Genomic DNA, 42,649 nt, shown 5'->3' with positions numbered 1-42,649 from the left:
ACCCCCCCCCCCCCCCCCCCCCCCCCCCCCCCCCCCCCCCCCCCCCCCCCCCCCCAGCCCCCCCCCCCCCCCCCCCCCCCCCCCCCCCCCCCCGCCCCGTTTGGGCGGCAGGGACACACCCGTTTGCAGTCCTCCAGCGCGCTGAGACAGGTGATTCTTCATATTTTTGGGTCATGAGTCACAGACCTCGAACCCGGACGGTGCTGAGCTGCGGCCTCCTGCTCGTGCCCCTCGCGGTGAGCTCTGCCGCGTGCGGGGGCTCGGCGTCGGAAGCACTCTCCGCCGATCCCTACGACGCGGGCGACCAGATCACCGCCAACACCCCGGACGGAAAGCGGCAAGCGGACCCCGACAAGCCGCTTGAGGTCTCCGTCACGGACGGCGCGGCGCGGATCACGGACGTGACCGCCACCGATTCCACCGGCCGCTTCGTGCACGGCGAACTGAGCGCCGACGGCAGGCACTGGCGCACCACCGCGCCACTGGCCGCCGGAACCCGCTACACGGTGCGGGTCAGCACCGAGGAGGACGGCTCGCCGGGCCGCAAGACGCTCGTGGTCAACACCAGGGAGGCCAAGGGCCAGTTGACCGCGGTCTTCGGCCCGGAGAGCGGCGAGTACGGCGTGGGCCAGCCGATCACCGCCGAGCTGAGCAAGCCCATCAAGGACCCCAAGGCGCGCGCCGTCGTCGAGAGCGCCCTGAAGGTCGACTCCATGCCGCGTGTCGAGGGCGCCTGGCACTGGGTGGACGACAAGAAGCTGCACTTCCGCCCGAAGGTGTACTGGCCCGCCCACGCCACCATCTCGGTGCACAGCAACCTGGCCGGCCTGAAGATCGCCAAGGGGTTCTACGGAGGCGACTCCAAGCCCGTCAGACTCACCACCGGCGACCGCCTGGAGGCCGTCACCGACGCGGCGGCGCACCAGATGACGGTGAAGCGCAACGGCGCGACGATCAACACCATCCCCGTCACCACCGGCAAGCCCGGATTCTCCACCCGCAACGGCGTCAAGGTCGTGCTGGGAAAGGAGAGCTTCGTACGGATGCGCAGCTCGACCGTCGGCATCGCCGCCGGGAGCTCGGAGGCCTACGACCTGCCGGTCTACTGGGCCACCCGGGTGACCTGGAGCGGTGAGTACGTCCACGCCGCACCCTGGTCCGTCGGATCGCAGGGCGCGGCGAACGTCAGCCACGGTTGCACGGGCATGTCCACCAGCAACGCCCAGTGGTTCTTCAACACCGTGCGGGTCGGCGACATCGTCAAGGTCGTCAACAGCGGTGGCGAGACCATGACGCCGTTCGACAACGGCTACGGCGACTGGAACCTGCCGTGGAACGAATGGCGCGCCGGCAGCGCCCTGAAGGGCAAGGGCACCACCACAGGAGCCGCCGAGCGCCAGCAGAACCCCAGCGACGACGCCCGGCTGCGCCCGAAGATCTAGCGGCCGCCCTGCGGGCCCTAAGAGACCGTCAGCGGGCCGCTCAGGCCTGTACGAGGTGCTTGCGCCGCAGCAGCCCGGCCAGGGCGTCGGCGAAGGCCACCGGATCGATCGGATGGGTCACCGCGGCGTCCGCCCGGCTCCAGGTGGCCAGCCAGGCGTCCTGCGGGCGGCCGATCAGCAGCAGCACCGGCGGGCACTGGAAGATCTCGTCCTTGATCTGCCGGCAGACCCCCATCCCGCCCGCGGGGGCGGTCTCGCCGTCCAGCACGCAGACGTCGATGCCGCCCTGCTCCAGGGCCTCCAGGACGGCCGGGGCGGTGGCGCACTCCAGGATCTCGATCTGCGGGGCATCGGCGGCGGGGCGCCGTCCGGCCGCCAGCCGGACCTGCTCGCGGGTGGTGGCGTTGTCGCTGTAGACCAGCACCGTGGCAGTCGCCTGCATCGTTCCTCCACGCTCTTCGTAGCGGCACAGCATCGGGTGGCACTGTTGCGCCGGATGCTACTCCCGCAACGGGCGCCCGCAGGAGGGGTTGAACACATCCAAGATCTGCCCGACGGGCCGTCAGGACCGTCTTCCGGCGGCCCCGCCGACGGCCCGGCCCGCCGGTGCTTCCCCCCTTCGGGCGACCGTGGAATTGGGCCGTACGAGCAGGGCATACGTCCTTGACACACCGAACGGCACCCCCCGGAGTGAGGGCGGGATAAGCGACCGACATAATGTCGGTCGTGGCGACAGCAACGACAGTAGAAACCGGGCACGCGCACCCGTCGGTCAATCGGCCGAACCTCACCAGCGTCGGAACCATCATCTGGCTGAGTTCCGAGCTGATGTTCTTCGCGGCCCTCTTCGCGATGTACTTCACCCTCCGATCGGTGACCGGCGCCGAGTATTGGAAGGAATCCGCCGATGCGTTGAATCTTCCGTTCTCCGCGACCAACACCACGATCCTGGTGCTCAGCTCCCTGACCTGCCAGCTCGGCGTTTTCGCGGCCGAGCGCGGCGACGTCAAGAAGCTCCGGGCCTGGTTCGTGGTCACCTTCGTGATGGGTGCGATCTTCATCGGCGGTCAGGTCTTCGAGTACACCGAGCTGGTCAAGCACGAGGGCCTGTCGCTCTCGTCCGGCCCGTACGGCTCGGTGTTCTACCTGACCACCGGCTTCCACGGACTGCACGTGACGGGCGGACTCATCGCCTTCCTGCTGGTCCTGGGCAGGACGTACGCGGCCAAGAGGTTCACCCACACGCAGGCCACCGCGGCCATCGTTGTGTCCTACTACTGGCACTTCGTCGATGTCGTCTGGATCGGCCTCTTCGCCACGATCTACCTGATCAAGTAGCCCCTGCCGGCTCCGCATCAGACAGACATATCCACAGCATCGACGCAGAAGATCCTGACACCGGGGTAATCCGTGAAAAAGCTCTCCGCACGACGGCGCCATCCGCTGGCGGCGCTCGTCGTCCTACTCCTCGCGCTGGCGGTCACCGGGGGGCTGTACGCCGCGTTCGCGCCGGCGGACAAGGCTCAGGCCGATGACACCGCCCAGTCCCTTGCCATCAAGGAGGGCAAGAAGCTCTACGCCGTGGGCTGTGCAAGCTGCCACGGCACCGGCGGTCAGGGCACCTCCGACGGCCCGAGCCTGGTCGGCGTCGGCGCCGCAGCCGTCGACTTCCAGGTCGGCACCGGCCGGATGCCGGCCCAGCAGCCCGGCGCCCAGGTGCCGCGGAAGAAGGCCATCTACAACGACGCCCAGCGTGAGGCCCTGGCGGCCTACGTCGCGTCGCTGGGCGCCGGTCCCACCGTCCCGGAGAAGTCGCAGTACAGCCCCGATGGTGCCGACATCGGCAAGGGCGGCGAGCTGTTCCGCACCAACTGCGCGCAGTGCCACAACTTCACCGGCAAGGGCGGCGCCCTCACCAACGGCAAGTACGCACCGACGCTCGAGGGCGTGGACCCGAAGCACATCTACGAGGCCATGGAAACCGGCCCGCAGAACATGCCCTCCTTCGGTGACGGCTCGCTGAGCAAGCAGAACAAGAAGGACATCATCGCGTACCTCGGCGCCGTCAACGGCGATGAATCCGAGAGCCCCGGCGGCCTGGACCTCGGCGGTCTCGGCCCGGTCAGCGAGGGTCTCTTCGGCTACATCTTCGGCCTGGGCGCGCTGGTAGTGGTCGCCATCTGGGTCGCAGCCCGGACTACGAAGGCCAAGAAGTCATGAGCGAGACTGGACGACACGCAGACGTGCCAGAAGAAATTCTTCCCAGTGAGCGGGAGACGGCTCACGAAGGCGCGGTGACGAAGGCGGACAACCCGTTCGCCGACCCGGGGCTGCCGCCCCACGAGCACCGCGCCCAGGACATCGACGAGCGGGCCGCCAGGCGCTCCGAGCGCACCGTCGCCCTCCTCTTCCTGGTGTCCATGATCGCCACGGTCGGCTTCATCGCCTCGTACGTGGCCGTCCCGATCGACAAGATCGTCTACATCTGGCCGATCGGCCACATCAGCGCGCTGAACTTCGCGCTCGGCCTGACGCTCGGTGCGGCGCTGTTCTGCATCGGCGCCGGCGCGGTCCACTGGGCCCGCACGCTGATGTCGGACGTGGAGGTCGCCGACGACCGCCACCCGATCGAGGCCACGCCCGAGGTCAAGGCCAAGGTCATGGCCGACTTCCAGGCCGGTGCCGAGGAGTCGGGCTTCGGCCGTCGCAAGCTGATCCGCAACACGATGTTCGGCGCGCTGGCCCTGGTGCCGCTCTCCGGCGTCGTCCTGCTGCGCGACCTCGGTCCGCTGCCGGGGACCAAGCTGCGCACCACGGGCTGGAAGAAGGGCGTCCGCCTGGTCAACCAGTCCACCAACCTCCCGCTGCGTCCCGAGGACATCGCGGTCGGGTCGCTGACCTTCGCCAAGCCCGAGGGCCTGGAGGAGGACGACCACGACTTCAACAACAAGATCGCCAAGGACGCCCTGATGCTCGTGCGGATCCAGCCGCAGAACATCAAGGACAAGCAGGAGCTCGCCTGGTCCCACGAGGGCATCGTGGCGTACTCGAAGATCTGCACCCACGTGGGTTGCCCGATCAGCCTGTACGAGCAGCAGACGCATCACGTGCTCTGCCCCTGCCACCAGTCGACCTTCGACCTCGCTGACGGTGGTCGGGTGATCTTCGGTCCCGCCGGACACGCCCTGCCGCAGCTGCACATCACGGAGAAGGACGGCTTCCTGGAGGCCGCGAGCGGCTTCGCGGAGCCCGTCGGCCCGAGCTTCTGGGAGCGCGGATGAGTAACGAACAAAGCGCGACCAACCCGCGCCGCGGCCAGGCGCCGCGGGGCGAGCGGATCGCCGACTGGGCGGACGGCCGGCTGGGCATCTACAGCCTCGCCAAGGCCAACATGCGCAAGATCTTCCCGGACCACTGGTCCTTCATGCTGGGTGAGGTCGCGCTCTACAGCTTCATCATCATCATCCTGACCGGTGTCTATCTGACGCTGTTCTTCCACCCGAGCATGGCCGAGGTCACCTACCACGGTTCCTATGTGCCCATGCAGGGAATCCGGATGACCCAGGCCTTCGAGTCGACGCTGGACATCAGCTTCGACGTCCGCGGTGGTCTGCTCATCCGCCAGATCCACCACTGGGCCGCGCTGGTCTTCCTGGCCGCGATGATGGTCCACATGATGCGGGTGTTCTTCACCGGCGCCTTCCGCAAGCCGCGCGAGGTCAACTGGCTGTTCGGCTTCCTGCTGTTCGTGCTGGGCATGTTCACCGGCTTCACCGGCTACTCGCTCCCCGACGACCTGCTCTCCGGTACCGGCGTGCGGTTCATCGAGGGCGTCATCCTGGCGATGCCGCTGGTCGGTTCGTACCTGCAGATGTTCATCTTCGGCGGCGAGTTCCCCGGGCACGACATCATCCCGAGGTTCTTCACGGTGCACGTGCTGCTGCTGCCGGGCATCATGCTCGGCCTGCTGGTGGCGCACCTGATCCTGGTCTTCTACCACAAGCACACCCAGTTCCCGGGTGCCGGCAAGACCAACAACAACGTCGTCGGCATGCCGCTGCTGCCGGTCTACATGGCCAAGGCCGGAGGCTTCTTCTTCCTGGTCTTCGGTGTGATCTCGGTGATCGCCGCGGTCGCCAGCATCAACCCGGTGTGGGCCATCGGACCGTACCGGCCCGACCAGGTCTCCACGGGCGCCCAGCCCGACTGGTACATGGGCTTCGCCGAGGGCCTGGTCCGCGTCATGCCGGGCTGGGAGTGGGACTTCTGGGGCCACACCATCAACTTCGGTGTGCTGATCCCGATCCTGATCTTCCCGCTGGTCCTGGTCGCCATCGCGGTCTACCCGTTCGTCGAGTCCTGGGTCCGCGGCGACAAGCGCGAGCACCACATCCTGGACCGCCCGCGCAACGTCCCGACCCGCACCGGCTTCGGTGTGGCGTGGCTGGTCGCGTACTTCGTGATGCTGATCGGTGGTGGCAACGACCTGTGGGCGACCCACTTCCACCTGTCGATCAACACCATCACCTGGTTCGTCCGGATCGCGTTCTTCGTCGGACCGGTGCTGGCCTTCATCGCCACCAAGCGGATCTGCCTGGGTCTGCAGCGGCGCGACAGGGACAAGGTGCTGCACGGCCGCGAGTCCGGCATCATCAAGCGCCTGCCGCACGGTGAGTTCATCGAGGTCCACGAGCCGCTCGACCAGGAGCAGCTGCACCTCCTGACGCAGCACGAGCAGCCCAAGCCGCTCGAGCTGGGCCCGGAGGTCGACGAGAACGGCGTCAAGCGCAAGATCAAGCGCTCGCAGAAGCTGCGCGCCAAGCTCTCGAAGTCCTACTACGGCGAGGACAGCGTCATCGCCAAGCCCACGGTCGAGGAGTACCAGGAGATCACCAGTGGCCACGGCCACCACTGATCCCCTCGGCGCCTCGTAGCGCACCGTAGGCAGCACGCCACCCAGAGGGCCCCGTCCGGCGATCGGACGGGGCCCTCCGGCGTGCCCGCGGGGTCGATAGGGTGACGGCATAAGCAGGAAACACACCAGGAGCGTGGACCATGAACGTTGTGACCCCGGCAGGCGGCGACAGCGTGGCGGCCCACACCTGGCCGGGCATCCTCAACGCCCTCCTCGACGGCCGTGACCTCAGCGCCGACGACACCGCCTGGGCGATGGACAAGATCATGCGGGGCGAGGCCAGCGACGCCCAGATCGCCGGCTTCGCGGTGGCGCTGCGAGCCAAGGGCGAGACCGTCGCCGAGATCTCCGGACTCGTCCGCACCATGTACGCGCACGCCCGGCTGATCGAGGTCCCCGGCCCCAGCGTCGACATCGTCGGCACCGGCGGCGACGGCGCCAAGACCGTCAACATCTCCACGATGTCCTCGATCGTGGTGGCCGGCACCGGCGCGAAGGTCGTCAAGCACGGCAATCGCGCGGCGTCCTCGGCCAGCGGCGCCTCCGACGTGCTGGAGAAGCTCGGCGTCAACCTCGACCTCACCCCGCAGCGGGTCACCGAGGTCGCGCAGGAAGCAGGCATCACCTTCTGCTTCGCGGTGAAGTTCCACCCCGCGCTGCGGCACGTCGCCAACGCCCGGGGCCAGCTCGGCATCCGCACGACCTTCAACGTGCTGGGCCCGCTGACCAACCCGGCGAAGGTCCGCGCCCAGGCGACCGGCGTCGCCGACGCCCGGATGGCGCCGATCCTGGCCGGGGTGCTCGCCGAGCGCGGCTCCTCGGCGCTGGTCTTCCGCGGCGACGACGGCCTGGACGAGCTGACCACGACCGCGACCTCCCGGGTGTGGGTCGTGCGGGACGGCACGGTGCGCGAGGAGCACTTCGACCCGCGGGACGTCGGCATCGACCTGGTCCCCGTCGAGGCCCTGCGCGGCGCGGACGCCTCCTACAACGCGGAGGTGGCCCGCCGGCTGCTGGACGGTGAGACCGGACCGGTACGCGACGCGGTCCTGCTGAACGCGGCGGCCGCACTGGTCGCGCTGGAGCCGGACGACGCCCCCCTGGCGGCGCAGATCCGCGCGGGCATCGAGAAGGCCGCCGCCTCGATCGACTCCGGCGCCGCCAGGCGGGCGCTGGAGCGGTGGGTGACCGCCAGCAACGCATGAGCGGCAGGTGACGCAGAGTGTGACGCAGGCCCCAGTCCGTCATACGGACCGGGGCTTGCGCGTTGTTGATCGTGTGGCATGATGCTGCGCAGGTCACGAGTGACAGCGACACAGGCCCCGGCCCGCTGTCCGGCAACCCTCCGTCCGTGGCGGGGTGCCCCGGGTGATGACCAGGCCGCAGGCAGCGAGGTCTGCGGCAAGCGCGGATCCCTCGCCAGGGATCCTGGTCCCCGAGGGAGAACTTCCGTGAACCAGCGAATGCGATAGGGCCCGACGGCCCCTTTTCCGCACCCCTTTTCCTTTCACGCTGCGGCGCCCCGCAGTGCGCTGTGACGCACCCTGACGCGTCCGCCCGCAGCGAATTCGCTTGTCTCTCACGGGAGTTCGCCATGTCTGTTTCCGCCGTTGCCGCCGACAGCTCCGTTTGTGCCCCGCTGCCGGTTCTGGGACGCGATGTCCTGGTCCCGCTCGTGACCGGCGGCGAGGTCGACTACGCCGCGCTCGACTACGCCGCCAGCGCACCGGCGCTCCAGCGGGTCTGGGACGACGTGGCCGCCTACGCCCCGTACTACGGCAGCGTGCACCGCGGCGCCGGATACCTCTCCCAGCTCTCCACCGACCTCTTCGAGAACAGCCGCCGGACCATCGCCGAGTTCCTCGGCTGCCGAGCCGGCGACCAGGTGGTCTTCACCCGCGCCACCACCGACTCGCTGAACCTCCTCGCCTCCGTACTCCCGCCCGGCACCCGGGTGTTCGTCTTCGAGACCGAGCACCACGCCTCGCTGCTGCCGTGGGAGCAGCGGGCGGACGTCGCGGTGACGTACCTCAACGCGCCGCGCACCCCGCAGCAGGCGGTGGAGATCCTGGAGAGGGCGCTCGCCGAGCGCGAGCCCTACGGGCCGGCGCTGGTGTGCGTGACCGGTGCCTCCAATGTGACCGGTGAGCTGTGGCCGGTGCGGGAGCTGGCGGCCGCGGCCCACGCCCACGGCGCGCGGATCGTGCTGGACGCGGCCCAGCTCGCCCCGCACCACCCCCTCGACATCGCCGAACTGGACGTCGACTGGGTCGCCTTCTCCGGCCACAAGCTGTACGCGCCGTTCGGCGCCGGGGTGCTGGCCGGCCGCGCGGACTGGCTGCAGGACGGCGAGCCGTACCTGGCCGGCGGCGGCGCCAGCCGCAGGGTCTCCCGGCGCACCGACGGCGGTGTGGACGTCGAGTGGCACACCACCGCCGCCCGGCACGAGGCCGGTTCGCCGAACGTCATCGGCGCCTACGCGATCGCCTCCGCCTGCCAGGCGCTGACCGAGGCCGGCTTCGACAACCTGGGCGCCCGCGAGCAGGCGCTGATCGCCCGGGTACGGCAGGGCCTGGCCGAGGTGCCCGAGGTCAGGGTGCTCTCCCTCTTCGGCGACGACGCACCCAGGGTGGGCGTGCTCTCGTTCGTCGTCGACGGCTGGAACAGCTCGCACTTCGCCGCCGCGCTGTCGGCCGAGTACGGCATCGGCGTACGCGACGGCCTGTTCTGCGCGCACCCGCTCGTGCGGACCCTGCTGGGCAGCGAGCCGCAGGACCCCGGGGAGTGCGGCGCCCCCGAGGCGGCCCCCGGCGAGCGCGCCCTGAACGCCATCCGCGTCAGTTTCGGCGCCGGCACCCCCGACGAGCACATCGACCGCTTCGTCGGCGCGGTGAAGGAACTCATCGCGGACGGCGCACGGTGGAACTACCGCACGGAGGACGGCCGTTGCGTACCCGCGTCTCTTTGACGCGGGGAGCCGTCCCACGTTGTCGGCTGCGGCGCCGTGCTGGTTTCTCGCCGTTGCGCCTGCGGCGGGCGGTTGTGTGTCGGGTGCGGTGACAGCCCTACGGACTTCGTCCTACGGTCTGTCCCCTCCCGTGGGTGAGTGGGAAGACGGGCCGGTGGGGACTGACCTGCTCCGTCGACTACCGGCGCACGAACGCTGACGTCCGGCCCCACCGGTCTCTCTCCCCCTCCCACGGGAGGGGGCGGACCGCAGGACGGAGTCCGGAGGGGCGCACCCGCTGCCGAAAACGCCCCGCGCAGCGGCACCCAGCCCGCCGCAGGCGAACCAAGCGAAACCCCCACGGCGGGACAGCCGAAAACGTGGGAAGCAAGCCCAGCGCAGCGCTACGCGTCGAGCCCGATCGCGAACGCCGCCTCCAGGTCGTGCTGGGAGTACGTGCGGAAGGCGATGTGCGTCTCGGTGGAGGCGACGCCGGGGACCTTGCTGATCCGGCCGGGGATGACGTCCGCCAGGTCGTCGTGGGCGGCGACCCGGACCATGGCGATGAGGTCGTGGGCGCCGGTGACGGAGTAGACCTCGCTGACGCCGTCCAGTGCGGCGATCTTCTGGGCGATCTCGGGGATCTGGTCCACGCTGGTCTTGATGAGCACGATCGACGTGATCACGGCTGGCTCTCTCCCTCGGTCGCCGGGTCATTCGCCCTGGTGGCCCCCACACTATCCCTCCGGTACCGGACCCAGGCGTACAGAAAGCCGAGCGTGAAGCCGACGACGTGCGCGAGGTAGGCGACGCCGGGCCCGTGGGGGTCGTCCCGGGCGGCCTGCCACTGGAGGAAGAACCAGAACAGCAGCACGATCCAGGCGGGAAAGCGCAGCGGAAGGAAGAACAGGAAGGGGAAGACGCTGGTGACCCGGGCCCGGGGGAAGAGGTAGAGGAAGGCGCCCAGGACGCCGGCGATCGAGCCGGAGGCGCCCACCAGTGTCTGGCCCGAGGAGGCGTGCGCGGCCGCGTAGCCGAGCAGCGCCAGGTAGCCGATGATGAGGTAGAAGGCGGCGAACGGCAGCCGGCCCATCCGCGCCTCGGCCATCCCGCCGAAGACGTACAGAAACAGTATGTTGCCGAGCAGATGCAGCCAGCTGCCGTGCACGAACAGCGCGGTGAGCGGAGTGATCAGCGCCCGCAGCGAACCGCTCCAGAGCTCCAGCGGGATCACGCCCCACCGCTCGAAGTACGCGGTCTGCGCCTTCAGCAGGGCGTCGCCGGTGCCGTACATCCGGTTCAGGGTGCAGACGGGACCGGCCACGAAGACCACGCAGCACAGGCCGATCAGCACATTCGTCAGCCGCGAGAACACCGCGGTCAGGGACCGGGTGGGGTGCGGCGGGCGGGGGAGGAGGCCGGATGGGCGGGGCGAATCGGCGCGCGCGGAGCGCGGAGTACGGGGTGAACGGGGAGGGGGAGCCGACGCCGTCATGAAGTGATCATGGCGTAATGCGGGCAATCGGGACAGAGTGCCTCGCCGCGTCCCGGCTCCTGGGCGGGGCCCGCACCGGCCCCCCATCAGGCCGTAGGGTTGCAGGCAGTACCTTGCGTACTTCCGCAGTCCGACGGCGCACCGCGTGAACGGCGCAGCAGCATGAGATCGACGAGCATGAAAGAGGACGACACGATGTCTGTTCCCCTGCCGACGGCCGAAACCCGGTGGCGCTGCACGCTGTGCGGCAACCTCACCCGTTTCGATGTGACCCGCCAGGCCAAGGTCGTGGAGTACGTCCACCTGGACCTGGCAGGGGAGCCGAAGGTGGAGGAGCGCGAGGTCCTCAGTGAGAGCATCGAGTCCGTGCGCTGCCGCTGGTGCAACGCGGTCGACCAGATCGAACTGGTGGACCGTCCGGGCGCGAACGCCTGAGATCGGAGCGATGCAGCCGTGGTGGACCGTCCAGAAGGGGAGCCGGGAGCCGAGCGTGCCGACGCACCAGCGGGTGCGGCGGACGAGGTGCTCGACCGTCCGCTGCCCGAGGGCGTACGGCGCCGGGTCGTGGCGCTCACCGCGGAGTCCTTCGGCGCGCTGACCGTCGCCGAACTCCCGGCTCCACTGCGGCAGTACGCCCGGTTCACCCCGACCCGCCGGGCCAAGTTCGCCGGCAACGCGATGGCCGCGGCGCTGGAGGGCGACGCGGTCTTCCGGCAGCGGATCGCCGGCAAGCTGCGCGAGGCCCAGCCGGAGCTCGCCGAGGCGCTGGAGCACGGCACCCCGCCCGCCGCCGCCGATCCGCTCGATGTCGCCGCGGCCGCCTATGTGCTGCGGCCCGACGGCTGGGTCAAGCTCGTCGCGGCGGCCGGCGAGGAGGCGCAGCGGGCGCGCGCCGAGCGGGCCGGCGAGGAGGCCGAGCGGGAGCTGGCCAGGCTGCGCGCGGAGCTGGCGCAGGCGCGCGACGAGGCGCGCACGGACACCGAGCGGATCCGGGTGGACCTGGAGGCCGTGCGCAAGGAGAACGAGACGCTGCGCCGCAAGCTGCGCAGCGCGCTGAGCGACGTCAAGCGCGGTGAGGCCGCGGTGCGCAAGGCCGAGGCCGAGCTGGCCGACGTACGGGACCGGTCGGCGACGGAGAAGAACGCCGCGGACAGCGAGGTGCGCCGGCTCAAGGCCCGGATCGCCGAGGCCGAGGCGTCGCTGGAGACCAGCCGGCGAGCCGTCCGCGAGGGGCGCAGCGTCGAGGACATGCGGCTGCGGCTGCTGCTGGACACCGTTTTGGACGCCGCCCAGGGGCTGCGCCGCGAGCTGGCGCTGCCGCCCGCCAACGTCCATCCGGCCGACACCGTCGAGGCGGTCGCGCCGGGCCGGATGACGCCCAAGGACATCGCGACGCGTGCGCTGTCCGAGACGGACCCCGCGCTGCTCGACCAGCTACTGGCGCTGCCCCAGGCACATTTGGTGGTGGATGGCTACAACGTCACCAAAACCGGCTATCCGACCATGCCGCTCGACAAGCAGCGGCTGCGCCTCCTGGGCGGGCTCGCGGTGCTGGCGGCGCAGACCGGCGCCGAGATGACCTGCGTCTTCGACGGCGCGGAGCTGGCGGCGCCGGTGCTGCTCGCGCCGCCGCGCGGGGTGCGGGTCCTGTTCAGCAAACCGGGCGTAACGGCCGACGAGTTGATTCGTCAACTCGTACGTGCCGAACCGCCCGGCCGCCCGGTCGTCGTGGTCTCCACGGACCGGGAAGTGGCCGACGGTGTGGCGAAGGCCGGGGCGCGGCCGGTCGCATCGGCCCTGTTGCTCAAGCGACTTGCCCGTACCTGACGGGCGGGATTCGGACTTCCGGACCGCGGAAGAAAATGCTCGTCATCCGTCTCTCAGTGTCAATTGGCGCTCACTGCCTGTGTGATGTTGGTAAAGGATGGGGTTTGTGGCGCAGATTTTTCCTATGAGGATTTGAAGCGATCACAGCTCGGTTACTAAGGTCAGGCGCGAACCTTCATACAGGTGATCATCCAACCGGGATGAACAGTGAAGGTACCGCCGAGTCCGCGGCGTTCACGCGGAGCCGGGGTCTTGCCCCCCCACTTCCCGGTAGGCGGCTGGAGGAAGAAGGAGCTCGCCCCCGTGGCGTCCCACCGTCGACCCAAGCAGCCGAGCCGTACCCGCGTGACCGTGCTCACCGCCACCGCAGCGGCGGCCGTGGCCCTTTCGTCCCAGGCCGCCCAGGCCGCCCCCTCGCCGTCGAAGAAGGACGTCAAGTCCGAGGTCGACAAGCTCTACGAGCAGGCCGAGCAGGCCACCGAGAAGTACAACGGGGTCAAGGAGCAGCAGGACAAGCTCCAGAAGGAGGTCGACGACCTCCAGGACAAGGTCGCGCGCGGGCAGGGTGAGCTCAACCAGCTCCGCAAGGGTCTCGGCGCGGTCGCCTCCGGCCAGTACCGCAGCGGGTCCATCGACCCCTCGGTGCAGCTGTTCCTCTCCGGCGACCCGGACACCTACCTCGAAAAGGCCGCCACCCTCGACCAGTTGAGCGGCAAGCAGGCCGAGCAGCTCAAGACCATCGCGGACAAGCAGCGCCGGCTCGCCCAGGAGCGCGCGGAGGCCGCGAGCAAGATCCAGGACCTCACCGAGACCCGTAAGGCGCTCGGCGAGAAGAAGGACGAGATCAAGGGCAAGCTCGCCAAGGCGCAGCAGCTGCTCAACACCCTGACGGCCAAGGAGCGGGCGGCCATGGAGGCCGAGCAGGCCCGCGCCGACCGCAGCAACGAGCGCGCCGACCTCGGCAACGACGTGCCCGCCTCGCAGCGCGGCGCGGCCGCCCTGGCCGCCGCGCAGTCCAAGATAGGGTCGCCCTACGTCTGGGGTGCCACGGGCCCGTCGTCCTTCGACTGCTCGGGCCTGACCTCCTGGGCGTACCAGCAGGCCGGCCAGTCGCTGCCGCGCACCTCGCAGGCGCAGGCCAACGCCGGTACCCGGATCAGCTCGCAGGACGCCCTCAAGCCCGGCGACCTGGTGCTCTTCTACGGCGACCTGCACCACATCGGCCTCTACGCGGGCAACGGCACGGTACTGCACGCCCCGAAGCCGGGTGCCTCCGTGCGCTACGAGTCGATCAACAACATGCCGTTCATGTTCGGCGTGCGGGTCTGACCGGACTCGCCGCCGCCTCAACCTGCCGCCCGAACGGGCGAATTGCGGCCTTCGCCGCTGACCTCCCGCCCCGCCGGTGACCTGCACAGTCACCGGCGGGGCGGCTTTTTGTGCACCGAATGGGGTTTTTGGCCGGTGTGCACCGGCGCGGTTACTGTCTGCCCTCGCAACATCCGGTCACCGCGCGCCCTCCCGGGCGACAGGGGATTCCCCCACGCTCTCGGCCGGCCCCCAGGCTCTCGGCTCCGCTCAAGCAGGGGAGGGCCCTACGAGCAGGCGGGACCCCCATCGGAAGGAGTGTGGCTCTCGTGGCGTCCCACCGCCGTCCCGCACAGCACGGCCAGGGCACCCTCGCCGGGGTCACCCTGCTGTCCGCCGCGCTGGCGACCGCGGGACTGTCGGCACCGCCGGCCTCCGCCTCCCCCACGGACCCCGCCGGCCGCGACGCGGCGCTGGCGCGGGTCCGGACGCTCTACGAGCAGGCGGAGCGGGTCACCGAGAAGTTCAACGGCGCCGACGCCCGCACCAGGAAGCTGCGCGACGAGGCGACCACCCTCCAGGACCGCACCGCCCGCGCCCAGGAGCGGGTCAACCGCATGCGCGGCCGGATCGGGGCGCTGGCCGCCGCCCAGTACCGGGCCGGCGGTCTGGACCCCGCTCTGAAGCTGATGCTCTCCGAACGGCCCGACAGCTACCTGGAGAAGGCCTGGGCACTCCACCGGCTCGGCGCCGTCCAGGCCACCCACCTGCGCGAACTGCGGGCGGCGCAGCACACCCTGGAGATCCAGCGCCGGGACACCGCGGGGAAGCTGGCCGAGCTGGAGTCCAGCCGCCGGCAGGTCGCCCGCCACAAGAGGAACGTCCAGCGCAAGCTGGCCATCGCCCAGCGGCTGCTGAACGCGCTCCCCATGGAGGCCAGAGCGGCCTACGACCGGATCTCCAGGAGCGACGGGCGCGGCGAGATGGTCCCCGACCTCGGCGGCGCCGTACCGGCCTCCGGGCGGGCCGCCGCCGCCGTCGACGCGGTGCGCGCCGCCGTGGGTTCCCCGTACGCCTGGGGAAGCAACGGCCCCGGCGCCTTCGACTGCTCCGGACTCACCCAATGGGCCTACAGCTGGGCCGGCGTCTGGCTGCCCCGTACCTCACAGGGCCAGCGCGGCGCCGGCCGGCAGGTTCCGCTCGGCCAGGTGCAGCCCGGCGACCTGGTCATCTACCGCTCGGATGCCAGTCATGTCGGCATGTACGTCGGAAACGGCCAGGTCGTGCACGCGCCCCATCCCGGCGCGCGGGTGCGCTACGACCCGGTCGGGATGATGCCGATCTCGTCCGTCACCAGGCCCTGAGAGGGCGCCCCAGCGTTTTTGCCCCGGCCGGGCCGGAATTACGATCGGCCGCATGTCACACCAGTGGGCGAGACGGCCGTCGCGGGCCGGGGCGGCGGGCTGTGCCGTCGCGACCGGCCTCGCGCTGCTCGCACCCCTGGCCGGCTGCGCGCCCAGGACCTCCTCCTCGGCCCGCTTCCCGGACGTCCAGCGGATGCTCGACGACCGGGCGCGGGCCGTCCAGAAGCGGGACGAGGCGGGCTTCCTGGCCGCCGTCGACCCCCGTGCCACCGGCTACCGCGCCCGCCAGCGCGCCGTGTTCGCCCACCTGTCGGGCATACCGCTGACCGGCTGGCGCTACGACCTCGACGCCACCGACGCCTTCCCCCTCACCGGCCCCGGCGGCGGCGAACGGCTGGCCGCGAAGGTCCGGCTGCGCTACCGCCTCTCGGGCTACGACACCGCGCCGGTCAACGCCGTGCAGTACCTCACCCTGACCGAGCGCGACGGGCGCTGGCTGATCTCCTCGGACACCGACGGCGCGGCGGCCGGCAAGAGCGGCACCCGCCAGCTGTGGGACCAGGGCCCGGTACGGGTGGTCCACGGCCGGCACAGCCTGGTCCTCGGCGCTGCCGCCCACCTCGACCGCCTCAAGGACCTGGCGCGCCGCGCGGACCAGGCGGTGCCCGCGGTCTCCGCGGCCTGGAAGGGCAAGTGGGCGCGGAAGGTCGTGGTGGAGGCGCCGGACTCGGTCGAGGAGATGGCGCAGCTGATGGGCAGCGACGACCCCTCCGGCTACCGGGGGATCGCGGCGGTCACCACCGGTGAGGCGGGCGTCACCACGGCCGCCCCGGCGGACCGCGTGATCATCAACCCCGACGCCTACGAGGAGCTCAACGACCTGGGCCGCAAGGTGGTCCTCACCCACGAGACCACCCATGTCGCCACCCGTACGGTCACCACCGCGGCCACCCCCCTGTGGCTGTCCGAGGGCTTCGCCGACTGGGTCGCCTACCGCGGCACGCACCGCAAGGCCGCCGCCACCGCCCCCGAGCTCACCCGCGCGGTCCACAGCGGCAAGCTCCCCGCCAAGCTGCCCACCGACGCGGACTTCGGCTTCAGCGCCGGCGCCGACCGGCTGGCGAAGGCGTACGAGGGCAGCTGGCTGGCCTGCCGCATGATCGCCGAGAGGTGGGGCGAGGCGAAGCTGCTGGCCTTCTACCGGGCGGCGGGCCGGAGCGGGCTGCGTACGGCGGCGACCGGAGGCGCGCCGATGGAAGCGGCCACGGTGGCACCGAGCGGCGCCGGCCCGGCGTCGCCGGCCGCCGGTTCCGGCTACCGCCCGCTGACCCGCGCCGACCGCACCGACCGCGCCATGCGGGCCCAGCTGGGCGTCGGCCTCGCGGAGTTCACCGCACAGTGGCGGGCGTATGTGCGTAAGCAGCTGCGCTGAGGGGCTCCGTACCGTCCACAGGGCCGCGGGTGGCGGCCCACAGCCGCCGGCAGGCGAGCAGCGACGCGGCGACCAGCAGCCCGTTGCGCAGGGCCAGCAGGGCGACGCCCCACGGATCGCTCGCCACGACGTGCGCGAACCCGAGGGGGAACTCCAGCAGGGTGACCCCGGTGGCGAGCACGACCAGCACCGCCGGCAGCGCCTGACGGCTCGCCCGTACGGTCGTGCACACCGCTCCCAGCCCCACCAGCCAGAGCATGTACTGCGGGCTGATCACCCGGCTCGTGGTCGTCAACAGCAGGGTGGCGGTGAAGGCCGCGTCGCACAGCGTCGCACGGGTCGACGGCCCGGCCCGCAGCCGCCACAGCACCAGCCAGCCCAGGGCGGCCCCGCTCAGCGCCAGCGCCAGGGAGCTGACCAGCTCCACACCTGGCCCCAGGAACTCCACCGAGCCGTAGTTGAGCAGCACCTGGCCGTCCCACCCGTAGTGGCGCGCGACATGGAAGACCAGCCCGCCGAGCGACTCGATCTCCGTGCCGCGGTCGCGCTGGAACGTGAAGAAGGCCAGCGCGCCCGGCGCGGCGGCCACACAGCACACGGTCAGCCCGGCCGCGGTGGCGCCCGCGCTCCGCCACAGGGCACCCGCCCGGCTGCCGCGCAGCGCCACCCCCGCCAGCAGCAGCGCCGGCCAGGCCTTCAGCAGGGTGCCGAACGCGACCAGCGCGCCCGCCACCCGCGGCCGGCGCACCGCCGCGAAGAGCGCCGCGACGGCCACCACGGTGACCATCAGGTCGTAGCGGGCGTACGCGGTCGGGCCCAGCAGCGCCACACCCGCGATCCACACCCAGGCCCCGGCCGGCCGGTTGCCGGCCCGCCGGCCCGCACGCAGGAACAGCGCGAGTCCCGCCGCGTCGGCGACGAGCACCAGGGCGAAGAACGCCGGGGCGTAGTCGAGGAACGGCAGCAGACCGGGCGCGAGGACGGCGAGGGCGGCCGCCGGCGGGTACTGCCAGGTCACATCGTCCAGTGGGTACGTACCGGTCTTCAGGACCTCGTACCAGCCCTGGTAGATCACCGAGACATCGGTGGTGACATCCGGCCCCGGCAGGACCACCACCCTCAGCACACACAGCAGCACCACGGCCCGTGTCACGGCCCAGCAAACGACCGGAAGCCACACTCCACGCACTCCGCCACCGCCGGTCATCGCCACCTCTTCGCCGCCCCTTCCCGCTGCTCCCCGCATCATGCCCGGCGCGAGCGGCCGCGGCGGCGCGGCGGGCACCGGCGTGGCGGGGCGGCCCGCCCCCGGCGGCGCGGTGCCCGGTACTGTCGGGCCCGAACCGCCGAGAGCGACCGCTCGGACCGACCGTCGAGAGACCATCGTGCACAAGACCCTGATCGTCACGAACGACTTCCCGCCCCGGCCCGGCGGCATCCAGGCCTTCCTGCACAGCATGGCGCTGCGTCTGGACCCCTCCCAGGTCGTCGTCTACGCCTCCACCTGGAAGCGCAGCAAGGAGGGTCTCGCGGCCACCGCCGCCTTCGACGCCGAGCAGCCGTTCCCGGTGGTCAGGGACCGTACGACGATGTTGCTGCCGACGCCCCGGGTGACCCGGCGGGCCACCGCGCTGCTGCGTGAACACGGCTGCTCCTCCGTATGGTTCGGCGCCGCGGCCCCGCTCGGGCTGATGGCGCCCGCGCTCCGCGCGGCCGGCGCCCGCCGCATCGTGGCGACCACCCACGGCCACGAGGCGGGCTGGGCGCAGCTGCCCGCCGCCCGTCAGCTGCTGCGCCGGATCGGCGAGGGCACCGACACCCTCACCTACCTCGGCGAGTACACCCGCTCGCGGATCGCCGCCGCGCTCACCCCGCAGGCCGCCGCGCGCATGGTCCAACTCCCGCCCGGCGTCGACGAGAAGACCTTCCACCCCGGCTCCGGCGGCGACGCCGTACGGGCCCGGCTCGGCCTCACCGGCCGCCCGGTCGTGGTGTGCGTCTCGCGCCTGGTCCCGCGCAAGGGCCAGGACACCCTGATCGAGGCGATGCCCGCCATCGTCGCCGCGGTGCCCGACGCGGTGCTGCTGATCGTCGGCGGCGGCCCGTACGAGAAGGAACTGCGCGCCCTGGCCCAGGAGAAGGGCGTGGCGGACGCGGTGCGCTTCACCGGCGCGGTCCCCTGGGAGGAGCTGCCGGCCCACTTCGGCGCCGGCGACGTCTTCGCGATGCCGTGCCGCACCCGTCGCGGCGGTCTCGACGTCGAGGGCCTGGGCATCGTCTACCTGGAGGCGTCCGCCACGGGGCTCCCGGTGGTCGCGGGGGACTCCGGCGGCGCCCCCGACGCCGTCCTCGACGGCGAGACCGGCTGGGTCGTCCCCGGCGGCGCCCCCACCCCCGCCGCCGACCGCATCATCACCCTCCTGAAGGACCCCGAACTGCGCCGCACGATGGGCGAACGGGGCCGCGCCTGGGTGGAGGAGAGGTGGCGCTGGGACCTACTGGCGGAGCAGCTCAGGGAGCTGCTGTAGCCGTTCCGCTGCGCTTGGCCGGCTTCCCACGTTGTCGGCTTTCCCGCCGTGGTGGTTTCTCGCTGTTGCGCCTGGCGGCGGGCGGGGTCCGCTGCGCGGGGCTTTCGGGGTGCGGTGACGGTCCTCCGGGGTAGGGGTGTGGGACTGCTGCGCTTTACGTCCCACACCCCTACCCCTCCGGCCCGTCTCCTCCCGTGGGTGGGTGGGAGAAGCAGGCCGGTGGGGGCACCTCTGATCGGTCGCCTACCGGTAGACGAGGGCTTACGGGCACCCCCACGGGTTTCTCCCACCCACAACGGGAGGGGGCGGGCCGGAGGGGCTGGGTGTCCGGACGTAAAGCGCAGCAGTCCGGACACCCAGCCCCGCAGGCTCGTCACCGGCAGCCGAACAGCCCCGCGCAGCGGCACCGCCCGCCGCAGGCGCAACGGCGAACAACCACCACGGCGGGACAGCCAAAAACGTGGGAGGCGGGCAAAGCGCAGCGGAAGGGCCTAGCCCCGGTAAATCGCCTCGATCTCCTCCGCGAAGTCCTTGGCCACCACGTTCCGCTTCAGCTTCAGCGACGGGGTGACATGGCCGGACTCCTCGGTGAACTGGGTCGGCAGGATGCGGAACTTGCGCACCGACTCGGCCTTGGAGACGGCCGCGTTGCCGTCGTCGACGGCGCGCTGGACGGCGGCCAGCAGCTCCGGGTCCTCGGCGATCTGCGACGGCGTGATGTCGGCGGGGTGGCCGTGCTCCTCGGCCCAGCGGGGGAGGAACTCCTCGTCGAGGGTGACCAGCGCGCCGATGAAGGGCCGGCCGTCGCCGACGACCATGCACTCCGCGATCAGGGCGTGGGCCCGGATACGGTCCTCGATCACGGCCGGGGCGACGTTCTTGCCGCCGGCGGTGACCAGTATTTCCTTCTTGCGGCCGGTGATGGCGAGGTAGCCGTCCTCGTCGAGGGTGCCGATGTCGCCGGTGTGGAACCAGCCGTCGGAGAGCGCCTCTTCGGTGGCCGAGGGGTTGTTCCAGTACTCGGTGAAGAGGTGTTCGCCGTGCAGCAGGACCTCGCCGTCGTCGGCGATGCGCACGACCGAGCCCGGCAGGGGCTGCCCGACGGTGCCGATCTTCTGGCGGTCCCAGGGGTTGAAGGCGGTGGCCGCACAGGACTCCGTCAGGCCGTAGCCCTCCAGGGCGGTGAAGCCGATGCCGCGGTAGAAGTGGCCGAGGCGCTCACCGAGCGGGGCGCCGCCGGAGATGGCGTGCGTGGCGCGGCCGCCGAGGACGGCCCGCAGCTTGCCGAAGACCAGCCGGTCGAAGACCTTGTACTTCAGCTTCAGGCCCAGCGCCGGGCCGTCGGGCGTGTCCAGGGCGCGGCTGTAGGCGATCGCCGTCTCCGCGGCCTTGTCGAAGATCTTGCCCTTGCCGTCGGCCTGTGCCTTGGCCCGCGCCGAGTTGTAGACCTTCTCGAAGACCCGCGGGACGCCCAGGATCAGCGTCGGCCGGAAGGAGGCCAGGTCGTCGGTGAGGTTCTTGATGTCGGGGGCGTGGCCCAGCTTGATGGGGGCCATCACGGAGGCGACCTGCACCAGGCGCCCGAAGACATGGGCGATGGGCAGGAAGAGCAGGACGGAGGAGTGGCCGGTGTTGAACAGCGGCCGCAGCCGCTCGACGACGTTGCCGCACTCGGCGAAGAAGCTGCGGTGGCTGAGCACACAGCCCTTGGGGCGGCCGGTGGTGCCGGAGGTGTAGACGATGGTGGCGGGGGAGTCCGCGTCGGCGAGGGCGCTGCGCGCGTCCACCTCGTCGTCGGACAGGCCCGAGCCGGCGGCCTGCAGCCGGGCGATGGCGTCCCGCTCGATCTGCCAGATGTTCGCCAGCTCGGGCAGCCGGTCGCGGACCGACTCGACGGTCGCCTCGTGGGCGGGCGTCTCCACCAGGCAGGCCACCGCGCCGGAGTCGCCGAGGATCCACTGGATCTGCTCGGCGGAGCTCGTCTCGTACACGGGGACGGTGATCGCGCCGGCGCTCCAGATGGCGAAGTCCAGCAGCGTCCACTCGTAGCGGGTGCGCGACATCAGACCGACCCGGTCGCCGGGCTGGACTCCGGAGGCGATCAGGCCCTTGGCGGCGGCGCGGACCTCGGCGAGGAAGGTGACGGCGGTGACGTCCTGCCACTGCCCGTTCACCTTGCGTCCCATGACGGCAACGTCCGGGTGCTGCGCGGCATTTCGGCGGATGAGATCCGTCAGGTTGCCGTCCGCGGGGACCTCGTACAGGGCCGGAAGGCTGAACTCGCGCAAGACTGTTGCTCCTCAAAAGCGCCGGCGCCACGACGCTGTGTGCACACCGGCGGCGGTCCATGATCAAGCAAGGGGGATTGGACTGCCCGGACGTTACCCATGGGTATTGCTTTTGGGATAGGGGGGAACGGCCAGATGTTTCATGCGTCACACGCTTGCGGAAACGCCATGGGGACTATCCCGCGCAGACTAGACCAGCCGGTCGGTGACCCGAAAGTAACCACTAATCGGGCGCACAGTACGGGGGGCCCTCCCGGAGGCCCGCACCCGCGATCTAGGGTGACGCCATGCGCGTGCATGTGGTCAGTGACGTACATGGCAACAGCCGGGACCTGGCGGCGGCCGGGACCGGGGCCGACGCCCTGGTCTGCCTCGGCGACCTGGTCCTCTTCCTCGACTACGCCGACCACTCGCGCGGCATCTTCCCCGACCTCTTCGGCGTGGCCAACGCCAGCGCGCTCGTGGAACTGCGCACCGCCCGCCGCTTCGACGAGGCCCGCGCACTCGGCCGCCGGCTGTGGGGCGAGCTGGACGGGACGGGCGGCGGCCGCGAGGCCGTCATCGAGACCGCGGTCCGCCGGCAGTACGCCGAACTCTTCGCGGCCTTCCCGACCCCCACGTACGCCACCTACGGCAACGTCGACATGCCGCGCCTGTGGCCCGAATACGCCGGACCCGGCACCACCGTCCTGGACGGGCAGCGGGTGGAGATCGGCGGCCGGGTCTTCGGCTTCGTCGGCGGCGGGCTGACCACCCCCATGCGGACGCCCTACGAGATCAGCGACGAGGAGTACGCCGCCAAGATCGAGGCGGTCGGCGAGGTGGACGTGCTGTGCACCCACATCCCACCGGACGTCCCCGAACTCTGCTACGACACCGTCGCCCGCCGTTTCGAGCGCGGCAGCGCGGCCCTGCTGCACGCCATCCGCGCCACCCGGCCGCGGTACTCCCTCTTCGGCCACGTACACCAGCCGCTCGCCCGCCGGGTCCGTATCGGGGGCACCGAATGCGTCAATGTCGGCCACTTCAACGCGACCGGAACGCCCTACGTCCTGGAGTGGTGAGCCCGGCCGCGTCCACCGCCCATCCCCCGCGCGGTAGCCTTCAGCAGCAGAGACGCCATATTGCGGACACCGCGCAATGGGGTCTCCCCCGCTCGAACGAAGCTGAGAGCTCGGGGAAAACGTCGGCGGACCGGCACGAATCGGCATGGAGGAGTCACGGCGATGGCCGAACACACCAGCTCTAGCATCACGATCGAGGCGGCACCCGCCGAGGTGATGGGAGTGATCGCCGACTTTGACCGCTATCCGGAGTGGACCGGCGAGGTCCAGAAGGCGGAGGTCCTCGCCACGGACGACCAGGGCCGCGCGGCGCAGGTGCGCCTCCTGCTGGACGCCGGAGCGATCAAGGACGACCACACCCTCGCCTACACCTGGACCGGCGCCGACGAGGTCAGCTGGTCCCTGGTCAAGTCCCAGATGCTGCGCGCCCTCGACGGCTCCTACCGTCTCGCGTCCCTGAACGACGGCAAGAGCACCGAGGTGACCTACCAGCTCACCGTCGACGTCAAGATCCCGATGCTCGGCATGATCAAGCGCAAGGCCGAGAAGGTCATCATCGACCGCGCGCTGGCCGGGCTGAAGAAGCGCGTCGAGAGCGGCCCCGACGCCGGGCCCGCCGACCAGGCCGAGCCCGCCGACGAGGCCAAGAAGCTCTGAGCGTGCGCATCGTCCTCGTCACCGGCCCCGGCGGCGCCGGCCGCACCACGCTCGCCGCCGCCACCGCCCTGGCCGGCGCCCGGCGGGGCGCGCGGGCACTGCTGCTCACCACGGAGAGCAGCGCGCCGGAAACGGTGCTGGGCACCCCCCTCGGAGCCGACACCCCCACCCCCATAGCGCCCGGCCTGCACGCCCGCCGGATCGACCCCGCGGACCGCTTCCGCCAGGAGTTCCTCGCCTTCCAGGAGCGCGCCGGCGCCGCCCTCGACCTCCTGGGCGCCGCCCCCCTCGACGAGGACGAACTCACCGAACTCCCCGGCTCCGAGGACTTCGCGCTGCTGCACGCACTGCGCGCCGAACACGCCTCGGACGACTGGGACATGGTCGTCGTCGACATGCCCTCGGCCGCCGAAACGATCCGGCTGCTGGCCCTGCCGAACCAGGTACGCCGCTATCTGCGCCGGCTGCTGCCCCCCGAGCGCCAGGCGGCCCGCGCGCTGCGCCCGGTGCTCGCCCAGCTCGCCGGCGTCCCGATGCCGGCCCAGAAGCTGTACGAGGCCGCCGAGCGCTGGGAGAGCGAACTCGCCGCCGTCCAGCGGGCGATCGACGACCCCGGCACGTCCGTACGCCTGGTCACCGAGGCCGGCCCGGTCGCCGCGGCCAACCTGCGCACCATCCGCGCCGGACTCGCGCTGCACGGCCGGCGCACCGACGGCGTGGTCGTCAACCGGCTGCTGCCCACCGGCTCCGCCGACCCCTTCCTCGCCGCGCTCTCCGGCAGCCAGCAGACCGCCCTCAAGGCGCTGCGCGAGGAGTTCCCCGACGTGCCCGTCCATGAGGTGCCGCATCTGGGCCGCGACCCCCAGGGCGTCGAGGAGCTCGACGAGCTGATCGGCGGTCCGGCCGGTGAACTCGGCGCCGCGCACCCCGGGCCGGAGCGGCGCACCGACCCGTGGACCGTCGACGACCGCCTGGCCACCGACGGCATCCTGGTCTGGCGGGTCCCGCTGCCCGGCGCCGAGCGCAGGGGGCTGGGCCTGGTCCGCCGCGGCGACGAGATCGTGGTGACGGTCGGCCGCTTCCGCCGGATCCGTACGCTCCCCTCCGCGCTGCGCCGCTGCACCGTCTCGGGCGCCGGACTGCGCGACGGCGTCCTGGAGATCCGCTTCAGTCCGGACCCGGACCTGTGGCCCAAGAACGACTGAAGCACGGGGTGCGGGCCGGCGCCTCATCCGGCCCGACCCGTGCCACATGCCTCACCCGGATACCACCGTTCGGGTACCGTCGAGGGTGAGCCGCCGCTTCGGCGTGCCCGCCTCGACGTGCCGTGTCCCGACGGGCCCGCCCGCACCCTTCGCCGTACCGCCTCGCCGCAGCAGTCCACGGAGTTCAACATGAGCGATGCCACCGAGCGCCCCGCCGACCGCAAGGCCGAGCCCGACGCCGACGCCTGGGAGACCGCCTGCGCCGAGGACCTCGCGGCCGAGCAGGCCCGCCGCCGGGCCACCTACGGCCCGCCGCCGGCCAGCGCCGCCGAGGAACTGCGCAAGCTCGCCGACGCGGTGACCGAGAAGCTCGCCGGCATCCAGCTGCCCGGCGCGCTCGGCGGGATCGCCGCGCAGAGCGCCGTCAGCCAGCTCTTCAAGCAGGCCAAGGCCGCCGTCGAGCCGGTCATCGAGCGCAACCCCGACATCTTCGACCACCTCGCCGCGGCCGGCTCCGAACTGCTCGCCGCCTACCGCTCCGCCGTCGAGGGCAGCGAGCGCCGCTGGACCCGCGACGACGCCGACGACCGGCCCGAGGGCCGCCGCGGCGACGACCCGCGCGACGACGACGGCCCCACCGGCACCGAGCGAATCGATCTCGACTGATCCCGGCTCCGGTACGGTGGGTCCTGGCGGGGTTCGAGCGAAAAACTGAGGGACACATGGGACTCACCATCGGCGTCGACATCGGCGGCACGAAGATCGCGGCCGGCGTGGTCGACGAAGAGGGCTCGATCCTTGAGACGTGCACGGTGCCGACCCCGCAGGCCACCGACGCGCTGACCGAGGCGATCGCGGACGCGGTCCGCACGGTGGGCGCCGGCCACCGCATCGAGGCCGTCGGCATCGGCGCAGCCGGCTACGTCGACGAGAAGCGGGCCACGGTCCTGTTCGCACCGAACATCGACTGGCGCCACGAGCCGCTCAAGGACAAGGTCGAACAGCGCGTCGGCCTGCCCGTCGTCGTCGAGAACGACGCCAACGCCGCGGCCTGGGGCGAGTACAAGTTCGGCGCGGGCCAGGGCCACAGCGACGTCATCTGCATCACGCTCGGCACGGGCCTGGGCGGCGGCATCATCATCGGCAACAAGCTGCGCCGCGGCCGCTTCGGCGTCGCCGCCGAGTTCGGCCACATCAGGGTCGTGCCCGACGGCCTGCTGTGCGGCTGCGGCAGCCAGGGCTGCTGGGAGCAGTACGCCTCCGGCCGCGCCCTGCTGCGCTACGCCCGCCAGCGCGCCTTCGCCACCCCCGAGAACGCCCAGATCCTGCTGTCGCTCGGCGACGGCACCTCCGAGGGCATCGAGGGCCGGCACGTCAGCGAGGCGGCCCGCCAGGGCGACCCGGTGGCCATCGACTCCTTCCGCGAGCTGGCCCGCTGGGCCGGCGCCGGCCTGGCCGACCTCGCCTCGCTCTTCGACCCCTCCGCTTTCATCGTCGGCGGCGGTGTCTCCGACGAGGGCGAGCTGGTCCTCGAACCGATCCGCAAGTCCTTCCGCCGCTGGCTGGTCGGCAACCAGTACCGGCCGCACGCCCATGTGCTCGCCGCGCAGCTCGGCGGCAAGGCCGGACTGGTCGGCGCGGCCGACCTGGCGCGCCAGGGCTGACGCGGATGGTGGCTGAGCACCCCGGACTCCCCGCGTCCGGCACCGAGGAGGGTGCGGCGGTGGTCCGTGTGCTCAGCTACAACATCCGCTCGATGCGCGACGACCGGGCGGCGCTGGCCAGGGTCATCCGGGCCTGCGCCCCCGATCTCGTGCTGATCCAGGAGGCGCCGCGGTTCTTCCGCTGGCGCAAGGCCGCCGAGCGGCTGGCCCGCTCGGCGGGGCTGGTCTACGTCACCGGCGGCGGCACGACCGCGGGCCCGATGATCCTCGCCACCCTCCGCGCCCATGTGGAGCGTACGGAGGACGTCCTGCTGCCCCGCACCCCCGGGCTGCACCAGCGCGGCTTCGCCACCGCCGTGGTCCGCATCGGCCGCGCCCGGCTCGGCGTCCTCAGCTGCCATCTCAGCCTCGCCGACCGGGAGCGGTACGAGCAGGCCGGGCTGCTGCTGGAGCGGGTGGCGGGCCTCGGAGCGGCGCACACGGTCGCCGGGGGCGATCTCAACGACCGGCCGGAGGGCCGGAGCTTCCGGCGGGTGGCGGGCACGCTCACCGACGGCTGGGCGGCCAAGCCCTGGGGAGGGGAGTACACCTCCACGCCCCGGGAGCCGCGGCAGCGCATCGACGCCGTGTTCACCAGCGACGGCGTCGAGGTGCTCGGCTGTGGAGTGCCCCGCGGTCTGCCCGGTCTACGGGACGCGGACCTGCTGGCCGCCTCCGACCACCTGCCCGTACTCGCGGCCCTGCGGGTACCGGCCGACGCCTAGGGACGCCTCTCCGCTCGCCCCGCGCGTGGGGGCCCTGGTGCGCACCCACTCGGTGCGCACCGCCCGATGTACACCACCGGGTTCACACCACCGCGCCGCCGCCCGGCAGATGGTCGTCGTCCTCGTCGTCGTTCTTCATCCGCGCCACGAGCGTGGCGAAGCCGCCGAGGAACCCGCCGATGCCCAGGACCGTGATCCACCAGGTCACGGGCTGCTGGAAGAGCACCATGGCGACCAGGAGCAGCGGGCCGCCGAGCACGGCGAGCCAGGCGAACTTGGTGGTGGTGTCGGCCTTCGGCAGCGGAGGCGGCTCGGGCGGGGTGAAGTGGCCCTCGTCGGTCTCGTCGAAGTCGTCGTCGGACGCCTCGGCGCCGGACCAGTCGCGCGGGCCGACGCCCGGGGCGAAGACGACGAAGCTGCCCGGGCGCGGGGCTCCGCCCTCACCGGTGCCCTTGCCCGTGGCCCCGTCCGTGCGCGGCGGCTCCTCCGGAGAGTCCTTGGCGTCCTTGGGGCCCAGGCCCTCCTCGGCATCCTTGGGACCCCGGCCGTCCTTGGCGTCCGCGGTGTCTTCGGCGCCGGGGGCACCCGCGGTGCCCGGGGAGTCCTTGGTGTCGCCGTCCGCCTCGGGGAACGACGGCTGCTCGCCGTAGCCCGCCACGATCTCGGCCCAGGCGGCCTCTTCGTCCAGCGGATCGCGGGGATCGCGGGGGCTACGCTCCGCCACGGGCCGCCGTCCCCTCCTGTGCCGCGTCCGCCGCGTCCGCCCGCGCTTCGGGGGCGAGCCGGGAGATGAAGGCGAAGGTCTCCTCGCAGATCTGCTCGGCGTCGTGGTCGAGCGTGGCGACGTGGTAGCTGCGCTCCAGCAGGGTCTGGCGGACGTCCGTGGACGAGACCCGGGCGAGGATCCGCTCGGAGTCCACCGGAGGTACGACATGGTCCTGCGGGCTGGTCATCACCAGCAACGGCTGGGTGACGCCCGGGAGTTCGGAGTCCACCTGCTGGAAGAACAGGCGCAGCGAGTGCGCCGCGTGCAGCGGCACCCGGTCGTAGCCGACCTCCTCCACGCCGGGCTTGGCGATGTCGCTGGCGATGCCCTTGGTCGTCTGTACGAGGTGGCGCAGCACCGGCAGCAGCGGCCCGGCCGCGTCGTGCACCTTGTTGCCGGGGTTGACCACGGCCACCCCGCTGATCGCGGCACCGTGCTTGGCGGCCAGCCGCAGCGCCAGCGCGCCGCCCATCGACAGGCCGCAGACGAAGACCTTGGCGCAGCGCTCGGTCAGCGCGCGCAGCTCGCGGTCGACCTCGGCGTACCAGTCCTGCCAGGTCGTGATCTGCAGGTCCTGCCACCGGGTGCCGTGACCGGGCAGCAGCGGCAGGGAGACGGTCAGCCCCTGGTCGGCCAGATATTCGGCCCAGGGGCGGACGGACTGGGGGGAGCCGGTGAAACCGTGGCACACAAGGACGCCGACCTCTCCGCCGTCACGGCGGAACGGCTCGGCTCCGGGAAGGAACGGCACCGGGGGACTCCGATCGATGAGAGGGCCTGGCGAGTTACCTCAGGGTACGCAAAGTGACCGCGAGCGGGTAGGTCCGACGGCGCTCGCGGGCGGGTGAGGGGCCCGTACGCGGGCGTGCACCTGCCGTCGCGCACCTTCGCCGCCCCGTCGGGGCCAGCGTGTCACCGAGGCAGGTTAAGGTCTTTGCGTCACACACAGGAGGCAGTCGGTTGATCTACGGCGCAATGAAGTTTTCCATCGGCGGGTCGCTGAAGCTTGCCTTCAGGCCCTGGGTGGAAGGCATCGAGAACATTCCCGCCGAGGGTCCGGCGATCCTCGCGAGCAACCACCTGTCCTTCTCGGACTCCTTTTTCCTGCCCGCGGTGCTCGACCGCAAGGTCACCTTCATCGCGAAGTCCGAGTACTTCACCTCGCCTGGCGTGAAGGGCAAGCTGACCGCGGCGTTCTTCAAGGGCGTGGGCCAGCTGCCGGTCGACCGGTCGGGAGGCCGGGGCGCGGGCGAGGCGGCCATCAAGAGCGGCATCGAGGTGCTGGAGCGCGGTGAGCTGTTCGGCATCTACCCGGAGGGCACCCGCTCCCCGGACGGCCGGCTCTACCGCGGCAAGCCGGGCGGTCTGGCCCGTGTGGCGCTGGCCACCGGCGCGCCGGTCATCCCCGTGGCGATGATCGACACCGAGAAGGTGCAGCCTCCGGGCAAGGTCGTGCCGAAGATGATCCGGCCGGGCATCCGCATCGGCAAGCCGCTGGACTTCACCCGCTATCAGGGCATGGAGGGCGACCGCTTCATCCTGCGGTCGGTCACCGACGAGGTCATGTACGAGATCATGAAGCTGTCGGGCCAGGAGTACGTCGACATCTACGCGACCGCCGCCAAGCGGCAGATCGCGGAGGCGGCCAAGGCCGCGGAGGCGAAGAAGAAGGCCGAGGCGGAGCAGGCCAAGAAGGCCGCCGCCGAATAGGCCGAAGTGACGGGCAGGGCCGAGGCCGGGCGCGGGCGCGTCCGGCGAGGGGTTGGGGGCCGGCAGTGACGGACGCGGGCATACGTACGGTGGACGGCGGGATGACCGCCAGGCGCCACGGCAAGCACCCCAAGGTGGTGCGGATGTCCGTCGAGCTCCCGCTGTGGCGCGCGCTCACCGGCTACCGCGTCCTCACCCTCGTCTACACCCTGTGCCTGGTCGCGCTCTCGTACCGCAAGTACGAGCATCCGCTGGTCGCCGTCGCCTACATGGGCGCGCTCACCGTCTGGATGGCGCTGACCTGGCGGCGTACCACCTCCCCCGAGCGCTGCACCCGGCACTTCCTGATCGCCGACCTTGGCTTCGCGGTCGGCGGGATCCTGCTCACCCTGCTGGTCGACAGCCGCGCCCGGATCATGGACGGCGCGCCGACGCTGCCGTCCATCTGGGCGGCGGGCGCGGTCCTGGGCTTCGCGATCAAGGGCGGCTGGCGCTGGGCCGCGGTGGCCTCCAGCGCGGTGGCGGTCGCCAATCTGGTCGTGCGGCAGGAACTTGCCCGCGACACCATCCACAACGTGGTGCTGGTGTGGGTCGCCAGCGTCGCGATCGGCTATGTCGTCGAGGTGGCGCGCGCCAGTGAGCGCACGCTGGCCCGCGCGCTGCAGATCGAGGCCGCGACCCGCGAACGGGAGCGGCTGGCCCGCGACATCCACGACAGCGTGCTGCAGGTGCTGGCGATGGTGCAGCGGCGCGGCGCCGCGATCGGCGGGGAGGCGGCGGAGCTGGGCCGGATGGCGGGCGAACAGGAGGTCGCGCTGCGGACCCTGGTCGCCGGCGGGCTGGTGCCGTCGGCGCGGCCGGGCACCGCGCGGCCGGTGCCCCACGAGGCCGGCGGGGACGGCGAGGCGCGGTCCGTGCCGTACGAGGAGGGCGCGGCGGGCCGGGCGGCTTCGTCCGGGAGCGTGCCGGCACCGGCCGGCGGTGAGCCCTGCGACGTCCGGGCGCTGCTGGCGCCGCACGCCGGCGCCGGCGTCACGTTCTCCGAACCGGGCGCCCCGGTCAGCCTGCCGGCCGCCGCGGCGGCGGAGCTCGCGGCCGCTGTCAGTGCCGCGTTGGACAATGTGCGGGTGCATGCGGGGGCCGACGCCCAGGCATGGATCCTGGTGGAGGACGAACCGCACGCGGTGATCGTGACGGTCCGCGACGACGGCCCCGGCATCCCCGAGGGCCGGCTCGCGGACGCCGAGCGCGAGGGCCGGCTGGGGGTGGCCCTGTCGATCCGCGGCCGGCTGCGGGATCTGGGCGGCCGCGCGGAGTGGGTCTCGGTCCCCGGCCAGGGCACGGAAGTGGAGTTGACGGTCCCCAAGGGCGCGGCGCCCGAGGGTGGAAGGCGGGGGAAGGCGACGGCGTGAGTGAACAGACGGGCCTGAGGGTCATGGTGGTCGACGACCACCCGATGTGGCGCGATGCGGTCGCGCGGGATCTGTCGGAGGCCGGCTTCGACGTGGTGGCGACGGCCGGCGACGGCCTCCAGGCGGTGCGCAGGGCGCAGGCCGCCTCGCCCGAGGTGCTGGTCCTGGACCTCAATCTGCCGGGGCTGCCCGGCGTGCGGGTGTGCAAGGAGCTGGTCGGCGCCAATCCGGCGCTGCGGGTCCTGGTGCTGTCCGCCAGCGGTGAGCACGCCGATGTGCTGGAGGCGGTCAAGTCCGGCGCGACCGGCTATCTGCTGAAGTCGGCGAGCACGGAGGAGCTGCTGGACGCGGTGCGGCGCACGGCCGCCGGCGACGCGGTGTTCACACCGGGCCTGGCGGGCCTGGTGCTCGGCGAGTACCGCAGGCTGGCGACGGAGCCCGCCCCGGCGACGCCGGACGAACCCGGCGCCCCGCAGTTGACCGAGCGTGAGACCGAGGTGCTGCGTCTGGTGGCCAAGGGGCTGTCCTACAAGCAGATCGCCGAGCGGCTGGTCATCTCGCACCGCACGGTGCAGAACCACGTCCAGAACACCCTGGGCAAGCTCCAGTTGCACAACCGCGTGGAGCTGGTGCGCTACGCGATAGAACGCGGACTCGACGAGGCCTGAGCGGGCGGAGCGCGGGTCCCCGGTCGCAGGCCGGGCGCCGTGCGGGGTTCCGGGGGAGTTTTCGGCGCATGCGCCGCCTTCCCGGGCCGGGGCCGGGCCGTGTCCCGGAGCGGTCCGCTCGTACGGGTGAACACCTCGCATCAACTCCCCGGTAAATCACCGGAATCACCGTTTGTCCCATCCCAGAGTGACCCAGATCACCATTAGCGTGACCGGCGTCGGATCGACCATGGCCGTGCGCGGCCACTGAAACGGGATGTAGGTGATTGCAGCGATGCGGGTCGGAGTACTGACCGGTGGCGGCGACTGCCCGGGTCTGAACGCGGTGATCAGGGGCATCGTCCGCAAGGGCACCCAGGAGTACGGATATGACTTCGTCGGCTTCCGGGACGGCTGGCGCGGGCCTCTCGAAGGCGACACACTGCCGCTGGACATCCCGGCGGTACGCGGCATTCTGCCCCGGGGAGGCACGATCCTCGGCTCCTCGCGGACCAACCCCTTCCAGCAGGACGAGGGTGTCCGCCGGATCAAGGACAACCTCGCCAAGCACGAGATCGAGGCGCTGATCGCGATCGGCGGCGAGGACACCCTCGGCGTCGCGGCGCGGCTCTCCGACGAACACGCGATCCCCTGTGTCGGCGTCCCCAAGACCATCGACAACGACCTGTCGGCGACGGACTACACCTTCGGCTTCGACACCGCCGTCGGCGTCGCCACCGAAGCCATCGACCGGTTGCACACCACCGCCGAATCCCATATGCGCGTCCTGGTCGTCGAGGTGATGGGCCGGCACGCCGGCTGGATCGCGCTGCACTCCGGTCTGGCCGGCGGGGCGAACGTCATCCTCATCCCCGAGCAGCGCTTCGACATCGAGCAGGTCTGCCGGTGGATCGACTCCCGTTTCAAGGTGCGCTACGCCCCGATCGTGGTGGTCGCCGAGGGCGCCATGCCCAAGGACGGCCAGATGGTGCTCAAGGACGACTCCACCGACTCCTTCGGGCACGTCCGGTTGTCGGGCGTGGGGGAGTGGCTGGCCAAGGAGATCGAGGCGCGTACGGGCAAGGAGGCCCGTACGACGGTGCTCGGGCACACCCAGCGCGGCGGCACGCCCAGCGCCTTCGACCGCTGGCTGGCCACCCGCTTCGGGCTGCACGCCATCGACGCGGTGCGCGACGGCGACTTCGGCAAGATGGTCGCGCTGCGCGGCACGGACATCGTCCGGGTGCCGATCGCGGAGGCGACCGCGAAGCTCAAGACGGTCGATCCGGCGCTCTATGCCGAGGTCGGCGTGTTCTTCGGCTGAGGCCGGACGCCCCCGCCGGCTGCCCTCGGTGCCCCCGTCCGTGTTCCGGGGGCACCGCCGGGCGATGGGTCGTATATTCGCTTACGCGGCATATGCACCGATGTGCGGCCCATCGCCCCGCGGCGGGGCCGCTCACCGGCGGTGGCACTGAACCGGCGGGAGAACCGGGAGAGCTCGTGGAGATCGTCGCCTTCGGCGTACAGGTGGATGAGCGTCCGTTCCTGGAGCGGGCCTTCGCCGGCCACCACCAGATCCGCAGCCTGGACGTCTCCCTCAACCGCGACACCGCCCCCATCGCGCACGGCTACGAGATCGTCAGTACCCACGTCAACGCCGATCTGAGCGCCGACGTCCTGCAGACCCTGGCGGCCGGCGGGACGAAGATGGTCGCCCAGCGCTCCACGGGCTTCAACAACATCGATCTCCAGGCCGCGGCCGACCTCGGCATGAGCGTCGGCCGGGTCTCGGCCTACTCGCCGTACTCGGTCGCGGAATTCGCCTGGGCCCTCGCGCTGGCCGTCGACCGGCGGCTGATCCGGGCCGGCCACCGCACCCGCAACTTCGACTTCCGGCTGGACGGCCTCATGGGCCGCGATCTGCGCGGCCGCACGGCGGGCGTGCTCGGCACCGGCAGGATCGGCGAGGCGTTCACCCGGATCGCCCACGGCTTCGGGATGAACCTGCTGGGCTGGGACATCGCCGAGAATCCGCGCTGTGTCGAGCTGGGCATGAAGTACGTCGCATCGGAGCGGCTGTTCGCCGAGGCCGACCTGATCACGTTGCACCTCCCGCTGGTGCCGGCCACCCGGCACTTCGTCGACGCCGCCGCGCTGGCCGCCATGAAGGACGACGCGATCCTGATCAACTCCAGCCGCGGCGGGCTCGTCGACACCGCCGCCCTCGTCGACACGCTCAAGGCGGGCCGGCTCACCGGCGTCGGCCTGGACGTCTACGAGGAGGAGGCCGGGGTCTTCTCCTTCGACAAGTCCCTGGACGTCATCGACGACGACACCCTCGCCCGCCTGATGACCTTCGGGAACGTCCTGGTCACCGCGCACCAGGCGTACTTCACCGAGGAGGCGGTCGGCCAGATCATCGAGGCCACCGTGGCCAACGTCGAGGACTATCTGACCGGCCGCACCAACGAGAACATGCTGGTCACACGAGGACAGCTGCCAGCAGCTGCGCGGTGACCGCGGCGCCGTCCAGCGTCAGCACCGACTCGGGGTGGAACTGCACCCCCGCGAAGCCCGGCCCGCGCAGCGCATGCACCTCGCCGGTCTCCGCGTCCCGGCTCAACTCCACGCGGTGCATGGCCAGTTCGGCCTCCGTGCGGTCGTCGCAGCGGGCCGTGAAGGTGTTGTAGAAGCCGACCGTCTCCTGACGCCCGAAGAAGTCGATCCGCTCCTGTGCGCCCTGGTAGGGCACCTCCTTGCGAACGATGTCCAACCCCAGCTCCGCGGCGAGCAGTTCATGCCCCAGGCACACGCCCAACAAGGAGGGGCGGCCCGAAGGGCCTCGATGAGGGGCGGTGGCCGGGAGACGGGCGGGCCCGTGCCGGTGCTCGGCGACCAGCTCGGCGGTCAGGGAGCGCAGAAAGCGCATCTTGGGGTCGGCGGCGTCGGACGGATCGCCCGGCCCGGGGCCCAGCACGACGGGGCCCTGGTGCGCGCGGGCCGCCTCGCGCAGCCCCGGCTCGTCGAAGCGGCGCACCGTCACGGTCAGCCCCGAGGTGCGCAGCAGATGCGCGAGCATCGCGGTGAAGGTGTCCTCCGCGTCGACGACCAGGGCGTGCCCGCTGAGCTCGGCGGTCGGCGCGGTGGTCTGCATCCGCAGCCAGAAGGGCGCGAGGTCGGCGCGGCGGGCGTCCAGCGCGGCCCGCACCCGCGGGTCGTCGGCCAGCCGCGGTGCCGGGCCCCCGGCGGCCGGGCGCGCCGGTGCCGCGCGGACCCCCAGCGCGGTGAGCACGCCCGCCGCCTTGGCGTGCGTCTCGGCGACCTCGCCGTACGGGTCGGAGGCGCGCACCAGCGTCGCGCCGACCGGCACCCGCAGCCGGCCGTCGGCGGCGATGTCGGCGGTACGGATCAGGATCGGCGAGTCCAGCGTCTGCGCGCCCCCGGCGTCCCGGCCGAGCAGCGCCAGCGCGCCCGCGTAGTAGCCGCGGCCGCGCCCGTCCGGCCCCACCGGCTCGTGCCGCTCGATGACCCGGCAGGCGTTCTGCACCGGCGACCCGGTGACCGTCGCCGCGAACATCGTCTCCTTGAGCACCTCGCGCACATCGAGGGTCGAGCGGCCGCGCAGCTCGTACTCGGTGTGCGCGAGGTGCGCCATCTCCTTGAGGCGGGGCCCGACCACCACCCCGCCCCGGTCGCCGACGGTGCACATCATCTTCAGCTCCTCGTCCACCACCATCGACAGCTCCTCGACCTCCTTGCGGTCACCGAGGAACGCCAGCAGGCTCTCGGGGGTGGGGCCGCCGGCCGGGTAGCGGTAGGTGCCGCTGATCGGGTTCATCACGACCGTGCCCCCGCTCATCCGGACATGCACCTCGGGGCTGGCGCCGACCAGGGTGCGCACCCCGGGGCGGTGCACGACGTACGTCCAGTACGCGCCGCGCTCGCCGGCCAGCAGCCGCCGGAACAGCGCCAGCGCGTCGGCGGCCGAGAAGTCCGCGAGGGTGCCCTCGAACGTCCGGCGGATGACGAAGTTCGCCCCCTCGCCGGTGCCGATCTCGTCCCGCACCACCCGCTCGACGATCTCGGCGTACGCGTCGTCGTCCACGTCGAACGCCCCGTCCGTCACCCGCACGTCGTGCGCCGGCAGCGCCGCCAGCACCTCCTCCAGGGGCAGCTCGTGGGTCTCGTGGGGGCGCAGCACCGCCAGCGGCGTGCCGTCGTCGTGGGCCCGGAAGCCGCGCTCGCGGATCTGCCGGAACGGGACCAGCGCCAGCGCGTCGATGACCGGCTCCTGGGACTCCGTCTCAGCCAGTGGGATATCGGCCAGCCGTGCGACCTCGGTCACCTCGCCGATCAGCACCTCGACCATGGGGGAGGCCGCCTCCCGGCCGGGGGCCCGTCGGCGCAGCAGGGCGAACGGCGGGCAGGCGGGGTCGAGCAGCCGCTGGACGAGCGCGGCGGCGTCGCCGCGGGCGGGGCGGGGGTCGCGGTGCATGGCGGGTTCCTTCCGGAAAGGGCCGGGAAGAGCCGCGAGAGGGAAGGGCCGCCGGAAACGCCGAAGGCCGCCCTCGGGCGGCCTTCGCGAAGTCTGGGATGTGCGCGCGAATCAGTGGGCCGCCGGATGAGCGGTCCACCACCAGTCCTGGTTCATGAACGGTCGCGTGTACACGGGGGGCACCCTACCGGACCGTCCGAGTGCGGTGCGTCTCAAAGTCCGGATGGCGGACGGACACCTCTTCGGGACCCCGTAATGTGGGGCATGTGACCGTGAACGCTGAAACCCACGCCGGTGGCAACACCTGGCGAGACCTGCCCGCGGCGCAGCAGCCTGACTGGCCGGACCAAGAGGCTCTGCGCGATGTGATCGCGGAGCTCGAGTCCTATCCGCCGCTCGTCTTCGCGGGCGAGTGCGACCAGCTGCGCGAGCGCCTGGGAGCGGTCGCCCGTGGTGAGGCGTTCCTGCTTCAGGGCGGCGACTGCGCGGAGGCCTTCGACGCCGTATCCGCCGAGCACATCCGTAACAAGCTCAAGACGCTCCTGCAGATGGGCGCCGTCCTGACCTACGCCGGGTCCGTCCCGGTGGTCAAGGTCGGCCGGATCGCCGGCCAGTACAGCAAGCCGCGCTCCAAGCCCACCGAGACCCGCGACGGGGTGACCCTGCCGACGTACCGCGGCGACTCCGTCAACGGCTTCGAGTTCACCGAGGCGGCCCGCATCCCGGACCCGCAGCGGCTGAAGCGGATGTACAACGCCTCCGCGGCGACCCTCAACCTCGTGCGCGCCTTCACCACCGGCGGCTACGCCGACCTGCGGCAGGTGCACGCCTGGAACCAGGACTTCGTGAAGTCCTCGCCCTCCGGACAGCGCTACGAGGCGCTGGCCCGCGAGATCGACCGTGCGCTGAACTTCATGAACGCCTGCGGGGTGGACCCGGAGGAGTTCAAGACGGTGGAGTTCTTCTCCTCGCACGAGGCGCTGGTCCTCGACTACGAGTCGGCGCTGACCCGCGTCGACTCGCGCACCGGCAACCTCTACGACGTCTCCGGCCACATGGTCTGGATCGGCGAGCGCACCCGTCAGCTGGACGGTGCGCACATCGAGTTCGCCTCCCGCATCCGCAACCCGATCGGCGTCAAGCTCGGCCCGACGACCACGCCGCAGGAGGCGCTCACGCTCATCGAGCGCATCGACCCGGAGCGTGAGCCGGGCCGGCTGACCTTCATCACCCGCATGGGAGCGGACAAGGTCCGCGACAAGCTCCCCGAGCTGGTCGACAAGGTCACCGCCTCCGGCGCGCAGGTCGCCTGGATCTGCGACCCGATGCACGGCAACACCTTCGAGGCGGCCTCCGGTCACAAGACCCGGCGCTTCGACGACGTGCTGGACGAGGTCAAGGGCTTCTTCGAGGTCCACAAGAGCCTCGGCACGCACCCGGGCGGCATCCACGTCGAGCTGACCGGTGACGACGTCACCGAGTGCGTGGGCGGCGGCGACGAGATCTTCGTCGACGATCTGCACCAGCGCTACGAGACCGCCTGCGACCCCCGGCTCAACCGCAGCCAGTCGCTGGACCTGGCGTTCCTGGTGGCGGAGATGTACCGCGACCAGTAAGCGGCGAATCGCACGGAAGTGGGGGGGGGGGGGGGGGGGGGGGGGGCGGCCGGGGGGGCGGGGGGGGGGGGGGGGGGGGGGGGGGGGGGAGGGCGGGAGGATGAGGGGTGGGGGTGAGAGGGGGTGGGGGCCTGGGGGGGTTTTTCCCCCCCCCCCCCCCCCCCGGGAGCACCGGCCGCCCCCCCCCCCCCCCCCCCCCCCCCCCCCCACTGCGTTGTTCGGGCCCGGGGGGCCGTTGTGAAGCCCCAAGGGGCCGGGTAAGGTAAGGGTAACCTCACTCAAGATCAGCTGATCTGGTCGATGAGTCGTCCCCGAGAGCCCCAACGGAGGTGAACCCGCGTGTACGTCTGCTCCTGCTTCGGGATCACCGAGCAGCAGGTTCGCGAGCACGCGGACACGGGCGCCTGCACGCCCCGCCAGATCGCCTCCGCCTGCAAGGCCGGCACCGACTGCGGCAGCTGCGTACGGCGCATCCAGGCCCTGCTCGGCAGGGGCGACTGCCCGCGCCGGGAACTCATCGACAGCGGCGCGTCCGACCCGCTGGCCCCGGAGGACCGCACGCCCGGGCCGCAGCGGGGCGCGGGGGTGGTCGCAGTGGTGCCCGTGGCGCTCTCGGAGGCCGCGTAGTCCCCAGGGCCGTCCGGGCTCCCGCCATCGCGCCGCCCGCTCAGCTCGGCTGCTCGATCACCTGGGCGATGTAGAGCGCCTCCCCGAGCTTCTCGACGAGCTCCAGCTGCGTGTCGAGATAGTCGATGTGGTGCTCCTCGTCCGCGAGGATGTCCTCGAAGATGTTCGCCGAGGTGATGTCGCCCTTGTTGCGCATCAGCTCGATACCGCGCTTGAGCCGGTCGATCGCCTCGACCTCGATCTGCCGGTCGGCCTGGAACATCTCGGTGACCGACTGGCCGACCCGGACGTGGAACAGCCGCTGGTAATTCGGCAGGCCGTCGAGGAACAGAATCCGGTCGGTCAGCACCTCCGCGTGCTTCATCTCGTCGAAGGACTCGGAGCGGGTGTACTTCGCGAGCTTCGTCCAGCCGAAGTTCTCCTGCATCTTGGCGTGCAGGAAGTACTGGTTGATCGCGGTCAGCTCGGCGGTCAGCTGCTCGTTGAGGAATTCGATGACCTCGGGGTCGCCCTGCATGGCTGCGGGCTCCTTCCACGCGAGAACTGGGCAGGTGCCGCGCATCCTCGCACCGCACGGAGAGGGCGTCCAGTAAGTTCACGCTTAGTACGAGTTGCCCGAATCCCTCCCTCCCTGGTCATCGGCACCCCTTCCGGTCTGACAACATGGAGGGCATGGGTCAGCCGGAAAGCCGCGAAGAGGAGCATGCTCAGCTGCCTCCGGGGCAGCGGCTGCAGAGGGGCTGGCCGGTGACGCACTACGGACCGGTCCCGAAGTTCCGCCCCGAACGCTGGGAGTTCCGGGCCTTCGGCGCCACCGCGGACGGTGCGAAGCACTGCTGGTCCCACGAGGAATTCACGGCGCTGCCCTACGCCACGGTCGTGGCCGATATGCACTGCGTGACGAAATTCAGCATGCTGGGAGCCGAATGGGGCGGCGTGCTCACGAAGACCGTCCTGGACCTCGCGCCGCCCGCGCCGGATGTCACCCATGTGATGGTGTGGGCCGAGTACGGCTTCAGCTCGAATCTGCGGCTGGAGGATTTCGCCGCGGAGAAGTGCATCTTCGCCACACACCGCTCCGGTGAACTGCTCACCGCCGAGCACGGCTTCCCGGTCCGCCTGATCGTTCCGCATCTCTACGCCTGGAAGGGCCCCAAGTGGGTCCGCGGCATCGAATACATGCGGGCCGACCGCCGCGGCTTCTGGGAGGAGCGCGGCTACCACAACCTGGGCGACCCGTGGCGCGAGCAGCGCTACTCGTACCAGGAAGAGCCCGGGGACGGGCCCGAGCTCTGAGAGCCCCGGGCCCCGGGCGCCTCCCCGTACGCTCCTAGTACGGCCGAAGCCCCTTCAGGCGCGCCACATCGGCCGCATGCCCCTCCTTGCCGCCCGGGGTCTCCACGACCAGCGGCACCCCGGAGGTCGAGGGGTGGGTGAACAGCTCCGCGAAGGGCTCCGCGCCGATGTGACCCGCGCCGATGTTCTCGTGCCGGTCCTTGTGCGCGCCCACCACGTCCTTGGAGTCATTGGCGTGGATCAGCTTCAGCCGGCCCTCGCCGGTGACCTCCACCAGCTCGTCCAGCAGCGCCTTCATCCCGCCCGGCGCCGCCATGTCGTGCCCGGCCGCGAAGGCATGGCAGGTGTCGAGGCAGACGCCCAGCTTCGGGTGCCGGTCCAGCGCGTCGAAGTACGGCCCCAGGTCCTCGGCCCGGGAGCACAACGAGGCGCCCTGCCCGGCCGTCGGCTCCAGCAGCAGCCACGGGTCGTCGGGGTGCGTCAGCTCGTCGAGCAACGGCCGCATCCGCTCCCTGACCTGCGCCATCGCCGCCTCGCGGGGCCGTCCGCCGGTCGCCGAGCCGGTGTGCACGACCACCCCCAGCGCGCCGATCTCCCGGCCGCGGCGCAGCGAATGGCGCAGCGACGCCACGGACCGCTCGACCGTCGCCTCGGTGTGCGAACCGAAGTTGATCAGATACGGCGCATGCACGTACACCGGCATCCCCTGCAGCGCGCAGGCCGCACGGAACGCCTCGTCCTGTTCGGGACTGCCGGGCAGCGTCGCCCAGCCGCGCGGATTGGCCACGAAGACCTGCACGACCTCGTCACCCATCTCACGGGCGTACGGAATGCCGGTCTTCGCCAGGCCGCCGGCCACCGGTACATGGCCGCCGACCGGATTACGGGCACGGGCGCGCTGCTCGGCGCCCTCGGGGGAGGGGGATCTGCTCACCCTCCCAGGGTGCCAGGTGCCTCGCGGCCGCCCTGCCGCGGATCCCCGCCGCTAGAGCGCACCCTTGAGCTTGATGGTGATCGTGCCGCCCTTCGGAGCCTTCTCACCGGGCTCGACGGACTGGGTGTCGACCTCGTCCTGCGGGAACAGGAACGGCTTCTTCACCTCGACCCGGAAGCCGTGCGCGGTCAGCTCCTTCTTGGCGTCCGCCTCGCTCATGCCGGTGACATCCGGGACGGTGATCATCTCGGGGCCCTTGGAGAGCGTGAGGGTGACCGTCTCGCCATTGCCGAGCGGTTCGCCCACACCCGGCGTCTGCCGGGCGACGGCCCCCTTGTCCTGCGGGGAGAACACCCGCTCCTCGGCGATGCGCACCCGCAGGCCCGCCGCGCGCAGCGTGGCCTCGGCCTCCGCGCGGTCGCTGCCGACCACACCGGGCACATCGATCCGGGCGCCCCGGCTGACGGTCAGCGCCACCGCCGTGTCGGGCCGCCGCTTGGTGCCCGCGGCCGGGTCCGTGCGGATCACCGACCCCGGGGCGACGTCCTTGTCGAAGTCGCGGGTCACGGTGCTCGGGATCAGACCGAGGTCGCGCAGCTTGCGCTTGGCGTCCGCGACCGGGGTCCCCGACAGATCCGGGATGGTGACGATCTCCGGGCCGCGGGAGACGGTGATCGTGACCGTGCCCGTGCCGCGGATCTGCTTGCCGTTCGCCGGGTCCGTCTTCATGACATGGCCGCGCTCCACATTGGAGCTGAAGCCACGGACGACCTTGACCCCCAGCCCCGCGTCCCGCAGCGTCTTGACGGCCTTGTCCTGCGGCATGTCCAGCACCGCGGGGACGGTGGTGAACTGGCCCGAGTTGATGTACCAGACGCCGGTGCCGACGCCGAGGAGCAGCAGCACGGCCGCGATGACGGTGGCGAGCCGCCGCCGCTGCAGCAGCCCGCCGCGGGGCGCCGCGGGGGCGGCCGGCACCGGCCGCAGCCTGGTCGTCTGCTCCGCCGGCGGCACCTCCAGCCGGCTGGTGCGGTTCAGCTGGGCCTCGTCCGTCCCGGGCAGCGGCAGCTGCACACCGCCGGGCCGCGGCAGCACGTCCGTACGCTCCGTGCCGTCGCCCGCCCCGGCGCCGCCCTCGGGCACCTCCCTGGCCTGCGGCGGAACGACGTCCAGCTGCTCGTCGGTCAGCCCCGCCCGGGTTTCCCGCGCCTGTGACAGCAGCGCCACCGCGTCCTGCGCCCGCTGCTGCGGATCGCGGGCGCAGGCCAGCGCCACCAGCTCGTCCAGCCGCGGCGCGAGCCCGGGGACCAGCTCGGACGGCGGAAGTACGTCCTCGTGCAGATGCTGGTAGAGCACCTGCGCCACCGAGCCGCCGGTATGCGGTTTGCCGCCGGTCAGCATCTCGTAGAGCACCACGCCACAGGCGTAGACGTCGACCCGGGCGTCGGCGGTGCCGTGCTCCAGCTGCTCGGGCGCCAGATACGACACGGTCCCCAGGAGCGACCCCGTCGAGGCGGTGGTGTTGGTGTCCACCGCCCGCACCAGACCGAAGTCGGCGACCTTGACCCGGCCGTCGTCGCCGATCAGGACGTTCTCCGGCTTCATGTCGCGGTGCACCAGCCCGGCGCGGTGCGCGGCCCCCAGGGCGGCCAGGATCGGCTCCAGGATGTCCAGCGCGGCCCGCGGCTGCAGGGCGCCGCGCTCGCGCAGCACATCGCGCAGGGTGCAGCCGGCGACGTACTCCATGGCCAGATAGACGTACGTACCGTCGGTGCCCTGGTCGAAGACACCCACCACATTCGGGTGCGACAGCCGGGCGACCGACTTCGCCTCACGGATGAAGCGCTCCACGAACGCCCCGTCGGCGGCGAGGCTCGGATGCATCACCTTCAGCGCGAGCACCCGGTCGAGGCGGGTGTCCACCGCCCGGTAGACCGTGGCCATACCGCCGGCGGCGATGCGTGCCTGGACGCGGTAGCGGCCGTCGAGCAGCTGGCCCACGAGCGGGTCTTGGAGCGTCGTATCCACGGCAGACGAGTCTACGGGTCCGCTGCGCTTGGCCCGCCTCCCACGTTGTCGGCTTTCCCCGCCGTGGGGGTTTGCCACCGTTGCGCCTGCGGCGGGCGGTGCCGCTGCGCGGGGCTTTCGGGTGCCGGGGGGGGGGCGGTGGGGGGGGGGGGGGGGGGGGGCGCGCGGCTTACCGCGAAGACCCAAAACACCCACTCCCATCCCTCCTCCCTGGTTGG

The 42,649-nt window shown here is 71.7% G+C and carries 38 protein-coding genes and 1 riboswitch; of the genes, 27 read left to right on the top strand and 11 right to left on the bottom strand.

Features of this window, described 5'->3' with window-relative positions; all coding sequences use genetic code 11:
* Positions 1-173: 173 nt before the first annotated feature.
* A complete protein-coding gene (locus tag AC0680_RS30940; RefSeq protein ID WP_478635270.1) occupies positions 174-1,442 on the top strand; it encodes a L,D-transpeptidase in 1,269 nt (422 codons plus the stop codon).
* A gap of 40 nt (positions 1,443-1,482) precedes the next feature.
* On the opposite strand, the gene AC0680_RS30935 is transcribed toward AC0680_RS30940, so the two are convergent.
* Positions 1,483-1,884 (bottom strand): response regulator transcription factor, encoded by a 402-nt coding sequence (locus AC0680_RS30935; protein WP_478635268.1) that lies wholly within the window; start codon positions 1,882-1,884, stop codon positions 1,483-1,485.
* A gap of 275 nt (positions 1,885-2,159) precedes the next feature.
* On the opposite strand from AC0680_RS30935, the gene ctaE reads away from it, so the two are divergent.
* From ctaE to AC0680_RS30905, 6 genes are all read left to right on the top strand, one after another.
* A complete protein-coding gene (ctaE, locus tag AC0680_RS30930) occupies positions 2,160-2,780 on the top strand; it encodes an aa3-type cytochrome oxidase subunit III (protein ID WP_362614683.1) in 621 nt (206 codons plus the stop codon).
* Between the two features lie 72 nt (positions 2,781-2,852).
* Entirely contained in the window at positions 2,853-3,662 is an 810-nt protein-coding gene (gene qcrC / locus AC0680_RS30925; protein WP_384441090.1) for a cytochrome bc1 complex diheme cytochrome c subunit, read from the top strand.
* Positions 3,659-4,723 carry a cytochrome bc1 complex Rieske iron-sulfur subunit gene (gene qcrA, locus AC0680_RS30920; RefSeq protein WP_478635264.1) on the top strand — a complete coding sequence of 355 codons (1,065 nt, stop codon included), beginning with the start codon at positions 3,659-3,661 and terminating at the stop codon, positions 4,721-4,723. The genes qcrC and qcrA overlap by 4 nt, the downstream gene beginning before the upstream one ends.
* Positions 4,720-6,357, top strand: a complete 1,638-nt coding sequence (qcrB, locus tag AC0680_RS30915; protein WP_478635263.1) for a cytochrome bc1 complex cytochrome b subunit — start codon at positions 4,720-4,722, stop codon at positions 6,355-6,357. The genes qcrA and qcrB overlap by 4 nt, the downstream gene beginning before the upstream one ends.
* A gap of 140 nt (positions 6,358-6,497) precedes the next feature.
* A complete protein-coding gene (gene trpD / locus AC0680_RS30910) occupies positions 6,498-7,562 on the top strand; it encodes an anthranilate phosphoribosyltransferase (protein ID WP_478635260.1) in 1,065 nt (354 codons plus the stop codon).
* A gap of 91 nt (positions 7,563-7,653) precedes the next feature.
* Positions 7,654-7,771: riboswitch (SAM riboswitch) on the top strand.
* 180 nt (positions 7,772-7,951) lie between these two features.
* Positions 7,952-9,325 carry an aminotransferase class V-fold PLP-dependent enzyme gene (locus AC0680_RS30905; RefSeq protein WP_478635258.1) on the top strand — a complete coding sequence of 458 codons (1,374 nt, stop codon included), beginning with the start codon at positions 7,952-7,954 and terminating at the stop codon, positions 9,323-9,325.
* Positions 9,326-9,708: 383 nt separating this feature from the next.
* Here AC0680_RS30905 and AC0680_RS30900 read toward each other — a convergent pair whose 3' ends face one another.
* Both AC0680_RS30900 and AC0680_RS30895 read right to left on the bottom strand, forming a co-directional pair.
* Complete coding sequence (locus tag AC0680_RS30900) at positions 9,709-9,990, bottom strand: Lrp/AsnC ligand binding domain-containing protein (RefSeq protein WP_384441103.1); 282 nt, start codon at positions 9,988-9,990, stop codon at positions 9,709-9,711.
* Positions 9,987-10,667, bottom strand: a complete 681-nt coding sequence (locus tag AC0680_RS30895; protein ID WP_478635282.1) for a rhomboid family intramembrane serine protease — start codon at positions 10,665-10,667, stop codon at positions 9,987-9,989. Before AC0680_RS30895 ends, AC0680_RS30900 begins: the two co-directional genes overlap by 4 nt.
* Positions 10,668-10,994: 327 nt before the next feature.
* Here AC0680_RS30895 and AC0680_RS30890 point away from each other — a divergent pair, with 327 nt between their 5' ends.
* The 5 genes from AC0680_RS30890 to AC0680_RS30870 all read left to right on the top strand — a co-directional run bounded on the left by AC0680_RS30890 (position 10,995) and on the right by AC0680_RS30870 (position 16,730).
* On the top strand, positions 10,995-11,234 hold the full coding sequence (locus AC0680_RS30890; protein WP_329151869.1) for a hypothetical protein: 240 nt from the start codon (positions 10,995-10,997) through the stop codon (positions 11,232-11,234).
* 18 nt (positions 11,235-11,252) lie between these two features.
* Entirely contained in the window at positions 11,253-12,626 is a 1,374-nt protein-coding gene (locus AC0680_RS30885) for an NYN domain-containing protein (RefSeq protein ID WP_478635255.1), read from the top strand.
* A gap of 303 nt (positions 12,627-12,929) precedes the next feature.
* On the top strand, positions 12,930-13,955 hold the full coding sequence (locus tag AC0680_RS30880) for a C40 family peptidase (protein WP_478635252.1): 1,026 nt from the start codon (positions 12,930-12,932) through the stop codon (positions 13,953-13,955).
* A gap of 308 nt (positions 13,956-14,263) precedes the next feature.
* Complete coding sequence (locus AC0680_RS30875) at positions 14,264-15,298, top strand: C40 family peptidase (protein WP_478635248.1); 1,035 nt, start codon at positions 14,264-14,266, stop codon at positions 15,296-15,298.
* 52 nt (positions 15,299-15,350) lie between these two features.
* Positions 15,351-16,730 carry a hypothetical protein gene (locus AC0680_RS30870; RefSeq protein ID WP_478635245.1) on the top strand — a complete coding sequence of 460 codons (1,380 nt, stop codon included), beginning with the start codon at positions 15,351-15,353 and terminating at the stop codon, positions 16,728-16,730.
* On the opposite strand, the gene AC0680_RS30865 is transcribed toward AC0680_RS30870, so the two are convergent.
* On the bottom strand, positions 16,687-17,937 hold the full coding sequence (locus AC0680_RS30865) for a glycosyltransferase 87 family protein (RefSeq protein WP_478635280.1): 1,251 nt from the start codon (positions 17,935-17,937) through the stop codon (positions 16,687-16,689). The genes AC0680_RS30870 and AC0680_RS30865 overlap by 44 nt on opposite strands.
* A 178-nt stretch (positions 17,938-18,115) precedes the next feature.
* On the opposite strand from AC0680_RS30865, the gene AC0680_RS30860 reads away from it, so the two are divergent.
* A complete protein-coding gene (locus AC0680_RS30860) occupies positions 18,116-19,258 on the top strand; it encodes a glycosyltransferase family 4 protein (protein ID WP_478635243.1) in 1,143 nt (380 codons plus the stop codon).
* 491 nt (positions 19,259-19,749) lie between these two features.
* On the opposite strand, the gene AC0680_RS30855 is transcribed toward AC0680_RS30860, so the two are convergent.
* Positions 19,750-21,546: an AMP-dependent synthetase/ligase gene (locus tag AC0680_RS30855; RefSeq protein WP_468986697.1), complete on the bottom strand. Its 1,797-nt coding sequence runs from the start codon at positions 21,544-21,546 to the stop codon at positions 19,750-19,752.
* A 287-nt stretch (positions 21,547-21,833) separates the two neighbouring features.
* Here AC0680_RS30855 and AC0680_RS30850 point away from each other — a divergent pair, with 287 nt between their 5' ends.
* From AC0680_RS30850 to AC0680_RS30825, 6 genes are all read left to right on the top strand, one after another.
* Positions 21,834-22,610, top strand: a complete 777-nt coding sequence (locus tag AC0680_RS30850; RefSeq protein ID WP_478635238.1) for a metallophosphoesterase family protein — start codon at positions 21,834-21,836, stop codon at positions 22,608-22,610.
* 162 nt (positions 22,611-22,772) lie between these two features.
* Positions 22,773-23,267, top strand: coding sequence for an SRPBCC family protein (locus tag AC0680_RS30845; protein WP_478635235.1), 495 nt, complete (start codon positions 22,773-22,775; stop codon positions 23,265-23,267).
* Between the two features lie 2 nt (positions 23,268-23,269).
* The gene (locus tag AC0680_RS30840) at positions 23,270-24,472 is read left to right on the top strand and encodes an ArsA family ATPase (RefSeq protein WP_478635232.1); all 1,203 of its coding nucleotides are present in this window, start codon (positions 23,270-23,272) and stop codon (positions 24,470-24,472) included.
* Between the two features lie 189 nt (positions 24,473-24,661).
* Complete coding sequence (locus AC0680_RS30835; protein ID WP_478635229.1) at positions 24,662-25,138, top strand: DUF5304 domain-containing protein; 477 nt, start codon at positions 24,662-24,664, stop codon at positions 25,136-25,138.
* A 56-nt stretch (positions 25,139-25,194) separates the two neighbouring features.
* On the top strand, positions 25,195-26,136 hold the full coding sequence (locus AC0680_RS30830) for an ROK family glucokinase (RefSeq protein WP_478635227.1): 942 nt from the start codon (positions 25,195-25,197) through the stop codon (positions 26,134-26,136).
* A 5-nt stretch (positions 26,137-26,141) separates the two neighbouring features.
* Entirely contained in the window at positions 26,142-26,900 is a 759-nt protein-coding gene (locus tag AC0680_RS30825) for an endonuclease/exonuclease/phosphatase family protein (protein WP_478635224.1), read from the top strand.
* An 82-nt stretch (positions 26,901-26,982) separates the two neighbouring features.
* On the opposite strand, the gene AC0680_RS30820 is transcribed toward AC0680_RS30825, so the two are convergent.
* Both AC0680_RS30820 and AC0680_RS30815 read right to left on the bottom strand, forming a co-directional pair.
* Entirely contained in the window at positions 26,983-27,624 is a 642-nt protein-coding gene (locus tag AC0680_RS30820) for a hypothetical protein (protein ID WP_478635222.1), read from the bottom strand.
* Complete coding sequence (locus AC0680_RS30815) at positions 27,611-28,417, bottom strand: alpha/beta hydrolase (protein ID WP_478635219.1); 807 nt, start codon at positions 28,415-28,417, stop codon at positions 27,611-27,613. Before AC0680_RS30815 ends, AC0680_RS30820 begins: the two co-directional genes overlap by 14 nt.
* A gap of 224 nt (positions 28,418-28,641) precedes the next feature.
* On the opposite strand from AC0680_RS30815, the gene AC0680_RS30810 reads away from it, so the two are divergent.
* The 5 genes from AC0680_RS30810 (at position 28,642) to AC0680_RS30790 (ending at position 33,952) form a co-directional block, all read left to right on the top strand.
* A complete protein-coding gene (locus AC0680_RS30810; RefSeq protein ID WP_393494267.1) occupies positions 28,642-29,376 on the top strand; it encodes a lysophospholipid acyltransferase family protein in 735 nt (244 codons plus the stop codon).
* A 101-nt stretch (positions 29,377-29,477) separates the two neighbouring features.
* On the top strand, positions 29,478-30,788 hold the full coding sequence (gene macS, locus AC0680_RS30805) for a MacS family sensor histidine kinase (RefSeq protein ID WP_478635215.1): 1,311 nt from the start codon (positions 29,478-29,480) through the stop codon (positions 30,786-30,788).
* Complete coding sequence (locus tag AC0680_RS30800; RefSeq protein ID WP_384441155.1) at positions 30,785-31,456, top strand: response regulator; 672 nt, start codon at positions 30,785-30,787, stop codon at positions 31,454-31,456. Before macS ends, AC0680_RS30800 begins: the two co-directional genes overlap by 4 nt.
* 274 nt (positions 31,457-31,730) lie before the next feature.
* Positions 31,731-32,759: a 6-phosphofructokinase gene (locus tag AC0680_RS30795; protein ID WP_478635212.1), complete on the top strand. Its 1,029-nt coding sequence runs from the start codon at positions 31,731-31,733 to the stop codon at positions 32,757-32,759.
* 176 nt (positions 32,760-32,935) lie between these two features.
* Positions 32,936-33,952, top strand: a complete 1,017-nt coding sequence (locus AC0680_RS30790; RefSeq protein WP_478635209.1) for a 2-hydroxyacid dehydrogenase — start codon at positions 32,936-32,938, stop codon at positions 33,950-33,952.
* Here the strand turns inward: AC0680_RS30790 and AC0680_RS30785 are convergent.
* Complete coding sequence (locus AC0680_RS30785; RefSeq protein ID WP_478635207.1) at positions 33,918-35,930, bottom strand: anthranilate synthase family protein; 2,013 nt, start codon at positions 35,928-35,930, stop codon at positions 33,918-33,920. The two genes, AC0680_RS30790 and AC0680_RS30785, sit on opposite strands and share 35 nt — an antisense overlap.
* Before the next feature lie 266 nt (positions 35,931-36,196).
* Here AC0680_RS30785 and AC0680_RS30780 point away from each other — a divergent pair, with 266 nt between their 5' ends.
* Together AC0680_RS30780 and AC0680_RS30775 are read left to right on the top strand one after the other, a co-directional pair.
* Positions 36,197-37,546 carry a class II 3-deoxy-7-phosphoheptulonate synthase gene (locus AC0680_RS30780; RefSeq protein WP_478635204.1) on the top strand — a complete coding sequence of 450 codons (1,350 nt, stop codon included), beginning with the start codon at positions 36,197-36,199 and terminating at the stop codon, positions 37,544-37,546.
* Positions 37,547-37,885: 339 nt separating this feature from the next.
* Positions 37,886-38,173 carry a (2Fe-2S)-binding protein gene (locus tag AC0680_RS30775; protein ID WP_478635202.1) on the top strand — a complete coding sequence of 96 codons (288 nt, stop codon included), beginning with the start codon at positions 37,886-37,888 and terminating at the stop codon, positions 38,171-38,173.
* A 40-nt stretch (positions 38,174-38,213) separates the two neighbouring features.
* Here AC0680_RS30775 and bfr read toward each other — a convergent pair whose 3' ends face one another.
* Complete coding sequence (bfr, locus tag AC0680_RS30770; protein WP_399147535.1) at positions 38,214-38,690, bottom strand: bacterioferritin; 477 nt, start codon at positions 38,688-38,690, stop codon at positions 38,214-38,216.
* Positions 38,691-38,845: 155 nt separating this feature from the next.
* Between bfr and AC0680_RS30765 the strand changes: the two genes are divergently transcribed.
* A complete protein-coding gene (locus AC0680_RS30765) occupies positions 38,846-39,469 on the top strand; it encodes a sulfite oxidase-like oxidoreductase (protein WP_384440754.1) in 624 nt (207 codons plus the stop codon).
* 34 nt (positions 39,470-39,503) lie between these two features.
* Here AC0680_RS30765 and AC0680_RS30760 read toward each other — a convergent pair whose 3' ends face one another.
* Together AC0680_RS30760 and pknB are read right to left on the bottom strand one after the other, a co-directional pair.
* Complete coding sequence (locus AC0680_RS30760) at positions 39,504-40,403, bottom strand: deoxyribonuclease IV (protein ID WP_478635198.1); 900 nt, start codon at positions 40,401-40,403, stop codon at positions 39,504-39,506.
* A 51-nt stretch (positions 40,404-40,454) separates the two neighbouring features.
* On the bottom strand, positions 40,455-42,431 hold the full coding sequence (pknB, locus tag AC0680_RS30755) for a Stk1 family PASTA domain-containing Ser/Thr kinase (protein WP_478635195.1): 1,977 nt from the start codon (positions 42,429-42,431) through the stop codon (positions 40,455-40,457).
* Positions 42,432-42,649 lie beyond the last annotated feature (218 nt).

It is taken from the genome of Streptomyces sp. NPDC043738 (genome assembly GCF_056436545.1).
The sequence above is the reverse complement of the archived record's forward strand: the minus strand, read 5'-3'. Positions and strand labels throughout refer to the sequence as shown.

Excerpts from the sequence above, each read along its gene's own strand:
- AC0680_RS30940 (WP_478635270.1), top strand. The coding sequence starts at position 174 with ATGAGTCACAGACCTCGAACCCGGACGGTGCTGAGCTGCGGCCTCCTG.
- AC0680_RS30935 (WP_478635268.1), bottom strand. The coding sequence starts at position 1,884 with ATGCAGGCGACTGCCACGGTGCTGGTCTACAGCGACAACGCCACCACC.
- ctaE (WP_362614683.1), top strand. The coding sequence starts at position 2,160 with ATGTCGGTCGTGGCGACAGCAACGACAGTAGAAACCGGGCACGCGCAC.
- qcrA (WP_478635264.1), top strand. The coding sequence starts at position 3,659 with ATGAGCGAGACTGGACGACACGCAGACGTGCCAGAAGAAATTCTTCCC.
- qcrB (WP_478635263.1), top strand. The coding sequence starts at position 4,720 with ATGAGTAACGAACAAAGCGCGACCAACCCGCGCCGCGGCCAGGCGCCG.
- trpD (WP_478635260.1), top strand. The coding sequence starts at position 6,498 with ATGAACGTTGTGACCCCGGCAGGCGGCGACAGCGTGGCGGCCCACACC.
- AC0680_RS30905 (WP_478635258.1), top strand. The coding sequence starts at position 7,952 with ATGTCTGTTTCCGCCGTTGCCGCCGACAGCTCCGTTTGTGCCCCGCTG.
- AC0680_RS30890 (WP_329151869.1), top strand. The coding sequence starts at position 10,995 with ATGTCTGTTCCCCTGCCGACGGCCGAAACCCGGTGGCGCTGCACGCTG.
- AC0680_RS30870 (WP_478635245.1), top strand. The coding sequence starts at position 15,351 with ATGTCACACCAGTGGGCGAGACGGCCGTCGCGGGCCGGGGCGGCGGGC.
- AC0680_RS30865 (WP_478635280.1), bottom strand. The coding sequence starts at position 17,937 with ATGACCGGCGGTGGCGGAGTGCGTGGAGTGTGGCTTCCGGTCGTTTGC.
- AC0680_RS30850 (WP_478635238.1), top strand. The coding sequence starts at position 21,834 with ATGCGCGTGCATGTGGTCAGTGACGTACATGGCAACAGCCGGGACCTG.
- AC0680_RS30845 (WP_478635235.1), top strand. The coding sequence starts at position 22,773 with ATGGCCGAACACACCAGCTCTAGCATCACGATCGAGGCGGCACCCGCC.
- AC0680_RS30835 (WP_478635229.1), top strand. The coding sequence starts at position 24,662 with ATGAGCGATGCCACCGAGCGCCCCGCCGACCGCAAGGCCGAGCCCGAC.
- AC0680_RS30830 (WP_478635227.1), top strand. The coding sequence starts at position 25,195 with ATGGGACTCACCATCGGCGTCGACATCGGCGGCACGAAGATCGCGGCC.
- AC0680_RS30825 (WP_478635224.1), top strand. The coding sequence starts at position 26,142 with ATGGTGGCTGAGCACCCCGGACTCCCCGCGTCCGGCACCGAGGAGGGT.
- AC0680_RS30810 (WP_393494267.1), top strand. The coding sequence starts at position 28,642 with ATGAAGTTTTCCATCGGCGGGTCGCTGAAGCTTGCCTTCAGGCCCTGG.
- macS (WP_478635215.1), top strand. The coding sequence starts at position 29,478 with ATGACCGCCAGGCGCCACGGCAAGCACCCCAAGGTGGTGCGGATGTCC.
- AC0680_RS30795 (WP_478635212.1), top strand. The coding sequence starts at position 31,731 with ATGCGGGTCGGAGTACTGACCGGTGGCGGCGACTGCCCGGGTCTGAAC.
- AC0680_RS30785 (WP_478635207.1), bottom strand. The coding sequence starts at position 35,930 with ATGCACCGCGACCCCCGCCCCGCCCGCGGCGACGCCGCCGCGCTCGTC.
- bfr (WP_399147535.1), bottom strand. The coding sequence starts at position 38,690 with ATGCAGGGCGACCCCGAGGTCATCGAATTCCTCAACGAGCAGCTGACC.
- AC0680_RS30765 (WP_384440754.1), top strand. The coding sequence starts at position 38,846 with ATGGGTCAGCCGGAAAGCCGCGAAGAGGAGCATGCTCAGCTGCCTCCG.